General features: G+C 72.3%; 68 protein-coding genes and 1 pseudogene (1 of these 69 cut by a window edge). 45 read left to right on the top strand and 24 right to left on the bottom strand.

The genetic code is table 11. The features are described from left to right. The 4 genes from C2L59_RS08830 to C2L59_RS08815 all read left to right on the top strand — a co-directional run. Positions 1-250, top strand: partial view of an HNH endonuclease gene (locus tag C2L59_RS08830; RefSeq protein WP_103349019.1) — the 3' portion only. Its footprint begins 212 nt before the window's first position; 250 of the gene's 462 nt are visible here — the last part of the coding sequence; its start codon lies beyond the left edge, outside the window; it ends in the stop codon at positions 248-250. A gap of 97 nt (positions 251-347) precedes the next feature. Next, entirely contained in the window at positions 348-1,712 is a 1,365-nt protein-coding gene (locus C2L59_RS08825) for a protein kinase (RefSeq protein ID WP_103349018.1), read from the top strand. A gap of 234 nt (positions 1,713-1,946) precedes the next feature. Then, entirely contained in the window at positions 1,947-4,073 is a 2,127-nt protein-coding gene (locus C2L59_RS08820; RefSeq protein WP_233223353.1) for a hypothetical protein, read from the top strand. 14 nt (positions 4,074-4,087) lie between these two features. Further along, a complete protein-coding gene (locus C2L59_RS08815; protein ID WP_233223351.1) occupies positions 4,088-5,239 on the top strand; it encodes a S8 family serine peptidase in 1,152 nt (383 codons plus the stop codon). Positions 5,240-5,275: 36 nt separating this feature from the next. Here the strand turns inward: C2L59_RS08815 and C2L59_RS08810 are convergent, their stop codons facing one another. The 5 genes from C2L59_RS08810 to C2L59_RS08790 all read right to left on the bottom strand — a co-directional run bounded on the left by C2L59_RS08810 (position 5,276) and on the right by C2L59_RS08790 (position 9,934). Then, positions 5,276-5,920: a response regulator transcription factor gene (locus tag C2L59_RS08810; RefSeq protein WP_103349015.1), complete on the bottom strand. Its 645-nt coding sequence runs from the start codon at positions 5,918-5,920 to the stop codon at positions 5,276-5,278. Between the two features lie 3 nt (positions 5,921-5,923). Then, complete coding sequence (locus tag C2L59_RS08805; protein ID WP_103349014.1) at positions 5,924-6,316, bottom strand: hypothetical protein; 393 nt, start codon at positions 6,314-6,316, stop codon at positions 5,924-5,926. 31 nt (positions 6,317-6,347) lie between these two features. Then, positions 6,348-7,544 (bottom strand): cytochrome P450, encoded by a 1,197-nt coding sequence (locus C2L59_RS08800; RefSeq protein ID WP_103349013.1) that lies wholly within the window; start codon positions 7,542-7,544, stop codon positions 6,348-6,350. A 398-nt stretch (positions 7,545-7,942) separates the two neighbouring features. After that, positions 7,943-9,334, bottom strand: a complete 1,392-nt coding sequence (locus C2L59_RS08795) for an aspartate aminotransferase family protein (protein ID WP_103349012.1) — start codon at positions 9,332-9,334, stop codon at positions 7,943-7,945. A 111-nt stretch (positions 9,335-9,445) separates the two neighbouring features. Continuing rightward, positions 9,446-9,934: an Lrp/AsnC family transcriptional regulator gene (locus tag C2L59_RS08790; protein ID WP_103349186.1), complete on the bottom strand. Its 489-nt coding sequence runs from the start codon at positions 9,932-9,934 to the stop codon at positions 9,446-9,448. Between the two features lie 181 nt (positions 9,935-10,115). Here C2L59_RS08790 and C2L59_RS08785 point away from each other — a divergent pair, with 181 nt between their 5' ends. After that, complete coding sequence (locus C2L59_RS08785; RefSeq protein ID WP_103349011.1) at positions 10,116-11,486, top strand: APC family permease; 1,371 nt, start codon at positions 10,116-10,118, stop codon at positions 11,484-11,486. On the opposite strand, the gene C2L59_RS08780 is transcribed toward C2L59_RS08785, so the two are convergent. Continuing rightward, positions 11,483-12,007 (bottom strand): copper resistance CopC family protein, encoded by a 525-nt coding sequence (locus C2L59_RS08780; RefSeq protein ID WP_103349010.1) that lies wholly within the window; start codon positions 12,005-12,007, stop codon positions 11,483-11,485. The two genes, C2L59_RS08785 and C2L59_RS08780, sit on opposite strands and share 4 nt — an antisense overlap. A gap of 125 nt (positions 12,008-12,132) precedes the next feature. Between C2L59_RS08780 and C2L59_RS08775 the strand changes: the two genes are divergently transcribed. The 5 genes from C2L59_RS08775 to C2L59_RS08755 are packed head-to-tail and all read left to right on the top strand — an operon-like array spanning position 12,133 to position 15,330. Beyond that, positions 12,133-12,600 carry a hypothetical protein gene (locus C2L59_RS08775; protein ID WP_146060296.1) on the top strand — a complete coding sequence of 156 codons (468 nt, stop codon included), beginning with the start codon at positions 12,133-12,135 and terminating at the stop codon, positions 12,598-12,600. Beyond that, positions 12,593-13,771: a WXG100 family type VII secretion target gene (locus C2L59_RS08770; RefSeq protein ID WP_146060295.1), complete on the top strand. Its 1,179-nt coding sequence runs from the start codon at positions 12,593-12,595 to the stop codon at positions 13,769-13,771. The genes C2L59_RS08775 and C2L59_RS08770 overlap by 8 nt, the downstream gene beginning before the upstream one ends. After that, entirely contained in the window at positions 13,768-14,052 is a 285-nt protein-coding gene (locus C2L59_RS08765) for a type VII secretion target (protein WP_103349007.1), read from the top strand. Before C2L59_RS08770 ends, C2L59_RS08765 begins: the two co-directional genes overlap by 4 nt. Continuing rightward, a complete protein-coding gene (locus tag C2L59_RS08760; protein WP_103349006.1) occupies positions 14,045-14,737 on the top strand; it encodes a hypothetical protein in 693 nt (230 codons plus the stop codon). The genes C2L59_RS08765 and C2L59_RS08760 overlap by 8 nt, the downstream gene beginning before the upstream one ends. Continuing rightward, positions 14,734-15,330, top strand: coding sequence for a hypothetical protein (locus tag C2L59_RS08755; protein WP_103349005.1), 597 nt, complete (start codon positions 14,734-14,736; stop codon positions 15,328-15,330). Before C2L59_RS08760 ends, C2L59_RS08755 begins: the two co-directional genes overlap by 4 nt. Here C2L59_RS08755 and C2L59_RS08750 read toward each other — a convergent pair. Further along, positions 15,242-16,036 (bottom strand): helix-turn-helix transcriptional regulator, encoded by a 795-nt coding sequence (locus C2L59_RS08750; protein ID WP_103349004.1) that lies wholly within the window; start codon positions 16,034-16,036, stop codon positions 15,242-15,244. The two genes, C2L59_RS08755 and C2L59_RS08750, sit on opposite strands and share 89 nt — an antisense overlap. A gap of 48 nt (positions 16,037-16,084) precedes the next feature. Between C2L59_RS08750 and C2L59_RS08745 the strand changes: the two genes are divergently transcribed. After that, the gene (locus tag C2L59_RS08745) at positions 16,085-16,852 is read left to right on the top strand and encodes an ESX secretion-associated protein EspG (protein WP_103349003.1); all 768 of its coding nucleotides are present in this window, start codon (positions 16,085-16,087) and stop codon (positions 16,850-16,852) included. A 7-nt stretch (positions 16,853-16,859) separates the two neighbouring features. Here the strand turns inward: C2L59_RS08745 and C2L59_RS08740 are convergent, their stop codons facing one another. The 4 genes from C2L59_RS08740 to C2L59_RS08725 are packed head-to-tail and all read right to left on the bottom strand — an operon-like array spanning position 16,860 to position 19,204. Next, on the bottom strand, positions 16,860-17,237 hold the full coding sequence (locus C2L59_RS08740; RefSeq protein ID WP_103349002.1) for a hypothetical protein: 378 nt from the start codon (positions 17,235-17,237) through the stop codon (positions 16,860-16,862). After that, entirely contained in the window at positions 17,234-17,500 is a 267-nt protein-coding gene (locus tag C2L59_RS08735; protein ID WP_103349001.1) for a hypothetical protein, read from the bottom strand. The genes C2L59_RS08740 and C2L59_RS08735 overlap by 4 nt, the downstream gene beginning before the upstream one ends. Beyond that, positions 17,497-18,489 (bottom strand): CHAP domain-containing protein, encoded by a 993-nt coding sequence (locus C2L59_RS08730; protein WP_103349000.1) that lies wholly within the window; start codon positions 18,487-18,489, stop codon positions 17,497-17,499. Before C2L59_RS08730 ends, C2L59_RS08735 begins: the two co-directional genes overlap by 4 nt. 1 nt (position 18,490) lies before the next feature. Beyond that, positions 18,491-19,204, bottom strand: coding sequence for a transglycosylase SLT domain-containing protein (locus C2L59_RS08725; RefSeq protein WP_103348999.1), 714 nt, complete (start codon positions 19,202-19,204; stop codon positions 18,491-18,493). 139 nt (positions 19,205-19,343) lie between these two features. Between C2L59_RS08725 and C2L59_RS08720 the strand changes: the two genes are divergently transcribed. From C2L59_RS08720 to C2L59_RS08690, 7 genes are read left to right on the top strand one after another with little or no spacing between them, the layout of a single operon-like run. Beyond that, positions 19,344-19,844, top strand: coding sequence for a L,D-transpeptidase (locus C2L59_RS08720; protein WP_103348998.1), 501 nt, complete (start codon positions 19,344-19,346; stop codon positions 19,842-19,844). 12 nt (positions 19,845-19,856) lie between these two features. Then, on the top strand, positions 19,857-20,615 hold the full coding sequence (locus C2L59_RS08715) for a putative protein N(5)-glutamine methyltransferase (RefSeq protein WP_103348997.1): 759 nt from the start codon (positions 19,857-19,859) through the stop codon (positions 20,613-20,615). A gap of 35 nt (positions 20,616-20,650) precedes the next feature. Continuing rightward, the gene (locus tag C2L59_RS08710; RefSeq protein ID WP_103348996.1) at positions 20,651-21,127 is read left to right on the top strand and encodes an RNA polymerase sigma factor; all 477 of its coding nucleotides are present in this window, start codon (positions 20,651-20,653) and stop codon (positions 21,125-21,127) included. Then, positions 21,124-21,714 carry a methylated-DNA--[protein]-cysteine S-methyltransferase gene (locus C2L59_RS08705; RefSeq protein ID WP_103348995.1) on the top strand — a complete coding sequence of 197 codons (591 nt, stop codon included), beginning with the start codon at positions 21,124-21,126 and terminating at the stop codon, positions 21,712-21,714. Before C2L59_RS08710 ends, C2L59_RS08705 begins: the two co-directional genes overlap by 4 nt. Continuing rightward, on the top strand, positions 21,711-22,424 hold the full coding sequence (locus tag C2L59_RS08700; RefSeq protein WP_103348994.1) for a 2OG-Fe(II) oxygenase: 714 nt from the start codon (positions 21,711-21,713) through the stop codon (positions 22,422-22,424). The genes C2L59_RS08705 and C2L59_RS08700 overlap by 4 nt, the downstream gene beginning before the upstream one ends. Further along, positions 22,421-22,801, top strand: a complete 381-nt coding sequence (locus C2L59_RS08695) for a hypothetical protein (protein WP_103348993.1) — start codon at positions 22,421-22,423, stop codon at positions 22,799-22,801. The genes C2L59_RS08700 and C2L59_RS08695 overlap by 4 nt, the downstream gene beginning before the upstream one ends. Continuing rightward, positions 22,798-23,286, top strand: coding sequence for a methylated-DNA--[protein]-cysteine S-methyltransferase (locus C2L59_RS08690; RefSeq protein ID WP_199198980.1), 489 nt, complete (start codon positions 22,798-22,800; stop codon positions 23,284-23,286). Before C2L59_RS08695 ends, C2L59_RS08690 begins: the two co-directional genes overlap by 4 nt. A 1-nt stretch (position 23,287) precedes the next feature. Here the strand turns inward: C2L59_RS08690 and C2L59_RS08685 are convergent, their stop codons facing one another. After that, a complete protein-coding gene (locus C2L59_RS08685) occupies positions 23,288-23,890 on the bottom strand; it encodes a LysE/ArgO family amino acid transporter (RefSeq protein ID WP_103348992.1) in 603 nt (200 codons plus the stop codon). 70 nt (positions 23,891-23,960) lie between these two features. On the opposite strand from C2L59_RS08685, the pseudogene C2L59_RS08680 reads away from it, so the two are divergent. Further along, positions 23,961-24,562, top strand: a pseudogene (locus C2L59_RS08680) (LysR family transcriptional regulator). Positions 24,563-24,570: 8 nt separating this feature from the next. On the opposite strand, the gene C2L59_RS08675 reads toward C2L59_RS08680, so the two are convergent. From C2L59_RS08675 to C2L59_RS08665, 3 genes are all read right to left on the bottom strand, one after another. Beyond that, positions 24,571-27,873 carry an NB-ARC domain-containing protein gene (locus C2L59_RS08675; RefSeq protein ID WP_103348991.1) on the bottom strand — a complete coding sequence of 1,101 codons (3,303 nt, stop codon included), beginning with the start codon at positions 27,871-27,873 and terminating at the stop codon, positions 24,571-24,573. Between the two features lie 194 nt (positions 27,874-28,067). Continuing rightward, positions 28,068-31,511, bottom strand: a complete 3,444-nt coding sequence (locus tag C2L59_RS08670) for an NACHT domain-containing NTPase (protein WP_103348990.1) — start codon at positions 31,509-31,511, stop codon at positions 28,068-28,070. A gap of 84 nt (positions 31,512-31,595) precedes the next feature. Then, the gene (locus C2L59_RS08665) at positions 31,596-32,219 is read right to left on the bottom strand and encodes a TetR/AcrR family transcriptional regulator (protein ID WP_103348989.1); all 624 of its coding nucleotides are present in this window, start codon (positions 32,217-32,219) and stop codon (positions 31,596-31,598) included. 65 nt (positions 32,220-32,284) lie between these two features. On the opposite strand from C2L59_RS08665, the gene C2L59_RS08660 reads away from it, so the two are divergent. Then, entirely contained in the window at positions 32,285-33,802 is a 1,518-nt protein-coding gene (locus C2L59_RS08660) for an FAD-dependent monooxygenase (RefSeq protein WP_103348988.1), read from the top strand. A gap of 54 nt (positions 33,803-33,856) precedes the next feature. Here C2L59_RS08660 and dmpG read toward each other — a convergent pair whose 3' ends face one another. From dmpG to C2L59_RS08645, 3 genes are read right to left on the bottom strand one after another with little or no spacing between them, the layout of a single operon-like run. Continuing rightward, entirely contained in the window at positions 33,857-34,888 is a 1,032-nt protein-coding gene (dmpG, locus tag C2L59_RS08655; RefSeq protein WP_103348987.1) for a 4-hydroxy-2-oxovalerate aldolase, read from the bottom strand. Then, positions 34,885-35,784 carry an acetaldehyde dehydrogenase (acetylating) gene (locus C2L59_RS08650; RefSeq protein WP_103348986.1) on the bottom strand — a complete coding sequence of 300 codons (900 nt, stop codon included), beginning with the start codon at positions 35,782-35,784 and terminating at the stop codon, positions 34,885-34,887. The genes dmpG and C2L59_RS08650 overlap by 4 nt, the downstream gene beginning before the upstream one ends. Then, complete coding sequence (locus C2L59_RS08645) at positions 35,708-37,003, bottom strand: MFS transporter (protein WP_103349184.1); 1,296 nt, start codon at positions 37,001-37,003, stop codon at positions 35,708-35,710. Before C2L59_RS08645 ends, C2L59_RS08650 begins: the two co-directional genes overlap by 77 nt. 149 nt (positions 37,004-37,152) lie before the next feature. Here C2L59_RS08645 and C2L59_RS08640 point away from each other — a divergent pair, with 149 nt between their 5' ends. Continuing rightward, complete coding sequence (locus C2L59_RS08640) at positions 37,153-37,368, top strand: hypothetical protein (RefSeq protein WP_103349183.1); 216 nt, start codon at positions 37,153-37,155, stop codon at positions 37,366-37,368. 86 nt (positions 37,369-37,454) lie between these two features. Here C2L59_RS08640 and C2L59_RS08635 read toward each other — a convergent pair whose 3' ends face one another. Next, complete coding sequence (locus C2L59_RS08635; RefSeq protein ID WP_103348985.1) at positions 37,455-38,021, bottom strand: helix-turn-helix domain-containing protein; 567 nt, start codon at positions 38,019-38,021, stop codon at positions 37,455-37,457. Positions 38,022-38,039: 18 nt separating this feature from the next. On the opposite strand from C2L59_RS08635, the gene C2L59_RS08630 reads away from it, so the two are divergent. After that, a complete protein-coding gene (locus C2L59_RS08630) occupies positions 38,040-38,528 on the top strand; it encodes a GNAT family N-acetyltransferase (protein WP_103348984.1) in 489 nt (162 codons plus the stop codon). Here the strand turns inward: C2L59_RS08630 and C2L59_RS08625 are convergent. Continuing rightward, positions 38,525-39,109 carry a helix-turn-helix domain-containing protein gene (locus C2L59_RS08625; RefSeq protein ID WP_103348983.1) on the bottom strand — a complete coding sequence of 195 codons (585 nt, stop codon included), beginning with the start codon at positions 39,107-39,109 and terminating at the stop codon, positions 38,525-38,527. The genes C2L59_RS08630 and C2L59_RS08625 overlap by 4 nt on opposite strands. Before the next feature lie 77 nt (positions 39,110-39,186). Between C2L59_RS08625 and C2L59_RS08620 the strand changes: the two genes are divergently transcribed. From C2L59_RS08620 to C2L59_RS08610, 3 genes are all read left to right on the top strand, one after another. Beyond that, the gene (locus C2L59_RS08620) at positions 39,187-40,128 is read left to right on the top strand and encodes an NAD(P)/FAD-dependent oxidoreductase (protein ID WP_103348982.1); all 942 of its coding nucleotides are present in this window, start codon (positions 39,187-39,189) and stop codon (positions 40,126-40,128) included. A 40-nt stretch (positions 40,129-40,168) separates the two neighbouring features. Then, positions 40,169-40,624: a group II truncated hemoglobin gene (locus tag C2L59_RS08615; protein WP_103348981.1), complete on the top strand. Its 456-nt coding sequence runs from the start codon at positions 40,169-40,171 to the stop codon at positions 40,622-40,624. A gap of 160 nt (positions 40,625-40,784) precedes the next feature. Continuing rightward, complete coding sequence (locus C2L59_RS08610; protein ID WP_103348980.1) at positions 40,785-41,360, top strand: TIGR03086 family metal-binding protein; 576 nt, start codon at positions 40,785-40,787, stop codon at positions 41,358-41,360. Here the strand turns inward: C2L59_RS08610 and C2L59_RS08605 are convergent. Further along, positions 41,323-42,216, bottom strand: a complete 894-nt coding sequence (locus tag C2L59_RS08605; RefSeq protein ID WP_103348979.1) for an NAD-dependent protein deacetylase — start codon at positions 42,214-42,216, stop codon at positions 41,323-41,325. The genes C2L59_RS08610 and C2L59_RS08605 overlap by 38 nt on opposite strands. 129 nt (positions 42,217-42,345) lie before the next feature. On the opposite strand from C2L59_RS08605, the gene C2L59_RS08600 reads away from it, so the two are divergent. From C2L59_RS08600 to C2L59_RS08590, 4 genes are all read left to right on the top strand, one after another. Further along, positions 42,346-42,645 carry a hypothetical protein gene (locus C2L59_RS08600; RefSeq protein WP_103348978.1) on the top strand — a complete coding sequence of 100 codons (300 nt, stop codon included), beginning with the start codon at positions 42,346-42,348 and terminating at the stop codon, positions 42,643-42,645. 69 nt (positions 42,646-42,714) lie between these two features. Next, a complete protein-coding gene (locus tag C2L59_RS46965; protein ID WP_146060294.1) occupies positions 42,715-42,933 on the top strand; it encodes a hypothetical protein in 219 nt (72 codons plus the stop codon). Beyond that, complete coding sequence (locus tag C2L59_RS08595; RefSeq protein ID WP_146060293.1) at positions 42,930-44,501, top strand: recombinase family protein; 1,572 nt, start codon at positions 42,930-42,932, stop codon at positions 44,499-44,501. Before C2L59_RS46965 ends, C2L59_RS08595 begins: the two co-directional genes overlap by 4 nt. Positions 44,502-44,717: 216 nt before the next feature. Next, a complete protein-coding gene (locus C2L59_RS08590) occupies positions 44,718-44,918 on the top strand; it encodes a hypothetical protein (RefSeq protein WP_103348976.1) in 201 nt (66 codons plus the stop codon). On the opposite strand, the gene C2L59_RS08585 is transcribed toward C2L59_RS08590, so the two are convergent. After that, a complete protein-coding gene (locus tag C2L59_RS08585) occupies positions 44,915-45,433 on the bottom strand; it encodes a hypothetical protein (RefSeq protein WP_103348975.1) in 519 nt (172 codons plus the stop codon). The two genes, C2L59_RS08590 and C2L59_RS08585, sit on opposite strands and share 4 nt — an antisense overlap. Positions 45,434-45,625: 192 nt before the next feature. Here C2L59_RS08585 and C2L59_RS08580 point away from each other — a divergent pair, with 192 nt between their 5' ends. The 16 genes from C2L59_RS08580 to C2L59_RS08515 all read left to right on the top strand — a co-directional run bounded on the left by C2L59_RS08580 (position 45,626) and on the right by C2L59_RS08515 (position 53,453). After that, positions 45,626-45,913, top strand: a complete 288-nt coding sequence (locus C2L59_RS08580) for a helix-turn-helix domain-containing protein (RefSeq protein ID WP_103348974.1) — start codon at positions 45,626-45,628, stop codon at positions 45,911-45,913. 93 nt (positions 45,914-46,006) lie between these two features. Then, a complete protein-coding gene (locus tag C2L59_RS47385; RefSeq protein ID WP_158263030.1) occupies positions 46,007-46,165 on the top strand; it encodes a hypothetical protein in 159 nt (52 codons plus the stop codon). Beyond that, the gene (locus C2L59_RS08575; RefSeq protein ID WP_103348973.1) at positions 46,162-46,347 is read left to right on the top strand and encodes a hypothetical protein; all 186 of its coding nucleotides are present in this window, start codon (positions 46,162-46,164) and stop codon (positions 46,345-46,347) included. Before C2L59_RS47385 ends, C2L59_RS08575 begins: the two co-directional genes overlap by 4 nt. A gap of 79 nt (positions 46,348-46,426) precedes the next feature. After that, complete coding sequence (locus C2L59_RS08570; RefSeq protein ID WP_103348972.1) at positions 46,427-47,131, top strand: hypothetical protein; 705 nt, start codon at positions 46,427-46,429, stop codon at positions 47,129-47,131. Then, a complete protein-coding gene (locus C2L59_RS08565) occupies positions 47,128-48,231 on the top strand; it encodes a recombinase RecT (RefSeq protein ID WP_103348971.1) in 1,104 nt (367 codons plus the stop codon). Before C2L59_RS08570 ends, C2L59_RS08565 begins: the two co-directional genes overlap by 4 nt. Next, on the top strand, positions 48,228-48,635 hold the full coding sequence (locus tag C2L59_RS08560; RefSeq protein ID WP_103348970.1) for a hypothetical protein: 408 nt from the start codon (positions 48,228-48,230) through the stop codon (positions 48,633-48,635). The genes C2L59_RS08565 and C2L59_RS08560 overlap by 4 nt, the downstream gene beginning before the upstream one ends. Then, positions 48,632-49,030, top strand: a complete 399-nt coding sequence (locus C2L59_RS08555) for a hypothetical protein (RefSeq protein WP_233223349.1) — start codon at positions 48,632-48,634, stop codon at positions 49,028-49,030. Before C2L59_RS08560 ends, C2L59_RS08555 begins: the two co-directional genes overlap by 4 nt. Next, complete coding sequence (locus tag C2L59_RS08550) at positions 49,027-49,740, top strand: hypothetical protein (RefSeq protein ID WP_146060292.1); 714 nt, start codon at positions 49,027-49,029, stop codon at positions 49,738-49,740. Before C2L59_RS08555 ends, C2L59_RS08550 begins: the two co-directional genes overlap by 4 nt. Before the next feature lie 3 nt (positions 49,741-49,743). After that, positions 49,744-50,544, top strand: coding sequence for a hypothetical protein (locus tag C2L59_RS08545; RefSeq protein ID WP_103348968.1), 801 nt, complete (start codon positions 49,744-49,746; stop codon positions 50,542-50,544). Next, positions 50,537-50,767 (top strand): hypothetical protein, encoded by a 231-nt coding sequence (locus C2L59_RS46960; protein ID WP_146060291.1) that lies wholly within the window; start codon positions 50,537-50,539, stop codon positions 50,765-50,767. The genes C2L59_RS08545 and C2L59_RS46960 overlap by 8 nt, the downstream gene beginning before the upstream one ends. Then, entirely contained in the window at positions 50,760-50,963 is a 204-nt protein-coding gene (locus C2L59_RS08540; protein WP_103348967.1) for a hypothetical protein, read from the top strand. Before C2L59_RS46960 ends, C2L59_RS08540 begins: the two co-directional genes overlap by 8 nt. After that, positions 50,960-51,142 (top strand): hypothetical protein, encoded by a 183-nt coding sequence (locus C2L59_RS08535; RefSeq protein WP_103348966.1) that lies wholly within the window; start codon positions 50,960-50,962, stop codon positions 51,140-51,142. The genes C2L59_RS08540 and C2L59_RS08535 overlap by 4 nt, the downstream gene beginning before the upstream one ends. Beyond that, entirely contained in the window at positions 51,139-51,747 is a 609-nt protein-coding gene (locus C2L59_RS08530; RefSeq protein WP_103348965.1) for a hypothetical protein, read from the top strand. The genes C2L59_RS08535 and C2L59_RS08530 overlap by 4 nt, the downstream gene beginning before the upstream one ends. Further along, the gene (locus tag C2L59_RS08525) at positions 51,741-52,106 is read left to right on the top strand and encodes a hypothetical protein (RefSeq protein ID WP_146060290.1); all 366 of its coding nucleotides are present in this window, start codon (positions 51,741-51,743) and stop codon (positions 52,104-52,106) included. The genes C2L59_RS08530 and C2L59_RS08525 overlap by 7 nt, the downstream gene beginning before the upstream one ends. Positions 52,107-52,123: 17 nt before the next feature. Continuing rightward, positions 52,124-52,519 carry a hypothetical protein gene (locus C2L59_RS08520; RefSeq protein WP_103348963.1) on the top strand — a complete coding sequence of 132 codons (396 nt, stop codon included), beginning with the start codon at positions 52,124-52,126 and terminating at the stop codon, positions 52,517-52,519. Between the two features lie 118 nt (positions 52,520-52,637). Further along, positions 52,638-53,453 (top strand): hypothetical protein, encoded by an 816-nt coding sequence (locus C2L59_RS08515; RefSeq protein ID WP_103348962.1) that lies wholly within the window; start codon positions 52,638-52,640, stop codon positions 53,451-53,453. A gap of 97 nt (positions 53,454-53,550) precedes the next feature. On the opposite strand, the gene C2L59_RS08510 is transcribed toward C2L59_RS08515, so the two are convergent. Together C2L59_RS08510 and C2L59_RS08505 are read right to left on the bottom strand one after the other, a co-directional pair. Next, positions 53,551-53,754 carry a hypothetical protein gene (locus tag C2L59_RS08510; RefSeq protein ID WP_103348961.1) on the bottom strand — a complete coding sequence of 68 codons (204 nt, stop codon included), beginning with the start codon at positions 53,752-53,754 and terminating at the stop codon, positions 53,551-53,553. A gap of 30 nt (positions 53,755-53,784) precedes the next feature. Beyond that, positions 53,785-54,247: DUF5753 domain-containing protein (locus C2L59_RS08505; protein ID WP_233223347.1), on the bottom strand; the 463-nt coding region annotated here is incomplete at its 5' end.

Raw genomic sequence — 54,247 nt, 5'->3', positions numbered from 1 at the left:
CGGGGTGCTGACCCGCGACGGCCACCGCTGCGCGTACTGCGGCGCGAAGGCGACGACGATCGACCACGTGACGCCGCTGAGCCGCGGCGGTGAGCGGACGTCGTGGCTGAACACGGTCGCCGCCTGCGGGGGCACGGCCCGCAGCTGCAACGCGCGGAAGGCCGACAAGCTGCCCGCGGAGGCGGGGATGAAGCTGCGGTTCACACCGTACGTCCCGGCGTGGGACCAGCTGCACCGGCCGGGCGCGTGAGCACGGCCTGTCCGTCGGCGGACCGGCGGGCAGGTCGTTAAGCTCGAACCGAACGTCGCCCGCATCCGTGTGTTCCGGGGGAAGCCGGGAGGTCGCCGTGACCGACGCAGGACAGCTGATCGCCGGGCGCTACCGGCTGGCGGCGAGGATCGGCCAGGGGTCGATGGGCGTCGTCTGGCGCGCCCGCGACGAGCGGCTCGACCGGGTCGTCGCGATCAAGCAGCTGGACTACGACGCGACCATCGGGCCGGCCGCCGGGGAGCAGGCGGCGCAGCGCGCCCTGCGCGAGGCCCGGCTGACCGCCCGCCTGCGGCACCCGCACGCGATCACGGTGCACGACGTCGTCGAGGCGCCCGGCGGCCCGTACCTGGTCATGGAGTACCTCCCGTCGCGCAGCCTGGCGGAGATCCTGCTCGACCGGGAGGTGCTGCCCGCCGGCGAGGCCGCGCGCATCGGCGCGCGGATCGCGTCGGCGCTCGCCGCCGCGCACGCCGAGGGCGTCGTGCACCGCGACGTCACGCCCGCCAACGTCCTGCTCGGCGAGTCCGGCGCCGTCAAGATCGCCGACTTCGGCATCTCCCGCGCGACCGGCGAGGGCACGGTGACCGGCGGCGGGTTCATCGCGGGCACCCCCGCCTACCTGGCCCCCGAAGTCGCCGGCGGCCTCGAAGCCGGGTTCCCGGCCGACGTCTTTTCCCTCGGTGCGACGCTCTACCGGGCGTTGGAGGGCGCCCCGCCGTTCGGCAACGACGACAACGCGATCGCCCTGCTCCTGCGCATCGCCAAGGAGGACGTCGTCCCGCCGCGCCACGACGGCCCGCTCGCCGAGGTGCTCACCCGCATGCTGCAGCGGGATCCCGGGGCCCGCCCGGCGATGGCGGAGGTCCAGGAGCTGTTCGAAGCGGTCACCGGCGGCCGCCCGCTGCCCCCGCCCCGCCCCCGGCCGCGGGCCGGCACCCGGCTGCTGCGCGTCCGCCGGCCGCGCCGCCGGCTCGTCCTGGCGGGTGCCGCCGGCGCGGTGCTGCTGGCGCTGGGCGTGGTGATCGGCACGGTGATCGTCCCGGACGGCACGCCCGTGGCCGCGCCGGTCCCGTCCCCGGTCACGTCGTCGATATCCTCGTCCCCGTCCCCGGCGCCCTCGACCCCGGCCGACCTGGGCTGCGCGGCGCGGTACGAGGTGACGAACTCCTGGCCCGGCGGCTACCAGGTGCAGGTGACGGTCCGCAACGACCGGGCCGCGGGCCTGTCCGGCTGGCGCGTGCGCTGGACGTTGCCCGCCGGTCACCGCATCAGCGGCCTGTGGAACGGCACCTTCACGGTCGACGGATCCACGGTGACGGTGGAAAACGCCGACTGGAACGCGAAGCTCGACGCGGACGCGACGACGACGTTCGGCCTGATCGCGTTGACGCAGAACGGAAGCGCCGACGCCCGCCCGGCCGTCACGTGCCGGACGCTCTGAAGTCCAGGGCCGCCCGCCGCGAGGACGGCGCGGTCGACCACCTAGCAGCAAACCGCTGCTACGGCGCTACGGCCGGCGCAAAGCCCTGTCCCGCAGCGGTTCGGGCCCGCGGCCGATGCTGACTCTCCGTCGTTGCTCCGATCGAGGTAATTCTCGGGAGTTCGAGCACCGTTCTCAACGGTCCGGGCGGCCGGCTCGTCGGAAGTGGTGATCAACCACCACCAGGAGGTGCCAGTGCGAAGAACTCTTTCGGTGTTCGCGGTGCTGCTCGCCGGTTCGGCGGGGCTGACCGGGCTCGCCCCGCCGGCGGCGGTCGCGGCCGGGACGTCGGCGACCGCCACCCTGATCACCGGCGACCGGATCACCGTCCGGACCGCGCCGGACGGCCGCGACACGTTCGAAATCCAGCCGGCCGCGGCCAAGGGCATGGCGCGGGCGCTGGTCCACCTGCGGCTCGGCGGCCGGGACTACGAGGTGCCCGGCACCGCGCTCCCCTACCTCGGGCGCGGGCTCGACCTGAACCTGTTCGACGTCGAGGCACTGCTCGCGGGCGCCGCGAACCCGGCCGACGCCGCGACTTTCGGGGCCGCGCTGGCGAAGCAGTTCAACGAGGACAACGCCCGCGGGCACTTCGGCGGGCAGGGGCTCTTCGCGAACGGGGCGCGGTACGCGCTCGCCGGCGCGCCGCAGCGGGAGGCCGTCCAGCCGCGTTCGGTGATGCGGACGGTGTCCGTCGACGCCACCGACATCGCGGGCGAGCCGGCCGACACCGGCATCGCGTTCCTCTACAACACCGACGACGGCAACACCCTCGCCGCGGACGAGAACTTCAACTACTTCGCCGGGGGAACGGCCAAGTTCAGCGTGCCGGACGGCCACTACAGCGCGCTCGGCGTGTTCTGGACGGCCGACGCCGACGGCAACCCGACCGAACTGCGGTTCAGCGCGCAGCCGGAGTTCGCCGTCAAGGCGGACGCGACCGTCCGGGTCGACGCGAAACGCGCGTCCGCCAAGCTGACCTGGGTGACCCCGCGGCCGGCGCTGCTCGACGACACCGGGTTCCTCTTCCGCCGGGCCGCGAAGACCGGGCCGGCGCTGGTCGTCGACTTCGACGCCGGGCCGGGCGTGCCGATTTCGGTGTCGCCGTCCGCCGTGCCGGTGCGCACCGGGGCCCTGCAGACCTACCCGTACAGCCGGCTGGTGTCCCCGCCCGGACCCGGCACGCCGTACGAATACGTGCTGCAGAAGGCCAGCATCGGCACGATTCCGCAGCAGCGGTACGTGATCACGGCGAAGGACGTCGCCTCGGTGGACGCCACCTACTACAGCGAGTACCGCTCGGCGGGCCTGCGGCAGCGCAGCGGCATGTTCACCTTCGAGGACGGTGGCGGCCGGCCGTCGCACCCGATCGACCTGCCGCGCAAGCAGACCGAGTACGTCTCGGCGGCGCCCGACCTGGTGTGGTTCGGCGGTGTGTCGAAGTACGTGCTGCCCGGGCCGTTCCCCGGCTGGGCCGGCGGCCAGTACGAGGCGTTCCACGGCTACCAGGGCGGTTCGACGGTCACCGAGGGCTGGAACCGCTTCCCGCTGCACCCCGCGGGCGCGGTGGCGCTGCGGACCGACCCGACGGTCTACACCCTCCCGGCCGCGACCCGCGCCGGTGACCTGCTGCGGTTCTCGATCACGCCGTTCAGCGACAACGAGCCGGGCCACACCGGGTTCGGCTACTACGGCGAGTCGCGGGACACCGTCACCGGGCACTACCGGCTCACCCAGGACGGCACCACTCTGGCCGAGGGCACGCCGTCGGGTGGCTTCGAGGTCGCCTTCGAGCGGGAGGCCGGCGCGGCGCCGTCGACGCTCGGGCTCACCGTCGACGCCGGGCGCACCGGGCCGATGTACCACCAGAGCACCGCGAGCCACACCGAGTGGACGTGGCAGTCGCAGCACGTCGAAGGCGCGACGCTGCCGCCGGCGCTGTACTGCGCGCGCGGGGAGAACGGGCCGGACCGCGCGTGTGCGGTCGAGCCGCTGCTGACGCTGCAGTACGCCGTCGGCGGGCTCCGGCCGGACGGGTCCACCCTGAGCGGCCCGCAGAGCCTGGACCTGACGGTGGGGCACCTGCAGCAGAGCGCCGCTTCGCCCGTCACCGGCGCGACCGTGCAGTACTCGACCGACGGCACGACCTGGCTGGACGCGGCCGTCACCGCCCGCGGCAACGGCGTCTTCCACGCGGACTTCCCCGCGACCACGGAGGCGTTCCGCGGCACGGACGTCTCGCTGCGGGTCACGGCGTCCGACGCCGCCGGGGCGACGATCGCCGAGAGCGTCGCGGCCGCCTACCACGTCTACCTGTCCTAAGGGGAAGGTCCACAGTGAACGGAAGAGGGATCGCCGTGCTGGCCGCCGTCGTGGTGGCCGGCACGATCACGCCGGCCGTGGCCGCGGCCGCACCGGTGCCCCGCGCGGCGTGCCCGGAGCCGGCGCCGGGCCAGGTGCGCTGCCTGACCACGTACTCCTCCCCCATGGTTCGCGCGCGGGCGGACGGCCCGGCCGGCTGGGGCGCCGACGACCTCGCGTCGGCGTACCGGCTGCCCGGCCAGGCGGGGCCGGACACCGTCGTCGGCATCTCGATCGCCTACGACGCGCCGAACCTGGAGGCCGACCTGGCCACCTACCGGGCGCAGTACGGCCTGCCGCCGTGCACGAGCGCGAACGGCTGCTTCCGCAAGGTGAACCAGCAGGGCGCGGCGGCCCCGCTGCCGCCGGCCAGCTTCGGCTGGGGCCTTGAGTCCACTCTGGACGTCTCGATGGTGTCGGCGGCGTGCCCGTCCTGCCGGATCCTCGTCGTGGAGGGCAGTTCGCCGGGGTTCGCCGACCTCGCCGAGACGGAGGACACCGCGGTGCGGCTGGGCGCGAAGGTGGTGTCGAACAGCTACGGCGCCCGGGAAGGCGGTGCACCGCTGGCGTTCGCGAGCCACTACCAGCACCCGGGCGTGACGGTGGTGGCCTCTTCGGGCGACAGCGGCTTCACGGCGGCGAGCTACCCGGCGGTGCTGGCCTCGACGGTCGCGGTCGGCGGCACGTCGCTGGCCCGTGACCCGGATTCGCCGCGCGGCTGGGCGGAATCGGCGTGGCAGTACGGCGGCAGCGGCTGTTCGGCGTACATCGCCAAACCGAAGTGGCAGAAGGACACCCACTGCGGCAAGCGGACCGTCGCCGACGTGGCGGCGGTCGCCGACAGCCTGGCCGTCCACAACACCGACGTGGGCGGCTGGCTGCCGGTGAACGGCACGAGTGCTTCGGCGCCGTTCGTGGCGGGCCTGTACGGCCGATCGGGCCGGGCGGGCACGGCCCAGCCGGCCGGGGTGTACGCGAACGCGGCCCGGTTCGTGGACGTCACCACGGGCGACAACGATCCTTCGGGCGCCGGCAAGAAGTGCGGCGGCGACTACCTGTGCGTCGCGGGTCCGGGCTACGACGCCCCCACCGGCGTGGGGGTGCCGGACGGCTTGAGCGGCTTCTGAGGGCTCCGGGGTGACCGGCTGCCGGCGCCGGTCACCTCAGCCCGGGCCGGGGCGGCAGAGCCCGCGCTCGTACGCCAGCAGCCCGGCGCCGGTCCGGTGCGCACAGCCGAGCTTGCGCACCACGCGGGCCACGCATTCGCGCACGACCGGCTCCGGCAGCCCCAGCCGGTGCGCGATTTCGGCGTCGGTCAACGCCGCACCGAGGCCGGCGAGCACGTCGGTCTCGCGGGCCGACAGGCGGTCCACCTGCGCGAGCCGGTCGTCGCGGGGACCGGACAGGCGGGTGGCCGCCGACAGCAGGCGGCGGGCGGCGTCCGTCGACAGCACGACGTGACCGTCGGCGGCCAGGCGGACGACCTTGATCAGGTCGTTGCGGCGGGCGGACCGCAGCAGGAAACCCGAGGCGCCGTCGCGCAGCGCCCGCAGGATGGCCGCGTCCGAGTCGAACGTGGCCAGGGCCACCACCGCCGGGCGCCGGGGCAGGGCGCCGGGCCACGGCAGGCGCAGGTCCAGCAGCAGCACGTCGGGCAGCCGGCGCCGGAGGGTGACGCGGGCCGCCGTCGCGTCGGGGGCCGAGCCGATCACCTCGATGCCGTCGGCCGCGTCGAGGATCGAGCTCAGGCGGGCGCGCACCGCCGCGTCGCGCTCGGCCACCAGGACCCGGACCGGCGGTGCGAGCACGGATCAGTCCTTGGCCCGCAGGCGGATCAGCGGCAGGTCGGCCTTCGACGCGCCGACGAGGTCGCGGCCGCCCGGCCCGCGCAGCCGCAGCTCGCGGAAGCGCACCGAGGACAGCTGCGCGGCTTCGATCGGGTAGACGTCGCCGTAGCGCCGGATCTTGTCGACCAGCTCCTTGCCGAGCAGCTCGACGAGGCCCGCGTGCCGGGTCGCGCCGCCTCCGCCCAGCGGCACGTCCAGCTGCGCGCGGACCTCGGGGAACCGCTGATCCAGCTCGACGGCCAGCTGGTGGATGGTGATGTAGGCGCGGCCGAACTCCCCGGCGTCGGGGCCCGGCGGGATCTCCGTCAGCACCTTGACGAGCTTGTCGTCCATCCCGAGCTTGTCCCACAGGGTCACGTCTTTTCCTCCACATGCGGCCGCCGTTGGTCTACCAGAGGACCGGCACGCGGTCCACTCCCCCGGTGACACGGTTCGTCCGGATCCGGAGTTCATCGAGGCCGACGGCCAGGCGCAGGCCGGGGAACCGCCGGAACAGCGAGCCGAACACGACGCGCAGTTCGGTGCGGGCCAGGCTGGCGCCGATGCAGAACCAGCCGCCGTAGGCGAAGGAGACGTGCGCATTCGGCTTGCGCCCGGGGTCGAAGGCCGCGGGATCGGGGAACACGGCCCCGTCCCGGTTCGCGGCGGCGATCGACAGGACGAGCGCGTCGCCGCGCGCGATCGCCACCCCGCCGAGCTCGACGTCGTCGTGGGCGTACCGCAGCACCCCGAGCCCGCTCGGCGCGGACAGCCGCAGGATTTCCTCGACGACGCCGTGTACGCGGCCCTCGGGGTCGGCGGCCAGCGCGTCCCGCCGGGCGAGGTCGGAGAGCAGGAAGAGGGCGCCGAGGTCGATCCGGTTGGAGGTGGTTTCGTGGCCGGCGAACAACAGGCCGGCGGCGAGCCGCGCGAGGTCGTCGTCACCGAAGGCGGGATCGCCGGCCTGCGCGCGCACCATGTCGGAGACGACGTCCTGCCCGGGGTTGCGCCGCTTGGCGTCGGCGAGCCGGCTCATGTAGCCGGCGAACTCCTCGAGCGCCGCGTTCGAGGCGTCACCGATGTCCATCCGGCCCATCCGGTCCGACAGCACCCGGAACGTCTCGCGGTCTTCGTACGGGACGCCGAGCAGCTCGCAGATGACCAGCACGGGCAGCGGGAAGGAGAGGTGTTCGTGCAGGTCGACAACCTCGCCACCGCGCCCGGCGCGGTCCATGGCGTCGAAGCAGCCGTCGGCGAGCTCCTGCACGTGCCCGGCGAGCCGCCGGATCCGGTTGGCGGAGAAGGCGGGCACGAGCAGCCGCCGCATCCGGGCGTGCTCGCTGTGCTCGGTCTCGTGGTCCCCCTGCGGCCGGCTGAGGAAGGCGGCGTCCGAAAGCGCGGACGCCTCCTCGGGCGCGGGGTGCGACCGCCCGAACCGCGGATCGGTGAAGACACCCCGCACCTCGTCGAACCCGGTGACGAGCCACGCCGGATCCCCGGCGGGCGTGGTGACGGCGACCACCGGTCCCTGCCGCCGGAGCACCTCGAAGAGCGGAGCGATCTCGAGCACGTTCGGCCGATCGAACGGCAGGCGCAGGGCGGTCATCGGGTCTCCTCCCGGAAGACACGGCACGGCCGGCACGAACCCGGGCGGCCCGGTCACCGGCCATTCCCCCCGGTCCCCCGCACTCCACGGTACGCAGCGGAGCCGCCTGTGGGGAGGGAAAAGGAGGTCCTCGCCCGATCGGGTCAGCGTGCCTGCCCGGGCGGGCGGGAAGTGTCGGTGCCGCGGGGTAGCGTGGATTCCGGGGGCCGGAGGCCACCCAGCGGTCCCCTTCCTCAGGCACGGCTTCACAGACGCAGCCTCCGCGAACGGCCGGCGTTCCGCGGCCGCAGCGAGGCAACGGCTACGCACGATCCCCGCGCCGCGGCACCCCGTCACAACCGCCGCGCCCCCGCTACGCACGACCCGCCGCAGGCAACCCGCCCTCCGCGACCACCCCGCTAAAGCAGCTGCCACGCCCGCGTCAGCGTGTCCCGCAAAATCTGCTCCATCTCGTCGAACTCCCGCTGATCACAGACCAACGGCGGCGACAGCTGCACCACCGGCTCGGCCCGGTCGTCCGCGCGGCAGTACAGCCCCGCCTCGAACAGCGCCTCCGACAGGAACCCCCGCAGCACCCGCTCGGACTCCGCCGCGCTGAACGTCTCCTTCGTCGCCTTGTCCTTCACCAGCTCGATGCCGTAGAAGAACCCCGCGCCCCGGACGTCGCCCACGATCGGGAGGTCCGTCAGCTTGTCCAAAGTGGACCGGAAGGCCGGCTCGCGGCGGAGGACGTGCCCGTAGAGGTCTTCGCGCTCCATCAGGTCCAGGTTCGCCAGCGCCACCGCGCACGACACCGGGTGGCCGCCGTACGTCGAGCCGTGCATGAAGGTGGTTTCGCCGTGGGTGAACGGCTCCATCAGGCGCTCCGAAGCCAGCACCGCGCCCAGGGGTGCGTAGCCCGACGTCAGCCCCTTCGCCGTCGTGATGATGTCCGGCTGATAGCCGTAGCGCTTCGCCGCGAAGTCGTGGCCGAGCCGGCCGAACGCGCAGATCACCTCGTCGGACACCAGCAGGACGTCGTGCTTGTCGCAGATCTCGCGTACCCGCGCGAAATAGCCCGGTGGCGGCACGAAACAGCCGCCGGTGTTCTGGACCGGCTCGAGGAACACCGCCGCGACCGTGTCCGCGCCCTCGAACTCGATGGCCTGCTCGATCCGGTCCGCAGCCCAGCGGCCGTACTCCTGGTAGTCGTCGGCGTGCTCCGGGGCGCGGTAGAAGTTCGTGTTCGGGACGCGCAGCGTGCTCGGCACCAGCGGCTCGAAGTCCGCCTTCGCGCCCGGGATGCCGGTGATCGACAGCGCTCCCTGCGACGTCCCGTGGTAGGCCAGCGCGCGGCTGATCACCTTGTGCTTGCCCGGTTTCCCGGTCAGCTTGAAGTACTGCTTCGCCAGCTTCCACGCCGTCTCGACGGATTCGCCGCCGCTCACCGTGAAGAACACGCGGTTCAGGTCGCCCGGCGCCGCCGAAGCGAGCCGCGAAGCCAGCTCGATCGCCGTCGGGTGCGCGTGGCCCCAAAGCGGGAAGTACGCGAGCTGCTTCGTCTGCCGCGCGGCGGCCTCGGCGAGCTCCTCGCGGCCGTGGCCGACCTGGACCGCGAACAGCCCGGCGAGCCCGTCCAGGTAGCGCTTCCCGCGGGCGTCCCAGATGTACGGGCCTTCGCCGCGCACGATCACCGGGACGTCGGTCTCGTCGTAGGCCGAGTGGCGGGTGAAGTGCATCCAGAGGTTGCTGCGGGCCGCCCGGGCGAGGCTCGAGGCGTCGGCGGAGGCGCGGTCGGCGGTGGTGGTCATGCCTCGGTTATCGCACGCCTCAGCATCGAGGCGCAAGCGATTCAGTCGTCTAGCCGAACTTGGACGACTAATCCATGGTCAACTACCGGCCACAGCCTTCGGATTCAGTCGTCACGTTCCGCGCGTGCCCCACTGGTACGTCTGCTTCCGCAGCTTGAGGTAGACCATCACCTCCGCGTGCCGGACGCCCGGCAGCGCGCGGATCCGCGTCGAGATCAGCTGCAGCAGCGCCTCGTCGTCCGCGCAGACGGCCTCGCACAGCAGGTCGTAGCGCCCGGCGCAGAGGATCACGTAGGCGATTTCGTCCATTCCGGCCAGTGCGTCGCCGACCGGTTCGAGCGGGCCGTCGACGGTGATCGCGATCATCGCCTGCCGGAACAGCCCGACCTGCAAGGGATCCGAGACGGCGACGATCTGGATGACACCGGAGTCCGACAGCCGCTGCACCCGCTGCCGGACCGCCGCTTCCGACAGGCCGACCGCCTTGCCGATGGTCGCGTACGCCCGCCGCCCGTCCTCCTGCAGCTGCGCGATGATCTGCCGCGAAATGTCGTCGAGCACCGGCGGGGCGGGTCGGCCGGTGGTGTCCTGGCTGCTCACGCCCGGGATCATCCCCGACGCGGGCGACGCCAGGCAAACCCGGTGCGCCGTGACCGTAGGTGACTGAATCCGAATGTCCAAGGCGGACACCGCAACGGATTTAGTCGTCATCCGGCCGTTGACAAGCCCGAATCGGTGCTGTTCCATCCGTCGCACCCTGCTCCCGGCCGGAGGGAACGCCATGCCCCGCACTCCCGCCCCGCCCGACGTCGCGGCCGCCGCCGCGAAGAAGACCCGCACGCTCACCCGGTCCATCGGCGTCGGCGGCGGCACGCTCCTCACGCTCAGCTGCGTGACGCCGGCGTCGTCGCTGTTCGTCCTGGTGCCCCCGCTGTTCGCCGACCTCGGCACCGGCACCGCGCTCGCCATCGGCCTCGCCGTGCTGCTGTGCGTCGGGATCGCCTTCTGCTACTCCGAACTCGGCACGCTGGTGCCGAGCGCCGGCGGCGAGTACGCGATGGTCACGACGGTGGCGAACCGGTTCGCCGGCTGGCTGACGTTCATGCTCTCGTTCGTCGTCATCCTCGTCGTGCCGCCGATCATCGCGATCGGCGTCGCCGACTACCTCGCTGCCGTCGCCGACGTCAGCCCGTCGGTCGCGGGCGCGCTCGTGATGCTCGCTTCGACCGTGATGGGCCTGCTGAACCTGCGGTCCAACGCCTGGATCACCGGGATCTTCCTGGTCATCGAGATCGTCGCGATCTTCGTCGTGTCGCTGCTGGGCTTCACGCACACCACGCAGAGCCCGGCCGTGCTGCTGAAGCCGAACCTCGGCCCGAACGGGATCGGGCTGATCGCCGTCGTCGCCGGGCTCGCCGTCGCGTTGTTCGTGGTGCAGGGGTTCAGCACGGCCGTCTACCTCGCCGAGGAGATGCGCGAGCCGCGCCGGACGGTCGCGCGGACGGTGTTCTGGACGCTCGGGATCAGCGCCGTGGTCATCCTGGTGCCGGTCGTGGCCGTCACCCTGGCCGTGCCGGACACCGCCGCGCTCGCCGGCGTCGACCTCTCCGCGCTGGTCACCGGCTGGAGCACGAGCGCCGTCGGGGTGGCGATCAGCCTCTGCATCGCGGCCGCGATCGTCAACGCCGTGATCGTCATGGTCATCCAGAACTCGCGGGTGCTCTACGCCTCGGCCCGCGACCAGGCCTGGCCGGCGCCGGTGAACCGCGCGATGAGCGTGGTGAGCGGGCGGTTCGGCTCGCCGTGGGTCGCGACACTGGTGACGGGCTCGTCCGAGGCCGTCCTCTGCTTCGTGCCGGTGGACACGCTCAGCGGCGTCACCGGGGTCGCCGTCGTCGCGCTCTACCTCAGCGTCGCCGCCGCCACGTTGCGGGCGCGCCGGGCGGCGCACCGGAAGCCGGCCGTGTGGCGGATGCCGGCGTGGCCGTTCGTACCGGTGCTCGCCGTCGCCGCGCTGGCCTACGTCCTGGTCGAGCAGAGCGCGCTCGACCTCGGGATCACCGCCGGCGTGCTGGTGGTGTCGGCGCTGTACTGGTGGGGCTACCTGCGCCGGCGGCCCGGGCGCTGGGTGGTGACGGTCCCGCAGGACTAGCGGCGGCCCCGCAGCTGCCGGACGCCGACGACGATCACCGCGAGCAGCCCGGCGATCGCGACCAGCGCCCAGATCCAGGCCGGGATGCCGACGGAGTCGAGCGTCGGGGTGGGCGCCGCCGAACCGGACGCGGCCGGCGGCGCCGCCGAAGCCGCCCCGGTGAGGGTGAAGTGCACGGTGCCGGTGACGTTGTCGCCGTCCTTCGCGACGACCTGCCAGGTCAGCGTGTAGGCCTGGGCGGTGCCGGACGGCGTCACCGGGACCGTCACGACCCCGCCGTCGACCGTCGCGGCGCCGATCTGCCAGGCGGTGCCGTCGCGGCCGGTGACCTTGACCGGGTCCGGCGGCAGCGTCACCGGCTCGCCGAAGGTCAGCTGGACCTGCGCCGGCGCGGTCGCGAGCGAGGCGCCCTCCGCAGGTGAGCTGGACTCGAGCTCGGTGTGGGCGGAGGCCGGCCCGGCGAGCACGACCAGCCCGACGAGGGCGGCGAAAACCGCTCCGGACGCACGACGGGGGATCATCCGGACATCCTGCCCTATCCGCCCGTGCAGTCTTCGTGTCCACCCGTGCAGCCGCGGCGGGGCCGCTTCTCTTCGCGCCGCGCATTGGCCAGGATGGACGCCTGGGTGGCGAGGGAAGGACGTCCATGGCGACAGTGCGCGACGAGTCCGACGCACGGCGGCAGCTGAAGGCGGAGCACCGGCCCGACGTACCCGACGACCCGCGGGAAGGGGCGTCGGACGTCGCGAGGCCGCAGGGCGCCGGTTCGGCCGCGCTGATCGCCGACACCGACGTCCTCGCGCTGGACTACGCCGAGGTCGAAGCGGCCAAGAAGGCGCTGGACGAGCGCTACCAGGAGCTTTCCGGCCACCTCGCGAGCGCCCGCGAGCTGGGCACCCCGCTCGCCGACGGCAAGGGGCCGGTGTCGCACTGGATGCGCAGCTCGTTCGGGCTGCGCGGCGGCGCGGACGCCGGTGGCGTGCAGGCCGCCCTCACGTCGTACCTGGCCGAGCTCGCTTCGCTGCGACAGGCGCTCGAGACCGTCGCCACGACGCACGCGCGCAACGACGACGAGGCCGCCGCGGCCCTGCGGGCGGGTGAGCGCGATGCCTGAGTTCCATTCCACGCACCACCGCCCGACCGCACGGGAGCAGGCTCGCGCGCGGCGCGTCCGCCGTGAGAAGGCGGCCAACGCCCGCGAGGCCGCGTTCGGCCGGATCCACTGGGACAGCTACGACCACCGCGAGCTGTGGGACATGGTGCAGTCGGCGGAGCCACCGAAGCTCGGCGAGCAGGCGCACCGGTGGGCCGAGCTCGCGAAGGGTGTCGACACGGCGACCGGCGACGTCCACGCGCTGGTGCAGAAGCTGCTGCTGTCGTGGCGCGGCCCGTCCGCGGCGGGCGCCGCCGGCTCGGTCCGGAAGCTGACCACCTGGGCGAGCACGGCGAGCGAGAACGCGCGGCAGATCGGCGACGGCCTCGACACGTACACGGCGGCGATCGGCGAGGCCCGGCGGAAGATGCCGGAACCCGTGCACTACTGGGCGGAACGGTGGTTCCGCGAGGGGTACGCGGTCAAGCGCCTCGACGGGCCCGAGGGCACGTACCTGCTGGACGACCTGCTCGACGACCAGCTGCCGACCCGCCAGCAGGCGGCCGACGCGAAGGCCGAAGCCGTCCGGGTGATGGAGCAGTACGAGAGCGCGAGCCACGACGTCCGCCACCGGCTGCCCCCGGTGTTCGACACCGCGCCGGCGGTGAGCGCGGCGGACCCGGGGGTCGCGGTCACGCCGTCCGGGCCGGGTTCCGACCCCGGTGGCGGCCCGGGTTCCGATCCGGGTTCTGGTCCGGGTCTCGATCCGCCGTTCGTCGATCGGGCGCCCGGCGACTCGACCTCGACCGCCTCGGTGGTGCCCGGCACGGCGCTGTCCGGCGCCGGCACGGTGACCGGCGCCGGCCTGCCGGTGGGTCTTGACGGGGTGATCGGCACGGCGGGTGGCACCGGGCTTTCGGGGTCGGGGTGGGGCGGCGTACCGGCGCCGGGCGTCCCGGGCGCGCTCGGCGAGGGCGCGCGGGCCGGATCGGGCCGGTTCGGAGCGCCGGGGCCGGTTTCCGGTCCCGGCGGCACGGGAGGCGGTCGCGGCCCGGCGGGCGGGTACGGCATGTACCCGCCGGGCCAGGGCGCCCAGCGTGAGGAGGACACCGAGCACCACGACAAGTACGCGTCGGGCTACGACCTGATGGACGACCTGCCGCCCGCGTACCCGCCGGTGTTCGGCGAATGACCGGCTTCGAGGCCGACCCGGCGGCGCTGGAGGCGTTGGCGCGCACCCTGGAGGACACGGCGGAGGAGTACGGCACCGCGGCGGACGAAACCGGCGCTTCGGGCGACCTCGGGCCGGTGGTGTCGGACGTGCTGCGGGCGCTCACGGGCGAGTGGGCGGACCGGATCCGGGCGGTGCGGGCGGACCTCGACGCGACGGCGGCGAGCGTCCGGACCGCGGCGGCGGTCTACCGGACCGGAGACGCGAACGCCGTGGACCAGCTGAGGCGCACCGATGGCTGAGTTCCGCGCCCTCGGTTTCGACCCCGCCCCCGGCAGCCCCGACGCCGTCGCCGAAGCGGCGCGCCGGTGCTCCGCGGCCGCCGCCCGGCTCGGCGACATCCCGCTTCCCGCCCAACTCCCCGGCTGGGCCGGCCCGTCCGCGCAGGCGCTCGCCGAGCGGGCCCGGCGGTCCGCGGCCGGCGTCGCCACCCTGCCGGACTCCCTCCGCGAAGCCGCCGCCGTCCTCGAAGACTGGGCGGGGACCCTGCTCGCCCACCGCCGCCAGGCCGAAGACCTCGACCGCCGGGCCGTGCCGGCCCAGCGGGCCGTCGTCGAGGCCGAAGACGCCGTCGAACAAGCCGAGACGACCGCGCAGTTCTCCCCCGCCACCGCCCCCGAAGCCGCCGCGGCCCGCGCCCGGCTCGCCGACCGGCGCACGGAACTCGACCGCATCCGCCGCGAAGCCCGCGATCTCGAACGCGTCCACACCGCCGAAGCCGCCCGCGTCGCCGGACGGCTCAGGGCCCTCGGGGACGGCGCGCCTTTGCCCAGCGCACCCGCATTCCCCCAGCTCACCACCGCCTTGGCGACGTTCTCGGCCGCCGGGCGCGAGCTGGGCGTGACCGTCGCGCGCACACCCGTCGCCCCGGTGACTCCGCCGTCCGGCGCCGTGGGCGCGTTCACCGCCGCGCTGGGTGGCCGGTGAAACTGCCCGCCGTCCCGGGGATCACCCCGGTCAGCCTGGCCTCCGTCGAGCGCACCACCGCGGAGCTGCACGCGCTCATGGCCCGCCTGCGCGGCCCCGACGCCGCCCGGGACCCCGGGCTGGAAGCGGCCGCCGTGCAGTCCGCAGAAATCGCCCACGACCAGCACGCGGGGCTGCTGGCGCTGGTCGAGCACCGCGACGCCGACCCGGCGCTGCTCATCGCCGGGATCGTCCCCCTGTCCGGTCCGGCCGCCGACGCCGCCGACCTCGGGCACTTCGTCGCCGACACCACGCCGGGCCTGCGCGAGGTGAGCCACGCCCAGACCCGGCGCGGCTACCCGGTGGTGATCGTCGAACGGATCGGGCTGTCCGGCGCGCAGCTGCAGGCCGTCGTGCTCGACCCCGACCGGCCGCGCGCGGCGGTGTTCACCCTGCATTCCCCCGGCGGGCGGGGCTGGCTCGAGGTCGCCGGGCTGGCCGGGACGCTCGTCGCCGGCGTCGACCTCACCCCCGCAGCGCCCGCTCCCGGTATTCGCGCGGGGTCCGGCCGGTCGCCCGGCGGAACGTCCGCGAGAAGTGCGGGGCGCTGGTGAACCCGCAGTCACGCGCGATCTCCGCGATGCCCCGGCCCGCCTTGGCCGGGTCCGCCAGCAGCGCTTTCGCGCGCTCGATCCGCAGTCCCTTGAGCCGTTCCGAGACCCCCTGGCCGTCGTCGAACAGCTGGTACAGCCGCCGGCGCGAGATGTACAGCGCTTCGGCGATGCGGTCCGCCGTCAGCGACTGGTCGGCCAGGTGGGCCCGCATGTACTCCAGCGCTTCGCGGCGCCGGGCGGCGAGCGCGTCGACGCGGTCGAGCTCGGTGCGCAACGCACTGCGCAGCACCAGCTCGGCCAGGCCCAGCAGGTGGTGGGCCAGTCCGTGCGGGTCGAGCCGGGGCCCGGCCGCCAGGACGTGGGCCACCGCGCCGGCGAACAGGGCCCGCAGCGGCGCGTCGACCTCGACCGGCCGGAACATCAGCGGCCGCAGCTCGGCGAACGAAATCGACAGCTTCGCCGCGGCGACGGTCAGCATGACGACCCCGCGGTCCGACGGCAGCAGGTGCAGCGTCGCGTCGGCGAACGTCAGTTTCGCGCCGGATCCGGCGACCGCCCGCGGCACCGGGCAGCGCAGCACCAGCTGGATGCCCTCGGGATCGCGGGCCACGCCGCCGAGGATCGCCGCGCGCGCCGCCGCGGCGCCCGAGGCGCGGACGACGAGGTACCCGCTCGCGGGTACGTCCACCGGGTACGGCTCGGCCATCGGCACCATCGTGCCCGACGCCGGCCGCCCACGACGGGAAGGGGGACCATGGCGCGCCGCACCGTGACGACGGCGGGAGTGATCCTGTCGCACCTGGAGTTCGACCTCCTCTGGGAGGACCTGGGACCGGGCAGGCCGCCGCCGTACCCGCTCGACGTGCCGGCTCACGGCCGCACCCACGCCGAACGCGACGACCTGGGCGTGGGCGTGTTCGCCGGGCTCGCCGGGGCCGGGCTGACCGACGGCGACGACGTCGACCCGGCGCTGGCGGACCTGGTCGGGCTGCTGGGTTCGCCGGCGCTGAGCGTCGACGCGCTGGTGCTCGGGGAAGCGCCGTGGCGGCTGCTCGCCGCGGTGCGGGACACCGCGGGCGTGCTCGCCGTGCTCGACGAACGCGACCTGGTGCTCGAACCGCTGCGCCCGGCGGACCTCGTCCCGGCGGTGGCCCGCATGCTCGGCGACCAGCCGCCGGGGCCCGGCGACCCGCTGCGGCTGCCGCGCGCGGCGTACTCGGCGGCGATGGACGCCTACGCCCGCAACGGTTACGACGCGTTCGAACGGGCACTGGCCGCGGCGGGGATCACCGGCCGGGCGGTCCGCCCCCTGGCCACGCTGGTGACGGCGGAGCGGCACACGGCGGGCCAGCTGGCGGCGACCGGCCCGGCGGGCCGCACCCCGGTGCTGGCCTGGTTCGACACGGCGGCGGGCCGGTACGCGGTGACCCCGGAGGACGCTGGCGGCGAGCCCTGGGTGAGCATCACGCCGGTGGCCGGGCTGGCCGGCCGCGTCGCCCGGCTCGTCGAGGCCGCTCGCTGAGCCCGGGTCAGGTCGCCCAGGTCGCGGGGAGGAACGAGTCCTGCCCGGGTGGGCGCCGACCGGAACGATCGCCGAGCTCCCCACCCGAGAGAAACGAGTCCCGCTCGGGTGGGCGCCGGCCGGAACGATCGCCGAGCTCCCCGTCCGATCCGGGTTCGGCCGGCAGCAGCTCACCCAGCACCTCCTGCCCCTGCCGCAGCGCATCGGCCCCGGCCTCCCCGGCCAGCCGCCGGATCAGGTCCGCGAGTTCGCGCGCCGGCCGGGCCATCGCCCGCCGCTCCAGCCGCAGGTCCACCAGCGCCCCGTGCAGATCGACCACCACGCGGACCCCAGCGGCCGCCGCCGAAGCGCGGATCGCCGCCAGCCGCGTGCCGTACTCGGTCATTGCGCCCGCCAGCTTTCCGGCGTCGTCGCTTCCGCGGCCTCGTCCGGCGCCGGCAGCCCGAGGCCGGGCACCTCGCCGTCCAGGGTGTGCCACAGGGACGCCGTCGCGCGGGCCGAGGCCGTCGCCGTGAGCAGCAGGATCCGGCGGGCGAGCTCGTCCGGGTCCAGCCGCAGCGCCGCGGCTTCGAGGGTCAGTTCCTGCAGCGCGCCGCCGGGCGCGACCTCCACGGCCACCGTCCGGTCGGCGGCTTTTCCGGTGATCACGGGTGCACCCCTCCGTAGAACGTCGACGCCGAGAGCGTGTGCGTGTTCCGGCGGACAGCGTCCCCGGAGTTGCCTTCGATCATCGTGACCCGGTTTCCCTCGACCTTCTCGACGATGCCGATGTGCGTGCTCGTCGCCGTGCTCTGCGGGCCGGTGCCGAAGATCAGGACGTCCCCCGGCCGGGCCTCGTGCAGGGATTGCTTCCCGTACGCGTGCCCGTTGCGTTGCCCCCAGTGGAAGACATCACCGCTGAAGGGCAGCACGGGAATCTTCACCCCCGCCTTGCGCCACATCGCGGTGGCGAACGACGAGCACCACGCGGCGGTCGGCCCGTAGGGGTTGCGGTTGCTGCCCGGCGGGTTCTCGCGGGTGCCGAGCTCCTTGCGCGCGGCGTGCACGATTTCCGTGCCCGGGCCGGCCGCCGGGTGCGCCGGCTTGTCACCGGCGTGGTCGTGGGTCAGGTCCTTGCGCAGCGCGTCCAGCTTCTTCGCCGACGCTTCGAGTTCCGCGCGGACGTGCCGCAGCGTCGCCGTCGACTGGCGCGTGTAGTGCGGCACCAGGTCGGCGACGTGCCCGACGGCCCGCATCAGCGCCGCCGGCGTCCCCGCGGCGACGCCGGCGTCCAGCACCTGCGCGGCCTTCGTGGTGTACTCGTCGACCAGCCGCTGCACGGCCGTGTGCCCGCTGTCCACTGTGGACGCCACGTGCGCGACGACCTTCTCGGCCGCCGCCCCGGCCGCGCCCGTGACCCGCAGCTCCTTCGTCAGTTTCGCGCTCGTGTGGCGGAAACCGCCGGCCCCGCGGCCGTGCCAGTGTCCGAGGACCGCGGTGCTTTCCCGGTGGTACGCGTCGTGCTGGTCGTCGAGCGCGGTCGCCACCCGGTGCAGGGCGTATTCGGCGCGGACGGCGTCCTCGGCCTTCCCGGCGAGGGAGTTCCGGTGCGCGATCAGGTCCTCCGCGAAGGAGCGCGCGAGTGCGGCGGTGTCCACGTCAGCTCCGGCCGTTCAGCGCGGCGGCGGTGGCCGTCTCGTGGTCGCGATAGGACTTCGCCGCCTTCTGCGCGGCCGAGGCCAGCCCGTCGGCGTGCGCGCCGACGCCCTTGACCTGCCGCTGCAGCGCCAGCCCGAAGCCGGCCAGCGCGGCGGCGAACCCCGATTCCCGGCCGATCCGGCCGAAGCTGTCCTCCGCGATGTCCCGGACGTCCCGCAGCTGCCCGGACGCGCCGTCCAGGGCGTCGGCGACGTGCCGGGTGCGCCGCACGTAGCCGCGGAGCACGGCGTCGTCCACCCGCAGCGGCTCGCCACCACCGCGCGGGTGCGCTTCGCCGTGGTGCGCGGTGACGTCCCGGGCGGCCTCGCGCGCAGCGGCCAGGTGGTGCTTGTAGGCCCCGTTCGTGTACGTCGACCAGGGCGTGAAATCGTGGCCGTCCCCCGAGATGCGGTTCGCGACCCGCGCGTTGGTGGCCGGGTCGAACAGCTGGTCGTCGGACTTCAGGTGGTACTGGTGGCGGCGTTCCGGGCCGAGCGCGCCCAGCATGTTGATCTGCCAGAGGCCGTACGAGTCGTCCGGCGGGGTCGCGTTGTGCGCGGTCGTCCGGCCGCCGGACTCGGCCAGCGCGACCGCGACCGCGGTGGTCAGGCCCGGGCCGCGGAAGCCCGCGGCGTAGGCGTGCCGGGCGATCTCCCCGGCGCTCAGCTTGGTCATGTGTCCGACCTTGACCCGTGGGGTACTCCGGCCGGTAGCCGCGCTGCACGCAGGGACAACCCGCGTGCACAGCCCGGCTCAACCTTCGGGACCGCTCACCCGTACTCCCTCCGGGAGGACCGGCGGGAAGGGGACACGGATGCGCAGCACCGGGGCACTGGCCCTGCTGGGGTTGATGCTGGTCACGGCCTGTTCGGCCCCGCACGCCACGACGCCGGCCCCGATCGCGGAGCCGGCGCCGCTGTCCGTGTCGCGTACGCCGGTACCCGCCACGACGACCACCCCGCCGCCCGCGCCGCCGTGCGCGGTCACCACCGGGGCCTGCGTGAGCCTGGCGCAGCGGCTGGCCTGGCTGGTGCGGGACGGCCGGGTCGTGCGCGGCCCGGTCCCGGCCGGGTTCGGGCCGCCGGACCAGGCGACGCCCGCCGGGTCGTTCCACGTCGTGTGGAAGGACCGCGAGCACCGCAGCAGCGTGTACGGCACCGACATGCCCAACTCGGTGTTCTTCGCCGCCGGTGGCATCGCCTTCCACGCCGGTCCGCTGGACGCGCCGTCGCACGGCTGCGTCCACCTCACCGACGGCGACTCGGCGGCGTTCTTCGCCGGGCTGAACGTCGGCGACGCGGTGCAGGTCTTGTAGGCTCCGTCCCCGGTGGACACTTCAACGGTCATCTCCCGGCTGCGCGCCGCCGGCTGCGTGTTCGCCGAGGACGAAGCCGCGTTGCTCGTCGACGCGGCAACGAGCGACGGCGAACTCGAGTCGCTGGTGGCGAGCCGGGCCGCCGGGCTGCCGCTGGAGCACCTGCTGGGCTGGGCGGAGTTCCACGGGCTGCGGATCGCCGTGCGGCCCGGGGTGTTCGTGCCGCGGCGCCGCACCGGCTTCCTCGTCGACGTCGCCGTCTCGCTGTCGCCGCCGGACCCGGTGGTGCTCGACCTCTGTTGTGGGTCCGGCGCGCTGGGTGCCGCGTTCGCCGCCGCGCTCCCGCCGCGTGAGCTGCACGCCGCCGACGTCGAGCCCGCGGCCGTGGAATGCGCGCGGCTGAACGTGCCTCGGGTGTACCAGGGCGATCTTTACGACGCGTTGCCTTCGTCGTTGCGCGGGCGGGTCGACGTCCTGCTGGCCAACGTCCCTTATGTCCCTTCGGACGCGGTCGCGACGATGCCGCCGGAGGCCCGCCTGTACGAGCCGCTGGTGGCGCTGGACGGCGGGGCGGACGGGCTCGACCTCGCCCGCCGGGTCGCCGCAGGCGCGCCGGGCTGGCTGGCGCCGGGCGGGACCGTGTTGGTGGAATCGAGCGAACGCCAGGCGCCGGTGCTGGCGGGCATCTTCACCGCGGCCGGGCTGACCCCGGCCGTGCACGAGTCCGACGACCTGGGCGCGACCGTCGTCACCGGTACCGCGCAGGAGTGATCTCACGTTCCGGCGCTGCCGGACGTCTTCAAGGTGTGATCGTGAAACCGTTCGAGCAGATCGTGACCGAGCACGGGCCGATGGTCCTCCGGGTGTGCCGGGCCGTGCTCGGTCCCGCCGACGCCGAAGACGCCTGGTCGGAAACGTTCCTGTCGGCGTTGAAGGCGTACCCGGAGCTGCCGCCGGACGCCAACGTCCAGGCGTGGCTGGTCACGATCGCGCACCGCAAGGCCATCGACGTCACGCGCGACCGGGCCCGTCGCCCGCTCCCGGTGGGCGACATCCCGGACCGGCCGGGCCGCGCGGAGGCGTTCACCGGCGACGTGTGGGACGCGCTGGCGAGACTGCCCGACAAGCAGCGGCTCGCCGTCGCCTACCACTACCTGGCCGGCCTGCCGTACCGCGACATCGCGGAGATCACCGGGGGCACCGCCGACGCCGCACGCCGCGCGGCCGCCGACGGCGTCAAGGCCCTGCGGGCCACCTACCCCTTGGAGGGAGCGCACACATGACGGACATCGTCTTCCCGCCGTTCAAAGTCCAGCTCGATCCGAACGTCCGCCACGAGCGGCTGGTCGCCGACGCCGAGCGCCACGGCCTGCTGGACGTCGCCTACCGGACGCTCGACACCCCGGTCGGCTCCCTGCTGCTGGCCGCCACCGGACGCGGCCTGGTCAAGGTGGCCTTCGACCGCCAGGACCACGACGCGGTGCTGGCGGAGCTGGCCGCGGCGATCAGCCCGCGCATCCTGCGTGCCCCGAGCCGCCTCGACGAGGTGACCCGCCAGCTCGACGAGTACTTCACCGGCGGACGGCGCGACTTCGACGTCCCGCTGGACTTCCGGCTGGCCCGCGGGTTCCGCCTGTCGGTGCTGGAACACCTGGCGGAGATCGCCTACGGGCACACGGAAAGCTACGCCCAGGTGGCCACGGCGGCGGGCAGCCCGAAGGCGGTCCGCGCGGTGGGCACGGCGTGCGCGCACAACCCGCTGCCGGTGGTGGTGCCGTGCCACCGGGTGGTCCGGTCCGACGGTTCGTACGGCCAGTACGCGGGCGGCGAGGAAGCCAAGCGGACGCTGCTGACCATGGAGGCGGCGTGACCACCTACGAGCAGCGCGTCGCCTCGGCGGACTGGGCGGCGGTCGCCGCGGAGGTCGACGACTACGGCTGCGCGCTCCTGCCGCAGCTGCTCACCCCGGTGGAGTGCGCGCGGCTGGTGGCGCTGTGGGACGAGCCGTCGCACTTCCGGGCGACGGTGAACCTGCGCCGTCACCGCTTCGGGGACAACGGCGACTACCACTACTTCGCGGCGCCTTTCCCGGACCCGGTGCAGCGGCTGCGGCAGGCGCTGTACCCGCGGCTGCTGCCGATCGCCCGGGACTGGGCCGCGCGGCTGGGTCGTCCCGAAGCCTGGCCGTCCACTTTGGACGAATGGCTGGCGGTCTGCCACGCGGCGGGCCAGCAGCGGCCCACGCCGATCCTGCTGCGCTACGAGACGGGCGGCTGGAACGCGCTGCACCGGGACCTCTACGGCGACAAGGTGTTCCCGCCGCAAGTCGTGCTGAACCTCAACGATCCGGGCACCGACCACACCGGCGGCGAGTTCCTCCTGGTGGAGCAGCGGCCGCGCGCGCAGTCGCGCGCCACCGCCACGCTGATCCCGCAGGGCCACGGCCTGGTGTTCACCACCCGCGACCGCCCGGTCCGCTCGGCCCGCGGCTGGTCGGCGGCGCCGGTGCGCCACGGCGTTTCGGTGGTCCGCTCGGGCCGACGGCACACCCTCGGCCTCGTCTTCCACGACGCGGCATGACCACCGCCGAACTCGAGGCGCTCGTGGGCCTGATCGGCCGCGCCCGCCACATCGTCCTCGGCACGGCGGCGTCCCCGGCGTCCCGGGCGGACGGCGAGCGGATCGCCGCGGCCTGGGGCGGCCCGGTCCTGGCCAGGGTGACGTGGCCGGAGACGGCGGCGTCGTGGCTGCGCCAGGCGCGCCGGTTCGCGGCGCCGGAGCCGGACGCCTGGGTGGTCAGCGCCACCCCGGCGGGCTGGACCGGCATGGCGCGGTGGCTGCAGCTCTCGACGTCCTGGAGTCCCCACCGGACGATCCTCACGTCCGCGTCGGCGCACTTCCCCATCCCCGGCCTGCGCGGCACGCGGGCGGACGGCACCACCTGGGAGACCTGGTGAAACACCTCGTGACGGATTCCCCGATCGGCCCGCTGACCCTGGTCGGCACCGGAACCACGGTGACCGGCGTGTACTTCCCGAACCACTGGACCCGCCCGGACCGCACGGCGTTCGGCGAGCGTGACGACACGGCGTTCCCGGAGGCGGTCCGGCAGCTGAAGGAGTACTTCGCCGGCCGGCGCACCGCGTTCGACGTCCCGATGCAGGCGACCGGCCCCGGCACCGACCGCGCGGTGTGGGCCGAGATCGCCAAGATCCCGTACGGCGTAACGGCAACGTACGGCGAGCTGGCCCGGGCCGTCGGCGGCCTGCCGCACGAGGTCGGGGCGGCGGTGGGCCGCAACCCGCTGAGCATCCTGGTGGCGTGCCACCGCGTGGTCGGCAAGAACGGCAAGCTGACCGGCTACGCGGGCGGCCTGGAGCGGAAGGAGTTCCTGCTGGAGCTGGAACGCCCGCCGGCGTCGGAGCGGGGCCAGCTGTGGTGAATCACGCGTGGCCGAGCAGCATCGTCGCGCCCAGCCCGGTCATGGTCACGGCGATCACGACGTCCGGCACGCGCCACGCCACCGGCTTCGCGAACACCCCGGCCAGCCGTTTCGCCCCGAACCCCAGCGCACTGAACCAGACGGCGCTGGCGATCCCCGCCCCGACGCCGAAGAGCCACCGCCCATCGCCGTGGGCGACGGCGACCGAGCCGAGCAGCAGGACGGTGTCGAGGTAGACGTGCGGGTTGAGCCAGGTGAAGGCGACACAGGCGAGCACGGCCTTCCGCAGCGGCGTCCGTTCCGCCCCGACGGTCATGACGGACGGCCGCAACGCCCGCCGCGCGGCCAGGACGCCGTACCCGACGAGGAACAGCCCACCCCCGACGGCGATGGCACCGACGGCCGTCGGCCACTGTTCCACCACTGCCCCGATCCCGCTGACCCCGAGCCCGATCAGCACCAGATCCGAGACGGCGCAGATGACGACGAGCGGAGCGACGCTGCCCCCGCGCAGGCCCTGCTGCAGGAGAAAGGCGTTCTGCGACCCGATGGCGACGATGAGCGACAGCCCGGTGCCGAACCCGGCGAGGAGGAGCGTGACCACGCTCCTCACGGTATGACCGTCCCGCGGGATCACTCCAGCTGAAGATTCTTACGTAACATCAGCGATCGTGATGTCAGATCTCTCGCTCGACCAGGTCAGAACCCTGCTGGCCGTGGTGGACGAGCAGAGCTTCGACGCGGCCGCGGCGGTCCTGCACGTGACACCGTCGGCGGTCAGCCAGCGCATCAAGGCCCTGGAGCACCGCACCGGCCGCGTCCTCCGCCTGCGCACCAAGCCGATCCGCCTGACCTCGTCCGGCCAGGTCCTGGTCCGCTTCGCCCGCTCACTGGCCCAGCTGGAGCAGGACGCCCTGTCCGAACTGGGCCTGGGCTCGTCCGCCAGAACGATGACGATCGCGGTGAACGCGGACTCCCTGGCAAGGACGACCTCCAGGACCGCTTCCTGCGCGCCCTGACCCGCCGCCGCACCTTGACCATGACCCGCCACCACATACCAGCCTCGGAGTCCTTCGTGGACGCAGTAGCAGCCGGCCTCGGCTGGGGAATGGTCCCCGAACTCCAGGCGGCTTCCCGTGGAGAGGCTTTGGTGGATTTGGCGCCGGAGAGGCCGCTGGACGTACCGCTGCACTGGCAGCAGTGGAAACTGGACAGCCCAACCTTGGCTGCGGTGGCAGCCGCGATAGCACGCGGTGCGAAGGAGTCGCTCCGCTGAACCAACAGTCACCTGAGCAGGTCAAAGACGTAAGGGCCGAGTCGTCCTCCGACCACAATGCGGTCCCCGGAGGGGAACCAGGCAAGGCAATCCAACGATGATTCGGTACGCAGGGCCGAAACACAAGCAAGGGTTTCGCTGCTCCACAACCGGATCGTCCGGTCTTCACTGCAACTGGCGATCAATCCGCCGTCCGGACTGATCGCGACGTCGTTGACACCGTCACCGTGTCCTTCGATGACCCCGATCTCAGCACCGTCGGCGCCCCACACCCGGATTGTGTCGTCCCGGCTCGCGCTCGCCAGCCAGGTGCCGTCCGGGCTGATCGTGACCGCGTTGACCCACCGGCGATGTCCCCGCAGCACCCGCTGCTCAGCACCTTCGCGATCCCACAGGCGGATCACCGCATCACCACCGCCACTGGCGAACCAGGTGCCGTCCGGGCTGATCGACAGACAGGGCACGCCACCGGTGTGCTGCGTGAGGCAGGCACGTGCGGTGCCGTCCGCGTCCCAAAGGCAAATCGTGGAATCCTCACCCGCCGAGACGAGCCAAGAGCCGTCGGGACTGATCGCGAGGTCATAGATCCAGCTGCCGTCTTCGTGCCCCATCAAGGTCACTCGCTCGGTGCCGTCGGCACCGAGCAGGTACACGAGGGAATCCGCACCCGCGGCGGCCAGCCAAGAGGCGTCGGGGCTGATGGCGACAGACGTGATCCAGGCTGTGCCCGCGTTCATCGTCCCGCGGGCGCTGCTGTCCGGATTCCAGAGGTGGATCGTGTCGTCGTGACCGGTCGTCGCCAGCCACGAACCGGCCGGATCGATCGCGATGTCGGTGATTTGACCACGAACCTCGGTTCCGTCGGTGACCGCCGCGTCACGGCCTCGCCAGAATCGGATGGTGTGATCGTCGCCGACCGAGATCAGCTCGCCGCCGTCCGGGCTGATGGCCACTTCGCGCACCATGTCCGTGTGGCCGTTCAACACCTGGCGTTCGACACCGTCCCGGCTCCACAGCCGGACCGAACAGTCTTCACCGCACGACGCCAACCACTGCCCGTCCGGGCTGATCGCAATGTCCCTGACGAAACTCTCGTGACCCACCAGCGTGCGCTGCTCACGTCCGTCGATTCCCCACAGCCGAACGACGCCGGTCGTTCCGCCGGCGGCGAGCCAAGTACCGTCCGGGCCGGCAGCCACGGCGGAGATCCTCCCGGTGCGCCCCTTCAGGACCCGCCCCCTGCCTCCGTCCGGGTGCCAGAGCCGGACGGTCCCGTCGTCACTTCCACTGGCGAGCCAGGCGCCGTCGGGGCTCACCGCCACGGCCAAGACCGCGCTCGTGTGCCCGGAGAGCATGCCGAGCCGGGTCCCGTCCGGACGCCACAACCGGACCGCTCCATCCCGGCCTCCGGTCACAAGCCAGTCGCCGTCCGGGCTGATCGCCACGGCGTACACGGCGCCACGATGCGCGACGAAGTTCTTCAACTCGGTCCCCTCTGCCGACCAAAGCCGAACCGTTCCGTCGACGCTCGCGGTGGCCAGCCAGGTGCCGTCCGGGCTGATGTCCACGGCACATACGTTGTCTCCGTGTCCGCGGAGGACTCCGCGTTGCCTTCCGTCCCCATCGAACAGCAGGACGGTGCTATCGGCCGGAGCCGCCGCGAACCAGGTTCCGTCCGGGCTGATCGCAACAGCGACGAAGTTGTGGGATTCGTTGTAGATCGCCCGTCGCAACGACGGGTGCGGAAGGTCGGGCAGGTGCCAGGCCGGGAAGAGATGCGGTCGATCCGACGACGCCGACGAACGCCGCGCATATCCCACCAACTCAGCGTATCCCGCCAATCTGGACAACACGGTCGGCGCCAGATCGCTCGCCGGCCGGAACGGGACGAGCAGGTGCGAGCTTTGTCTCAGTGCCCCCCGCAGATATACCGCCAACGGATCCGATGCCGCACCCAGGAACGTGTCGACGACGTCCGGTCCCCCGTTCACCAGCGCGGCCATGATCCACCGGAAGTCGCTCGCGGTCGCGTTCAGCTCGTCGAGCAGGTCCGCCTGCTCGAGGTGGTACCAGAGGTGCTCCCACCAATACCGTTCGGCGGCGGGCAACTCCCACCACGGCCCGCTCCGGTGAGCGTCCAGAAGATTCCGGTGTCGGCCGGCCAATTCCGAACCCACCCGGTGCCGGAGGTACGAACGGATCACGTCGTGCAGCCTCAGCTCCGCCTTCGGTACGAGCTGGTACCCCTGGACCAGCGAAAGATCATCCAGCTCCGAACAAAGCTGCTCGACCTCGACAGCGGTGAGGTTTCCGGTGTGGGACCAGTAGTTCTCCAGAACGTCCTGTGGGATGGCCACGTCCTCGGGGAACACAGCCAGCTCCAGGTAGCGGCTGAGCCGGCCGGCGCCGCTGTTCTCCAGCAGCGAAAGGCTCGCTTCGACGGTCGCGGCGACAGCCAGGTTCCGCTGACCGAGGTCGTTGATATCGACAGCCACCGGTCCTTGTGCGTCCAGGAGTTTCACCAGCCGGCCGGCTGCCTCGGCAACGGTGAGACCGCGTTGGACGTACTTGCCCAGCGCACGGTTGGCCAACGCCAGCAGCACCGGCCACTTCCCCGTGCGGGCGAGGACGCCTCGCAGCTCTTCCGCCGCGGTGTCGGGCAGGTTCACCCTCAGCAAAGCCACCGCCTGGACCTCCGTCATGGCGTCGACGACTATCGGGGTGACGCCGGAGGGTAGGGCGTCCTTGACCCGGGTCGTGACGAGGCGCACGCAGCTCGCGCCGCCCACGAGGAACGGGCTGAGCTGCGACGACCGCCACACGTCGTCGACGACGAGGAGACAGCACCTGTCCTCCAGCAGCTGACCGAGGTGGCGGCCGGCCTGTTCGGGATCGGTGAACAGGGGTCTGCGGCCGGACAGGTGCAGGACCAGGTCGTTGATCTTGCCGGCCAGTTCGGCGGCGGCCGTGTGCTCGCCGATGGTCACCCAGAGGATTCCGTCCGGGAAGGCGCCGACGACCCGGTGGTCGCGGCATGCCTCGGCCGCGAGCGTGGTCTTGCCGAAGCCGCCGACCCCCGCGATGGCCGTCAACGCCACGATGCCGCCGTCGCCCTGGCTGCCGGTCAGGCGGATGATGAGCGGCTCGGTCAGATCCGGTCGAGGGACGAGGTTCCGCGTTTCCGGGACCGCGGTGATCGGCCGGCCAGCCGTGCCTTCGGAGTTGACGTGCACTACCGTGATGTCGCGAGCACCGCCGGCTTGGATCACCGACTGGGTGCTCCCGCTGACCACGTTGTGGGTTCCGGACAATCGTCGTCCCGTCGGAGAGCGAACTGGCAGAGGCCGGCCAGTCTAACGACCGACCGGTGCGGAGCGAAGGCGAGCACCCACCCCCCGCCGCTTCCCGACGCGCAGCTCGCGGTCCAGGTGGTCGCCTCGCCGATCGCCGCCCGGATCCGTCGGGCCGGCTCGCCGCGGACCAGCGGGAACTGCCCTGACCAACGCTATCCTGTTGGCGGCCGGACGGCTGTGACCCACGCGTGCAGCGACCGCAGCCGGTCACGGGTCGGGGCGGGCAGTCGTTTGTCGGCGAGCGTGTCGGTCAACAGGGCGGCGGCGTCGGCTCGGTGTCCGGACTTCACCAGGTTGGAAGCGGCCAACACACCTTGGTCGACGGCCTCACCGTGGTGGCGGAGAACATTGAGCCAAACCTTGGTCGCCGGGGCCGGCAGACCGGCTTTCGCGAACTCGTCCGCGACCTTCATGCGCTGCTCGGCGCCGACGTCCCGGCTCAGCACCTCCGTCAACATGTTCTCCGCGCCGACGGCGCCGCCGATTTCGATCCACAGGTCGACCCACAACTCCAGTCCGCTGCCTTCGATTCCGTTGCCCACAACGAGCTTCACCACATCGATCGCCTCGGTCTTTCGACCCGCTTCGTAAAGAGCATTGGCGAGTCGCCGCTGCCGGTAGTCCGCGCACTCCGAAATGTATTCGACCGCCGCGGTGAGCAGGTCCGCCGCCCGGTCGAAGTGCTTCTTCCCGACGAGCTCGACAGCGAGATCGATCCAGCTGTCCACTGTGGCGTCGGCACGCACCTTGGCAATAAGGTCGTCTCCGAGGGCCTCGTGGCCGGACGAGCACAGGGCAACGGCTGCCCTCACCCAGATTTCCGGGCCACGGTCGACGCTGGTTTCATAGACGAATCGAGCCCCCTCCTGGTCCGCTCCGTCAAGGAGAACACGGTACGCGTTGCCGAGATCCCCGTATCCGGCCGAACCATCGACAAGCGCAAGCCGTGCCGTTTCTCGGACCAGGGGATGGCTCTTTTCGCCGAGGAACGGAAAAGCGACCTTGATCAAGCGTTGTGCCCGCCGACGCGGTAGCTTCTCCGCCCTCTCCAGGAGGTCGACCGCGGCATTGCAGGTGGTGAACACCACGGCGGCCAGCATCAGTTCGAGCTCTCCTGCGTGCGGTTCGGCGAGAGCCTGGCCGGCGAGTTCCAGAGCGGCCGCCGTGTGCAGATTCGTTTGCAACACTCCGGCGGCTTCCACCAGGTGACGGGTCGGCCGTCCGACCGCGGCGGCGACGATCTCGTCGACGGCGTCGGGTTCACCCGCGAAAAGCACCGCCTCCACAGCATCCCGGAACTCCGCTGCACGGGGATCAGGTGAGGCGAAGGCTCGGCGAGCGGCCCACAGGGCTTCTTCGCGGCAAGCCGCCCGAGCGGCGAGACCGGCCAACACACCCCAGCTCGCGGCACCGTCGTCGTCCCAGGAATCCGCCAGGCGGCTGTCGTTCTCGGTGTACCCGAAGTTGCCGCCCTCGACATCAGCACTGGTACGCAGATCGCCGACCAGGTCGCGAACCATTTTGGCGGCCGAGGCCGTACAGTCGGCCTCCAACAGGAACGAGATCAGCGCCATGGTCAGCACGCGGTCGTGCTCGTTCGTCGCCGCGATCCGGGCGACGAGGTTCTCGACGCGCTGCGCCCCGTCCGGCACGACGGCCCGCAGCACCTCGACACCGCGTTTGATGCCGGACGGACTGGCGTGCCGGAGAAAGCCTTCGAACCAGTCAGCCTCGGCCTGTGCATCGATGAGGCGGCCGAGCACACCGGCAGCTTCGATCCGGGTGGCTTCAGCCAGGTCGGTATCGTCCCGCAGCGCGCGCAAACGGCCGAGCCCGACGGATCCCAGCATCCGAGGCACCAGCAGGCTCAGCACCTCGCCGATCGATTCTGTGCCATCCCACGGGTCGTCCCGTACACCATGGCAGATCAGGAGATCCAGGAGCCGGTCGACGACTGCCGCGGTGAGGTCCTCATCGACGTCGATGCCCTCGCCGACGAGCCGCCCGGCTAGCAGCACTCGTTCGCCGGTGCCTTGGAGGAGCGCACGCAGGATACGTCCGACGTCGTTGTTCTCTCGTCCCCACAACACGAAGGTGAAGAGCGCGAGCACCCTTTTCGTGCCACTCAAACCGCGTTCGATCCACACTTCCAGATCGGGGAAATCGGCCGGAATCTCTCCGGCTCGGGACCGGGCGGCCAGGAATTCGGCGAAGGAGTGGTGCCGGAACTGCAGGTCGCCTTCGAACGGTACGAAAACACCAGTCCCGGTCAAGATCGCGCGAAGGTCTTCCTGCCACCCGTCCGGCATGTCGGCGAAGCGATCGGCGACCCAGACTCCTGCCGCGTCCAGCAGCGGCGACTCGCTCTCCAAGCGGTGGACGGCCAGGTGCTCGACCACTTCGACACGGTGACTCCGCAACCAGTCCAGCAATGCCAGGCGTGCCAGGTGGTCACGGGCCCCGCGTCGCAGCTCCGCGAAGGTGTCGCGGCGGCTCGCCCCCTCGTCGAGAAGGTACGCCATGAATCGGCCGTAGAGGTCGATTCTGCTGTTGGGCAGCGGTCGGTTCGGTTCCAAGGTGTGGGTGATCGCGGCGATGGTCGCCTGGAGGGGATTCCGGACGAGCTCGCGCAGCCGGCTGTCCCGGATCTGCCGCACGAATTCGGCGGCCTGCTCCCGCTGCTTGATCGGCTCGAGCGGGTTCTGGTCCCGGAACCAGACACGGGCGAACTCTTCGAGTTCCAGCGGGCTGAACGGCTGGATCTCGACGGCGTCGATGTCGGCGTGCTCGAGGGGCAGCAGTTCGTTGCGCGGCAGTGGACGGGTCGTGATGACCAGCCGGTGATCCGTGCTTCGCCGGACACGGGTGGCGAGCGCGGCGATCACCTGGGCCCGAGTCTGGGGGTCGACGATTTCGTCCAGGCCGTCGATGAACACGAGCCAGCGAGCTCCCAGTGCCCGGCGCGCCAGCAGTTCGGACCGCGGCTTCTCGTTGAGCCGCCGGCCGAGCGCGGCCTGCAGCCCGGAAGCCAGCAGCTCACTCCAGGCCATGTTTTCGGCCAGCACCCGCGCCGGAATCCGCACCGGCAGCATCGGCTCGGCAATCGGGGGCTGACCCCGGTGGACGCCGAGCCAGTATTTCGAGAGCTGCTGGACGTACATGTAGCCGACAGTCGATTTCCCCGCCCCGGGCTCGCCGGTGACCAACAGGTGCCCACCGCGGTCGAGCGCCTCGGTCATCGTGAGGGTTCGTTCTCCCGGCTCGCCGGCTCGACGCTCGGGATCCGCCGACCGCCGGTCGGGCTCGGCCGGCCGGTCGGTGGCCTGGGCCCGCATGGTCTGCTGCACGTAGACGTCGACGAGGTCGGGTTGCCGGACCCCGAGCAGCGTGTAGGGCAGCGACTCGGTCGCATCCTGCTGCGCGGTCAGCAGGTCCCGGAGCTGCGGCGTGAGCTCCGGCCGGTCGTCCCAGGACGTCAGCGGTGGCCGCGGCGGCGCCTCTGCGCCGACATGGATGCTCAACTGCTCGATGCTTCCCGCCTGGACCACCGGTCCGGAGAAAGATCCGTCCTTGATCTCGTTGCGGTGTTCGGTCATCAGTCGTTCAGCAGGCGGACGCGGGAACGGGAGCAGGCATGCGGTCAAACCTAGTGGCGTACCGGCACGGATTCCAGGCCCGGCTCAGCCGGGGAAGCCGTTCACCCCGTGTTCCACCAGGTCGAACGCCTCATCGATCACCGCCGCCTGCTCCTGCCGGACCGTCTCGGCCTCGTCCCCCGCCACGATCCGGCCCATTGCGTGCGCGAAGATCGTCGTGATTGCCGTGGTCAGCAAACCCGCCACCATCCGGGACCGGAACGGCTCCCCCGTCTCTTCCGTCAACACCTCCGCGAACGCCGCCGCGATCTCGCGCTCCTGCTCGTACCAGCGGGCCGTCAACGCCGGGCTCGAGGTCAGCACCCACCAGAAGCCCGGGCCACCGGCAATAGCGCCCGACAACGGATGGCCCGACGACAGCAACCCGTGCTGGTGGCGGCGCAACGCCTCGCACGCCGAGATCCCCGGCGGTCGCGATCGGACCACCGATGTCAGCTCCTCCAGGCGGTCCGCGTGGCGGTCCAGGAACAGGTCCTCCTTGCGGGGGAAGTAGTTGAACACCGTCATCTTCGAAACGCCCGCCGCCTCCGCGATCTCCGCCACCGTCACCTCCTCGAAGCCTCGCTGGACGAAGAGGCCCGTGGCCACGTTCGAGATCAGCAGGCGGGTGGCCTGCTTCTTCCGCTCGCGCAGTCCGTGATCCGCCATGAGGCGAGAGTATAGACCGGGCTCAAAGTTTGACTCGGTAAAAGTTTCCGGGCATCATCGGACCCATGAACAGGGATGTGGTGATCTCCGGGGGCGGACCGGTCGGCTTGATGCTGGCCTGTGAACTGCGGCTGGCGGGCGTCGATGTGCTCGTCGTCGAACGGCTGGCCGAACCGGACCAGACGATCAAGGCCGGGTCGGTGAACCTGACCACGGCCGAAGCCTTCTACCGGCGGGGGCTGCTGCCCGCCATGGACGAGGTGGTCCAGCAGAACTTCGCGCAGATCCAGAAGTTCCTCGAGTCACGCGGGGCGGGCGGGCCCAAGGGCGCCGTCCCGGTGGGGCACTTCGCCGGGATCATGGTCGCCTCGACCGGGGTGGACTTCGACGACGCCGACTTCCGGGACGTCGGGCCCGCCGCGCGGGTGGTCGTCATCCAGCAGCAGGCCGTCGAGGCGATCCTGGCCGGACGCGCCACCGAGCTGGGGGTCGAGATCCGGCGTGGTGTCGAGCTCGCCGGGTTCGACGCCGACGACAGCGGGGTGACCGTGCACCTCGGGGACGGCCAATCCGTGCGGACCGGCTGGCTCGTCGGGGCCGATGGTGGGCGGAGCCGGGTGCGCAAGCTGGCCGGCTTCGAATTCCCCGGGACCGATCCCGCCATCACCGGGCGGCAGGCGATGGCCGAGCTCACCGGCACCGAGGTGCTGCCCGGCGGCTGGCAGCACGGCGACGGCGGCCTCTACGTCCACGGCCCGATGCCCGGCCGGTTCCTCACCGTCGAGTTCGACGGGCCGCCCGCGGACCGGGACGCGCCGATCACCGCGCAGGAGCTCGAAGACAGCTTCCGGCGGGTCTCCGGCGCGGACGTCCGGGTGACGAAGGTCCACAGCGCGACGCGCTTCACCGACAACGCGCGCCAGGCGGCCACCTACCGGCTGGGCCGCGTGCTGCTGGCCGGCGACGCCGCGCACGTCCACTCCCCCTTCGGCGGGCAGGGGCTCAACCTCGGCATCGGCGACGCCGTCAACCTGGGCTGGAAGCTCGCCGCGACCATCCGGGGGTGGGCGCCCGAGGGGCTGCTCGACAGCTACACGACCGAGCGTCACCCGATCGGCGAGTGGGTGCTCGAATGGACCCGCGCGCAGGTCGCGCTGATGCGCAGCGACGTCCGGACGAAGGCGCTGCGCCGGGTCGTCGACGACCTGCTGCACACCGGTGACGGCGCGACGTACCTGGCGAAGAAGCTGTCCGGAGTGCTGCACCGCTACCCGATCGAAGGCGAGCACGACCTCACCGGCCGCGCGGCGCCCGACTTCGCCCTCGCCGATGGCACCCGCCTCGGCGAGCACCTCCACGACGGCCACGCGCTCCTGCTGGACCTGGCCGAGAGCGCCGAGCTGCGGGAGGCGGCGGCGGGCTGGGCGGGCCGCGTGAACGTGCTGACCGCCAAGAGCGTCGGCGACCCGGCCCCGACGGGCGTGCTGGTCCGGCCGGACGGTCACATCGCCTGGGCCCGCGACGACGGTTCGGCGGACGGCCTCGACGCCGCGTTGCGCCGGTGGTTCGGCGAACCCGCGTGACGCCGGGGGCGCGCCGGGCTCCCGGCGCGCCCCCCAGCCGGGCGGCGACCCCGGCTAGCCCGATTTCTCCGCGGCCAGCTGCACCGCGACGTCGATGATCATGTCCTCCTGGCCGCCGACCAGCGCGAGTTCGCCGCAGCGGCGCAGGATCGCCTGCGCCGGGACGCCGTACCGCTCCGCCGCGCGCTCCGCGTGCAGCAGGAAGCTCGAATAGACACCGGCCCAGCCCTGCACGATCGCGTTGCGGTCCAGCTTCGGCCAGCGGTGCAGGTACGGGCGCACGACCTCCTCGGCCGCGTCGAGCAACGCGCCGACGTCGAGGCCCGTGGCGATCTCCAGGCGGTCGAACACCGCCGCCAGGACCTCGGTCGGCGAATTGCCGGCGCCGGCGCCGAGCGCGCACAGCGACCCGTCGATGTACCGGACGCCGGCCTCGTACGCCAGCACCGAGTTCGCCACGCCGAGCGAGAGGTTCTGGTGCCCGTGGTAGCCGACCCACGCCGTGTCGCCGACCTCCGCGACCAGCGCTTCGAACCGGGCGCGGGCTTCGTGCATCAGCAGCGCCCCCGCCGAGTCCGTCACGTACGCCGTCTGACAGCCCGCGTCCACCATGATCCGGGCCTGCTTGGCCAGGTCCTCCGGCGGTGTCCGGTGCGCCATCATCAGGAAGCCGGCCGTCTCCATCCCGAGCTCGCGCGCCAGGCCGAAGTGCTGCGGCGACACGTCGGCTTCGGTGCAGTGCGTAGCCACGCGGACCATCTCCGCGCCCGCGTCGAACGCGCGCCGCAGGTCTTCCGCCGTCCCGATGCCCGGCACGAGCAGCACCGCGATCTTCGCCTGCTTCGCCTCTTCGCGCGCCGCCGCGATCAACCGGAGCTCGTCGACGGCGGAAAAGCCGTAGGTGAACGACGATCCGCCGAGGCCGTCGCCGTGGGTCACCTCGATCACCTCGGCACCCGCGCGGTCGAGCGCGCGGACCGTGTCCCGCACCTGCCGCTCGGTGAAGCGGTGGGCCATCGCGTGGCTGCCGTCGCGCAACGTGGTGTCGACGATCCGGACGTCGTGGCGCAGTTCCGGCCGCGTCATGCGGAAACCTCCTGCTTCGCGCGCGCCACCAGCTCGCCGACCCGGGCGGCCGCGGCGGTCATGATGTCCAGGTTGCCGGCGTACTCCGGCAGGTAGTCGCCGTTGCCGCGGACCTCCAGGAAGATCCCGACCCGCGCGTTGCCGTCCCACTCCTCGCGCGCGTCGTCGAACTGCGGATCCGCCCGCAGCCGGTAGCCGGGCACGTACTTCCGGACCTCGGCCACCATTTCGTGGATCGACGCGGTGACGGCGTCGCGGTCGGCGTCGAGGCCGATCGCGCAGAACACCGTGTCCCGCATGATCATCGGCGGCTCGACCGGGTTGAGGATGATGATCGCCTTGCCGCGGCCGGCCCCGCCGATCCCGGCCACCGCCTGCGACGTCGTGACCGTGAATTCGTCGATGTTCGCCCGCGTCCCCGGGCCCGCGCCGCGCGAAGCCACCGACGCGACGATCTCCGCGTACGGCACCGGCGTCACCCGGGAAACCGCGTACACCATCGGAATCGTGGCCTGGCCACCACAGGTGATCATCGAAACGTTCGGGGCGTCGAGGTGCGCCCCGAGGTTCACCGGCGGGCACACCATCGGCCCGAGGTGCGCCGGGGTCAGGTCGATCGCCTGAATGCCGGCTTCCTCGTACCGCGGGGCGTTCGCGACGTGCGCCTTCGCCGACGTCGCCTCGAACACCAGCTCCGGCAGGGGATCCTGGCGCAGCAGCCAGTCGACGCCGCCGGCGGACGCCGCGATCCCCTGCGCGCGGGCGCGGTCGAGGCCGTCCGATTCGACCACGCCGGCCACGTAGCCGACTTCGAGCACGTCACTGCGTCGCAGCTTCGCCAGCAGATCGGTGCCGATGTTGCCGGGGCCGACGATCGCCGCCATCACGGGAGCCATGCCCGGAACCGTCGCACCGCGCCGTCCGCCCGGGACAGCCTGGTGTTCCGGCCAGCGGAACGCCGACCTGCTCGGTCGGGCCGGGCCGGGCCGGGCCGGCGGTGCGGCGCGCGCCCTGGATCACCGCCGCGGCCAGCAGGGCGGTCACGCCCCCGAAGGTCATGACGGCCGGGAGCGACACGGCGTCGACGACGAACCCGCCGGCCAGCGCCCCGGCCGAGAGCGTGGCCTGGAAGGACGCCGTGAACAGGACGGTGGCCGCCTCGGGGGCGTCGGGCGCTTCGCGCGCGAACCACGCCTGCGAGCTGACCGGCACCGCGCCGTAGGCCACGCCCCACACGACGAGCGTGACGAGGGCGCCGGCCGGCCCGGTGTGCGGCAGGACGAAGACCGCTGCCGCGATCAGCGTCGCCGCGACGGCGAAGGTGGCCCGGTGCCGCCCGGCCAGGAAGGTGCCCGCGATCCCGGCGGCACCGTACGCCAGCAGGTAGGCGCTGAGAAGTTCCGGCCGGACGATGTCCCGCAGCACCGGCGTGACGTAGGTGTAGGTGCCGAAGTGGGCCAGGACCACGAGGAAGGTCACGATAAGTCCACTTCGGACACCTCGGCGCCGCAGCAGTCCACTCAGGACAGTCAGGCGCGTGACCTGTGTGGCCGGCAGGGACGGTGTGCAGAGGACGAGCGCGGCGGCGGTGCCGAGGCTCAGCAGGCCGAGCAGGAGGAACGTCGTCCGCCAGCCCGCGAGCTGCCCGGCGAGGGTGCCCAGCGGCACGCCCAGCACCGAGCCGAGCGGCACGGCGGCGAAGATGACCGCGGTCGCCCGCGCGGCGGCCGCCGTCCCGACGAGGCGGGGCGCCAGACCGGCGCCGATCGACCAGAAGCCGCCGATCACGACGCCCACGAGGAGCCGGGCGAGCAGCAGGACCCAGAACGCGGGCGCGGCGGCGGCGAGCACGCCGGCCGCCGCGAGCAGGACCAGCAGGCCGGCCAGCATCGGGCGCCGGTCGAACCGGCCGGTCGCGACGGTGACCACCGGCGCGGCCACCGCGGCGGCGAAACCGGGCACGGTCATCGTCCAGCCGGCGGTGCCCGCCGGGACGCCGAACGTCGCCGCGATCGGCGTCAGCAGCCCGATCGGCAGGATTTCGGTGGTGACGATGAGGAAAATGCCGGTGGTGACCGCGAAAACCGCGGACCACCGGGGCGGGGAGGCGTTCATGGTGCCCCAGTGAACCGGGGCCGGCGCGCCCGGTCTGGCGGGTTTGCGACAGCTCCGTCGCCGGCGCGGGGTCACGGCGGATTCCCGCCGGTTTGATCGACTCCGGATCGGGGCAGTTCCGGAAAAGCAACCCGATCGAGGAGGTTTCGATGGCCGAACGGCGTTGGCACTTCATCCCGACCACGGCTTCGCTGTGCTGGTTGTACCTGGGCGTGGGAGCGATTCTTCTCGTCTCCAGCATCGTCACGCTGACCGGCACGGACGGCCGCGCGCCCGTCCTGACGGTGATCGCCGCGGCGGCGGCGGTCGGCCTGATCGCGCTGTCCGTGGTCGGCCTGGCCCGCCCGAAGCTGCGCGGCCGCTGAGCCGAGCCGGCCGGGTCCCGCGGCGGGATCCGGCCGGAAGTCCCTGCAGCTCCTGGTGATCAGCCGAGGGCAGCTGATCGGATGAGTCAAGCCGTACGCGGCCGCATGATCAGGGCCGCCACGTGGTACACGCACGGCTCGTCGCCGCGGTTGGCGTAGGAATGCGGTGCGTCGGCGGGAAAGTACGTCGAATCGCCCGCCGCCAGGGTGTACTCCGCCTCGCCGACACCGAAACACAGCTCGCCCGCCTCGACGGCGACGAACTCGTGCGAACCCGGGGCGTACGCCGGGAAAGTGCCCGCGTCGCAGTGCGGGGGCAGGGTGGTGCGGATCCACTCGAAGTTGACGCCGGGGACGACCGGCGTCAGGACCGTGCGGTGCCAGCCACCGGGTTCGGCGATGTGGTCCTGCTCCGCCGCGCGGCGGACGATCACCCGGTCGGCCTCCAGGTCGGTGAGCAGCCGGGAGACCGACAGCCCGAGGCCGTCGGCGATCCGGGACAGCACCACGACCGTCGGCGTCTTCTCGCCGCGCTCGATGGCCGACAGCATGCTGACGCTGACCCCGGCCCGCCCGGCCAGCGCCGTCAGCGCGAGGCCGCGGCCGGCACGCAGTTCGTGCAGGCGGCGGCCGAGCATCACCGGATCAATCATTCCTCTATAATACCGACCATGTCCACTATAGCGGAAGCGACGGAGGCGGACGCCGAAGGCATTGCCGCCGTCTTCGCGCCGTACGTCACCGATTCCGTCGTCACGTTCGAGACCACACCGCCGACCGCCGGGCAGTGGCGCACGAAGATCCGCGCGAGCGCGTGGCCGTTCCTGGTCCTCACCGGTGAAGGCGGAATCCTCGGCTACGCGCTGGCCACGCCGTGGCGGCCGAAGCCGGCGTACCGGTACTCGGTGGAGTCGACGATCTACCTCGCCGCGAAGGCGGCCGGGCGCGGCCACGGGCGCCGGCTGCTCGACGAACTGCTGACGCGCTGCGAGAAAGCCGGGGCGCGGCAGGCGATCGCCGTCGTCGTCGACTCCGGCAATCCGGCGTCACGGCGGCTGCACGCGGCGGCGGGGTTCACCGAGGCCGGCGTGCTGCGCCGCGTCGGCTTCAAGCACGACCGCTGGCTCGACACCCTGCTGATGCAGCGCGAACTGGGCTAACGCGACTTCGCCCGCAGGTGCAGCCGCTCCCCCTGCTTGCCGAACAGGCTGAGGATCTCGGCCGGCCGGCCGGCCGCGCCGAACCAGTGCGGGAGCCGCGTGTCGAACTCCGCCGCCTCGCCCGGGCCCAGCGTCATGTCCCGGTCGGCGAGGACCAGCCGCAGCCGGCCCGACAGGACGTACAGCCACTCGTACCCCTCGTGGACCTGCGGGTCGGGTTCGCCCGTCTCCGGCTCGAGGATCATCTTGAACGCCTGGGGCGCGCCCGGCTGGCGGGTGAGCGGCAGCACCGTCATCGCCGCGCCGTTGTGGCGCGGGATGCGGCGGGCGGTCAGCCGGACCCGCGGGTCGCCGACCTCCGGCGCGCCGACCAGCTCGTCGAGGGGCACCTGGTGGGCCTGGGCGATCGGCAGCAGCAGCTCCAGGCTGGGCTTGCGCTGGCCCGACTCCAGCCGGGACAGCGTGCTCTTCGAAATGCCCGTCGCCGCCGACAGGTCGGCGAGGGTGACCCGCCGCTGCGTGCGGACCCGCTTGAGCCGGGGGCCGACCTCGGCCAGGGCCTGGGTGATCGCGTCCGTCATGGCTCCAGGAAACCCGCTCGTCCCGGAAACGGCAACATTAGTTGTCGGATTCGCGAAGGCGCGGCCATGGTGGCGGCATGACCGACAACAACAGCTTCGACGTACTGGTGGTGGGTGGCGGCGCCGCGGGACTCAGCGCCGCCCTGATGCTCGGCCGGGCGCGGCGGCGCGTCGCGGTCGTCGACGCCCGGGCCCCGCGCAACGCGCCGGCCTCGCACATGCACGGCTTCCTCTCCCGCGACGGCCTGCCGCCGTCCGAACTCCTGCAGATCGGCCGCGAAGAACTCCGCGGCTACGGCGTGGAACTGCTCGAAGACCGGGTGACCCGGCTCGAACCCGGCTTCACGGCCGAGCTGGCGGGCGGCCGCGTGCTGACCGCCCGGCGCGTCCTGGTCGCCACCGGCGTCCACGACGACCTGCCGGACCTGCCCGGCCTACGCGAAAGCTGGGGCACCGACGCGGTGACCTGCCCCTACTGCCACGGCTACGAGGTGCGCGACCAGCCCCTCGGCGTCCTCGGCACCGAACCGGCGAGCGTCGAGCACGCCCTGCTGGTCCGCCAGTGGTCGCCGGACGTCGTCTACTTCGCGCACACCACCGAAGTGTCCGAAGAGGACCGGGACCGGCTCGACGCGCGCGGGATCCGGGTGGTCGACGGGCTCGTGACCGCGCTCAGGCGCGAAGCCGGCCACCTCGCCGGCGTCGAGCTCGGCGCCCGGTTCGTGCCGCGGACGGCGCTGTTCCTGCGCACCCGGACCGTCCCGCACGACGAACTCCTGCGCGGCCTCGGCCACCTCGAAGGCGACGTCGATCCGTCGGGCAAGACGAGCGTGCCGGGCGTGTGGGCGGCGGGCAACGTCGTCGACGCGCGGGCGACCGTGATCATCGCCGCGGCCCAGGGCGCGGCCGCCGCCGGGGCGCTCAACCACGACCTCGTCGCCGAGGACGTCCGGCGGGCGGTCGACGCGCTCGCCGGGTTCTCCCCCGCCGCGGAACGCGCGGCCGCCGGGGCACGCTGACGTCCTGGCGTCCGGCGGCCCGGCGTGCCAGGCTCGGCGGATGCGCCCGACGCTGTACGAATTCGCCGGCGGCGACCCCGCGTTCCGCGGGCTGGCCGCCGCCCACCACCGGCGCTGCCTGGCCGATCCGGAGCTGAATCACCCGTTCTCGAAACGCGACCAGCACCCGCGGCACGTCGAGCGGCTGGCCTGGTACTGGGCCGAGGTGATGGGCGGCCCGCCGCGGTTCTCCGCGGAGTGCAGCGACCACTCGGCGATGCTCCGGATGCACGCCGGCAACGGCGACATGAGCGACCTCGGGCGCCGGTTCGTCGCCTGCTTCGTCCAGGCCGCCGACGACGCCGGCCTGCCGGCCGATCCGGAGTTCCGCGCGGCCCTGCGGGCCTACATGGAGTGGGCGGTGGCCGAGGTCCTGACCTACCCGGGCCCACCCGGCGAGGTGCCCGCCGGGCTGGCCGTGCCGCACTGGTCGTGGTCCGGGTTGCAGCCGTTGTAACGACCGGGGCGATCCCCGCGTCTTGCAGGCGACGACCGGCTGTGGAGGTCCGTCGCCAGAGCCGGTCCGGACGGGTTCCCCCCACCCGCCCGGACCGGCTCGCCCACGACGTCCGATCTCCGCGAGCGCCGGCGCGCCGCCCCGGGCCAGACTGGCCGCCATGCTCCTCGACCGCTTCCTCCTCGCTTCCCGGGGCTTCGAACGCCACCTCCGCGCCGTGCCGCCGGACGGCTGGAACGCGCCGACGCCCTGCCCCGAATGGGACGTGCGGGCGCTGGTCAACCACATGACCCGCGGCAACCTCAACTACGTCGGCCTGCTCCGCGGGGCCGGCCGGGAGGAATTCCTCGCCCTGCGCGACGAAGACGCGCTCGGGGCCGACCCCGTCGCCGCCTTCACCGGCTCGGTCCGGGCCTGCGCGGCCGCCTTCGCCGAGGAAGGCGCGCTGGACCGCGTCGTCGACTACCCGCTCGGCAAGCTCACCGGACGGCGGGCCCTGGCCGTGCGCACCACCGACAGCGTCGTGCACACCTGGGACCTCGCCCGCGCGCTCGGCGCCCGCGAGACGCTCGACCCGGACCTGGTCGCGTGGATCGACGAGGACTACGACGCAATCTTCGCGGGGCTGGCCCTGAATTCGCGGGTCTTCGCCGAGCCGCCGCCCGCGGCGCCCGGCGCGTCCCGCCAGGACCGGCTGCTCACGCGGTTCGGCCGCGACCCTCGCCGAGCCGGCTGACCAGCTCGGTCAGCGCGGGCCCGAGCGGCCGGTCGACCCGCACGGACGCGTACCGGTCACCGCGGGTTTCGCCGCGGTTGACGATCACCACCGCCTTGCCCGCGTTCGCCGCGTGCCGGACGAACCGGAGCCCGGACATCACGGTCAGGGACGAGCCCAGCACCAGCAGCGCCGCCGCGTCGTCGACCAGGCGGTAGCACTGCTCGACCCGCGGCCGCGGCACGTTCTCGCCGAAGAACACGACGTCCGGTTTCAGGACGCCGGCGCACGCCTCGCACGGGACCGGCCGGAAGCCGCGCACGACGTCGGCGGGCAGCTCGACGTCGCCGTCCGGGTTGATCCGGGTGGCCGCGCCGGTGAAGCCGGGGTTGGCCGCGCGCAGCCGCCGGTCCAGCTCCGCCCGCGGGCTCGTGCGGCGGCAGCCGAGGCAGACGACGCGGTCCAGGCTGCCGTGCAGCTCGACCGCGTCCGTGGTGCCGGCCGCCTGGTGCAGGCCGTCGACGTTCTGCGTGATGACGCCACCGACGAACCCGCCTTCGCGCAGGGCGGTCACGGCGCGGTGGCCGTCGTTGGGGTCGGCGCGGGCGATCGTGCGCCAGCCGAGGTGGCTGCGCGCCCAGTACCGTTGCCGCCCTTCGGCGCTGGTGACGAACTCGTCGTAGGTCATCGGCGTGTGCCGGCGCAGGCTGCCGCTTTCGCCGCGGTAGTCGGGGATCCCGGATTCGGTGGACAGCCCGGCCCCGCTGAGCACGGCCACCCCGCCGCGCGCGACGACACCGATCAGCTCGTCGAGGCTGGACGTCCGCGGCAGCGGCGCATCCGCCGACGTCCAGGAGAGGGTGGGCCGGGTCCGCACCAGGCCAGGGTACGTGGCTGTCCCGGCTCGCGGACGGGTGACGCTGAGCTTCGACCGTGTCACATTCCGCTCACCGGCCCCCCGACATGCGATACACCGGAAGTTCGACTGGTCTGCGGGGGTAGGGCGATGGTCGACGAACCGGAGCACGAGCACGGCACGAGGTCGGTGACCAACGAGCTACCGGGCACCGTGGCGGGTTCCGTCGTGCAGGCGGGCTCGATCCGGCAGCTGGTGCTTTCCGCACCCGCCCCCCGGGAAAAGCTGCCGGTGCCCCGGCTGCTGCCGCCGGCGGTGCGGGACTTCGCCGGCCGGGACGACCAGCTCGGCCGGCTGGACGAACTCCTCGACGAGGACCGCCCGGCCGCGACCGTGATTTCGGCGGTCGACGGCACCGCCGGCGTCGGCAAGTCGAACCCCGGAATCTGACACACACTGGATCTTATGCCCGATGAGATCACTCGCACACAGCATAACCGCAGTTCACAGCCTTGCGCCGTGGACCCTGCCGACGCCCTAACCAGTGCAGACACCCCCGACGCTGACCAGTCCTGTTCACTCGTCGCCGCGTTGCTCGCCGACCACTTCGCGGCGAACGAGCGGGCGGCGTCCGCGGACACCGCCCGCCGCGGACGGCTCGCGTGGGACGCGAACCGCGAGCAGTGGAGCACGCGCGCTCGGTGCGCGCTGCTGCGCCGGAACGGGGGCCAGGCGTGAGGAACAGCCGAGCACTGAAAGCCGTCACCGAGCCCGTTCTCTGCGTTCTCTATCTGCGGTTGTCCGACCTGCGTGACGACGACCTTGACGCCGACGGCGCGGGAAAGACGTTCGCGGCGCGCGAGCAGGACTTGCGCGACGAAGCCGATGACCTGAATTGGACCGTGGTTGACGTCATCGTTGAGAACGACGTCACGAGCCGGGACGGAAAGCACCGACCGGCGAGCGCGTTTAAGCGGCGCATGGTCGACTTGCCCGACGGAACCCGCGGGCTCCGCACGATCCGACCCGGCTTTCGGAAGATCCTCCAGCACTTTCAGAACGGAACCGCTACCGGACTGCTCGCCGAAGACGGCGACCGGATCACTCGCGACGGGCGCGACGGCGAGGACTTGCTAGACCTGGTCGAAATGAAGCGGCTGAACGTCCGCACGTTGACGGGCGTTTGTAACCTGACCAACGGCGGCACCGACGCCGAGATCGGCTCGTTCCGCGACGCCGTCAACGCCGCGAATAAGGAAGCGCGCAAGATGCGGGCACGAGCCAAGCGCGGACGCCGACGCAAGGCGAAAGCCGGCGAGTTCGGCGGGGGACCGCGGCCGTTCGGGTTCGACGCCGACGGGCTCACGAAGCGGTGGGATGAGTGCCTGGTCGTGGCCATCGCGTCGAAGCGCGTCGTTGACACCGACGGTCGGAAGCGGCCGGGCGAGAAGCTCGATTCTCTGCGGCTGCTCGCCGCCGAGCTGCGCGACGCCGGCGTACCGACGGTCAAGGGTGGGAAGTGGTCCGCCGAGACGCTGCGGGACATCCTGCTCCGCCCGCGCAACGCCGGGATCATGGTTCACGACCGCGCGGAGATCGGGACGGCGCCGTGGTCACCGATCGTGCCCGTCGAGACGTTCAGGGCCGTTCAGCGCATCTTGACGGACCCGTCTCGGCGGAACGGTCCCGGCGCCGCGCCGAAGTGGTTCGGAAGCGGGATCTACCGGTGCGGCAAGTGCAACGACGGCACCACGATGCAAGTCACCCTCGCCGGCCGCGCCCCGCGGTACACGTGCAAGGCAACCAACCACCTTGCGCGGAACCTCGCGCACACCGACGCCTACGTTGAGGCGCTGATCGTGGAGCGGCTCTCCCGACCGGACGCCGCCGCGTTGTTCGCGCCGGCGGCGCCGAGCATCGACGTTGCGGCGCTGCGCGCGGAAGCTCAGGCAATCCGGGTGAACCTGAACGGGCTCGCGACCGATCTCGCGCTGAATCGCCTCACGCGTGAACAGGTCTTCACGGCGACCGAAGCCGGCCGGGCTCGGCTCGACGAGATTGACGGGCTCGTCACGGCCACCGTCGGCGACTCGCCGGCGGCGCAGGTGATCCGGGCGCCCGATGTGGGCGCGGCGTTCGCCGTGCTCCCGCTCGGCGTGCGGCGCGCGATCCTGCGCGAGCTGTGCACCGTGACGATTCTCCCGGCGACTAAGCGGGGAAGCGGATTCGACCCGCGGTCTGTGCTCGTGCTGCCCGTGCGGCCGACGCAGCTCGACGAGCCGCCGGCGCACGCCGAAGCGGCGTAGCCCCCTTCCCTGTCCGCCGACTCAACGCCGGGCTCACCCGTTCGGGTGGGACCCGGCGTTTTTTTCTTTGGACGCAAGGGAGTTCGGTAACGCTGTTCAGGTTTCGTCGCGGTTCGGGGTGTTGCGTGGCGTTGCGTGCGACCGCGTCGACGGGCGTCGTCGAGCAGCTCGGCGGCGCCTTGCCGGGCGTCGGCGCCAGCCGGTACGAACGGCGTCATGTCTCGCACCGCGGAGCAACCGCACGAACCGGCGCAGCCGGCCGGCGAGCCCGCCGCCACCGTGCCGGCCGGTCCGCTCGCCGGCGAGACGCTGCGCGAGTACGTCGCGCGCGCCGTCGACGGCTGGCCGCCGTTCACGCAGGACCAGCGCGAGCAGCTCGCCGCGCTGCTCAGCGCGCCGGCGCTCGTGCGCCGCTAAGCCGTCCCGCCGCCGGCCATCTCGCGCGAGATCTTCTCGCCCATGCGTTCCGCGGCCGGCCGCACCGCTTCCCGCCGGTCGCTCAGGATCTTGTCCAGCTCGGCGAGCCGCCCGGCGCGGTCGTCTAAGCGCGCTTTCAGCTCGGCAGTCACCGCGTCGAACAGCGCGAGCAACTGCGCATCGCTCAGCGCGACGGCGTCGACCGTCTCGGGCGCGGGGAGCTTGCCGTCCCGCGGCGCGACTTCGGCGAGCGCGGCGACGAGCCGCGCGGCGGCGTTCGACGACGTCGGCGCGTTCTTCACCAGCTCAGGCAGTAGCTCGAACGTCTTCGCGACGCCGTCGTACGTCTTCGGCTTGACCCGCTCGCCGTTCTCTACGTTGCTCCAGCTTCGGACGTCGACACGGCCGGCTTTCGCCGCTCCCGCAACGCTGAGCCCCATCCGGTTTCGAGCCGCGCACACGGCCTTGCCGATCGTCGCGAGCACGTCGGCTTGTGCCGGTTCCGTCGCCGTCATGTGTCGCAGTCTGCCGAGTCTTGCAACGTCATGCAACGGGACGCACCGCCGTGAGATTGACAGAACTCGCATCTACGCTGCGAAACTACACACATGTAACCGCATAACCGAGACATAATTGCAGGTCAGAGGGTGCACACGATGGCGTTGTTTGACGTTGCGTGAGCGCATAACGCGGCTAGAGTCCGTCGCATGACGCATGATCACGTACGCGGTGGGGGCGCCGCCGGCGACGTCGTCGAGCCGTCGCCGTGGCTCACGGCTGACCAGGCGGCCGTACGCGCCGGCCGGCACGTCGTGCGGGTCCGGGGGGCGCTCGCCGCCGGCGAGTTGCACGGACACCAGCGCACGAAAAAGGGGCGTTGGCGCGTGCACGTCGACGCCGTAGACGCGTGGGTGCGCGGCGACGAGCGCACGGCCGCGCGGGACTCCGAACGCGCGTGCGGCTGCAACCGCCGGCCGGCCCGCCGGTCCGCCTAGATCCCGTTCCCGAGCAACGAAAAGGCCGGGCGGCGTCTGCGACGGACCAACGCGCAGACGGCCGCCCGGCCGGCTCACGAGAGGACTAACCCTGTGAACGACCGCCATCGTATCCCGGACGGCGTCGAGCCGGGCACCGCCGAGCACCACGCCGCCGCGATCGTGCGACGGCTCGGCGACGACTTGAGCCGACGCCGCCGGCCGACGCGTCACGACGGCACGCAGGTTCGCCGGCCGGGGGCCGACCAGTGACCGCGCTCGCCGTCGTCGCGCTCGTCGCCATCCTCGCCGTGGTCGCCGCGCTCGTCGTCGCGACGCTCGTCGACGACCATTGGACGCCCGAACGGCCGGGCACTGACGAGCAGTGGCACGACCTTGCCGACGCGATGCGTCGATACCGCCGGCGCAAGTCGCGGGGGCACCGCCATGTCTAGGTTTGAACCGCCGGTCAAGCGCAAGAACCACGGCCGCGGACACAGCTACCAGGACGCGACCGGCGCGCGGATTCCCGGCGTGACAACGATCCTGGGCAACGGGTGCCCTAAGCCGGCGCTGATCGAGTGGTCCGCGCGGAAGACGATCGAGTACGCCGTTGACTACTGGGACGAGCTGGCCGCGCTCCCCGTGAGTGAGCGAATCCGTCGACTGTCTCGCGCCCGGTTCGAGCACCGCGACGCCGCCGCGCGCCGGGGCACCGAAGTGCACCAGCTCGGCGAGCGGCTCGCGACCGGCGAGACGGTTGACGTGCCCGACGCGCTCGCCGGCCACGTCGACGCGTACGTGTCCTTTCTGGACGCGTGGGACGTTCAGCCGATCGAGCTTGAGCGGGTCGCCGTGTCCTACCGGCACGGCTACGCCGGCACGTTCGACCTGATCGCCGAGCTTCGGCACCCGACCGTGCCGGGCCGGCGCGTCGTGTGGCTGCTCGATATCAAGACGACCGAATCCGGGGTGTACCCCGAGACGGCGCTACAGCTCGCCGCGTACCGGCACGCCGATTACTACGTCGACGCCGAGGGCATCGAACGGCCCATGCTGCCCGTCGAGCGCGTCGGCGTGGTGCACGTCCGCGGCGACGGCGCCGAGCTGGTGCCCGTCGTCGCCGGCCCGCTCGAACACCGCATTTTCCTTTACGTGCAACAGGTTGCCGCGTTCACCGGACTTGACCGGGATGAGCTGATCGGCGACCCCATCACCCCGCCTAGGGAGGCCGCGTGACCAGTCTCGCGACGTACGAAGCGCCGGCCGGCGCCGTCGAGCACCGGCCGGCCATGAACCCCGCTGACTCGTGGGTTCAGGTTCTCCGCCCGCTGCTTGAGTTGGCGGACACGGTCAAGGACACCGACTTTGTCCCGAAGGGACTGCGCGGCAACGGCCCGGCCGTCGCCGCGGCGATGCTCTACGGCCGCGAGTTGGGCATGGGGCCGCTTCGGAGTCTCCGCAGTGTCGTGATGATCGAAGGGACACCGACGCTCAAGGCCGAGCACATGCGCGCGATGGTGCTCGCGGCCGGCCATTCGATCGAGTGGCGCGAGAACACGCGCGCACGGTGCATCCTCGCCGGCCGCCGGCGCGGCGAGAAGAGCCCGACCGTCGTCGAATGGACGCTCCAGGACGCCCGTGACATGGGGCTTGCCCGGCGCCCGAACTGGGCGCGGATGCCCCGGCAGATGCTCGCGGCGCGAGCCACGGGCGAGCTGTGTCGGATGATCTTCGCCGACGTCATCGGCGGCGCGTACACCGAAGAGGAAGTGACCGACGGCGCTCCCGACGTCGAGCCGGCCGCCGACGTTGCCGTGCCGGCGCAGGCCACCCGACGCACCGCGCAGCGCCGCACGGCCGTCAAGCGCAAGCCGGCCGCCGAGCTGCCCGCCGGCGACGACGAGCGGCCGGCCGGCGAGTCGCAACCGCCGTTGCCCGGAGAGGACGAGCCGCCCGCCGACGGTGAGCGGCCGGCCGTAGACGAGCCCGCGGCCGACGAGCCGGCCGACGACGTGCATGACGCGGAAGTCGTCGACGAGCAGCCGCGCAACCCCAACGCGCCCGTCACCGAAGCGCAGCTCAAGCGGCTGCACACGTTCTTCACGACGCACAAGATCACCGACAAGCCGCGGAAGCTCCACATTGCCCGGCTGATCACCGGCCGGCACGACCTGGACTCGTCGACGCACCTGACGATCCGCGAAGCGAGCCAACTGATCGACACGCTCGCGCAGCTCGCCGACCAGGCCGGCGACGACTTCCCGGCCGCGCTCGACGCGCTCATGTCCGAATTGGACGCCCACGACACCGACGACACCGAGGACGGTGACCAGTGAGTATCAAGCTGTCTTCCGCCATGCCGGACGGCGAGCGCAACGGCCTTGCCGCCATCGCGCCGGCGCTCGTCGAAAACCCGAAGACGGTTCACGTCGCCGTGGTGCTGCTCGACTGCGTCAAGCGCGTCGAGTCGGTCGACTCGGGCGACGTGATCCCGACCGTCCGGCTTCGCGCTATCGAGCCGATCGCGGCGCACGAGACCGACGCCGCCGAGCTGCGGCGGCTGCTGCGTCGGGCGCACGAGCGCCGCACCGGCCGCGTTGAGTTGCCGCTCGGGCTCGAAGCCGAGTTGACGTCTCTCGGGCTCACCGTCGACGAGCCGGACGACGAGCCCGAGCCCGACGACGAGCCGGCCGGCGACGACCAGGCGGACGACGACCCGGCGGACGGGGGCGCGTGGTGACCGCGACACGGGCGTTTGGCTGCGAAGTGCTCGCCGACGAGCCGACGCCGTCGCCGATCTCGCAGCCGGGGGCGCCGGTCGTGTGGGCGCAGACGCGGACGTTGCTGCTCGACGACGAGAGCACCGCGTACGGCTGCGTGCACTGCGACTATGTGAGCCGGAACGTGCTCAGCATTCGGCCGCACCTGAGCAAGCACAAGCCGCGCGAGACTCGCCAGAACGGCCACGGGTCGAACGGGCACGCCGTCAACGGGAACGGGTCGGTTGCGGCGCTGCTCGCGCAGCTCGGCACGCTGAACGAAGTCACCAAGGATCGCGACCACTGGAAGACGCGCGCGTTGCGCGCTGAGCGGCTCGTTAAGGCCGTGCGGGACGCGGTCGGGGGTAAGGCGTGACCGCCGAGCCAATGAGCCCGTACGCGGCTCGCAAGGCCGCGCGGCTGCGTCTGCTGCGCGGCGAGTACGTGCACGTCGACGCCGACCCGGCTCGCACGCACGTGCGCCGGCTGCTCGCCGCGCACCTCCCGGCCCGGTCTGTGGCGCATGCCGCCGGCGTGTCCGCGGCGTTCGTCTGCGAGTTGGCGAACGGCCGATTTGCGCGCATCCGACCCGAGTTCGCTCGCGCGCTGCTCGCCGTCGGGTTCGAGCCGACGCCGACGCAGCGCACCGTCACGGGATGCGGGTTGGTGCGCCGCGTGCGCGCGCTCGCGGCCGTCGGCTGGTCGCTGGACTACCAGGCCGGCCGGCTCGGCATGGGGCACCCGTCGCACCTGAGCCGGCTCATGCGCGCGCCGACCGTGCGGTACGCGCGGTGGGCCGCCGGCGCCGAGCTGTACCGCGAGCACGTCGGCCGGCCCGGTCCCTGCGACCGGTCCCGCGGCTGGGCGCGCCGGCACGGCTGGGCGCCCCCGCAGGCGTGGCCGGCGCAGGCGCTCGACAACCCGCACGCGTGGCCCCGACTGCGTCCGTTGTGGACGCCGGCCGAGCTGATCGAGCCGGCCGCCGTCGACGCCGCGCGCGCCGGCGTCTTGCCGCTCGCGCAGCTCACCGACGCTGAGCGCGTGCACGTCGCCGCGCGGAACGCTTTGGAACGGAAGGGAGCGTGACGGGTGGCGGAGGACCCCCGGCCGTACATCCGGGTGCACATCGGAATGCCTGACCACCCGAAGGTGGAAGTCCTTTCGGATCGGGCGTACCGGGTGATCACTGCCCTGTGGTGCTGGTGCGCGGACAAGCGCACTGACGGCGTCGTGCGCCGGCCGAATTGGCGCAAGCGCGGCTTGACGCAGCGCATCCGGGATGAGCTGGTTTCGGCGGCGCTGCTCGAAGTCGTCGACGCCGACACGATCCAGGTTCACGACTACTTGGATTGGCAGCAGAGCGCCGAGCAGATCGCCGACGCGATCGCTCAGAAGCGTTCCGCGGGTGGGCTCGGCGGGCATAAGCGCTGGCACGCCGGCGCCGGCCGGTTCGACCCGACGTGCGTCCACTGTGTACGCGAGCGTTCGCGGGCGCCATCGCACCCGCCATTGCACCCGCCATCGCGGTCGGGATCGCGGATCGATAGCGGCGATATGCCAGATATAGAAGGAGAAGTAGAAGAAGAAGAGGGGGGCGCTTTAGACGGTGACCTCACCAGCGCGCGGCGCGCGCGAGCCGAGCCCCCCGCGACCGGCCCGCCGGCCGACCGATGCCCGCAACACCGCGACGTCGCCGGCGCCGTCCCACCGTGCGGCGCGTGCGCCGACGCCCGCAAGGCCGCCGAGCGACACGACGTCGAGCAAGCCGCCCGCGCCCGAGCCTGCCCGCTCTGCGACGGCGACGGGTTCCGATACGTGCCCGGCCGGCGCATCCCTATCACCCCGTACGAAAAGTGCGACCACCTTCCCCGGGAGGAACGACGTGCCTGACACGGAAACCATCGGACTTCCCTGCTTGGGCGGATGCGGAACCGAAGACAGCTTCCCCGTGCCGCTTCCGTTCTGCCGCAGGTGTTTCGAGCGGCTCCCGGAACCGCACCGCGCGATGCTGCGCACCGCCAACGAGACCCGTGACGGCGGTCTCCTGTACGCGGCTGTCCTCGAAGCCTTTACGTGGTCCTGGAACAACCCGCCGGACGGCGACGATGACTGACGAGCACCGGCCGCCGAACGCCGGCTATCCGCCGCTCGCCGTCATGCGCGCGACCGGCAAGTCCCGTCCGTGTTCGTGGTGCGGCGCCGAGACCGGCAAGTCGTGCCGAGCCGAGCGCGGCCGGGGTCCCGAGCTGGTGCATTTCGTCCACCCCGCACGGCTTCGCGCCGGCCGCACCGAACCGGAGAACCCGTGAAACTCATGCTGACCCCCACCGACGGCGGCGTGTTCGAGCCCGTCGAGCTGCGCGACCAGCTCGCGCTATGGGTGCGCGACGGCGCCCGCGGCAAGCTCACCGCGTCGTGCACGATCACCGGCAAGGTCAAAGCCGTACTGATCGAAACCGATGACGCCGTCCCGCCGGCGGCGCCGTGAGCGCCGTCGCCGTCATCGGCATAGACCCGTCCCTCACCCGGACGGGACTCGCTCGGCTCACCGTCGCGGACCCCCGACACGCGGCGGCGAGCCGAGCCGAGTCACCACGATGGACAGCCGAGACCGTCACCCGGCCGTCGGCCGGCCACACCAACGACACCGTCGAGCAGCGCAACGCGCGGCTCGGCGCGATCGCGCGCGACGTCGTCGCCTGGTCCACGCCGGCGACCCTGGTCGTCATCGAAGGGCCGTCGTACGGCTCGGCGTTCGCCGGCGCCGCATGGGACCGGGCCGGCTTGTGGTGGCACATCGTGTCGCGCGTCATCGCTCACGGCGTGCCCGTCGCCGTGGTCCCGCCGCGCACTCGCGCGAAGTGGGTCACGGGCAACGGCAACGCCGACAAACGCGCCGTGTACGACGCCGTCGCTCAACTGTGGGGCGGCTCGTGGTCGCCGAGCCGGCCCGGCGACGACAACGAAGCCGACGCGCTCGTACTCGCATCGATGGGCGTGCAGTGGCTCACCGGCGCGCTCCCGATCCAGCCCCAACCATCTCGCGCGCCGCTCGAACGGTGCCAGTGGCCCATGGAGGAAACCCGTTGCTAGAAGTCGACTTGCTGCGCGTGCGGAAGATCCTCGGGCGCAAACAGTGGAGCGCGCCCGAGCCGCTCTTGCCCTACGTGTGGGGGCTCAAGCACCTTGACGGCGACGGGTCCGTACTCGTCTCCGCCGCGCTCTGGGACGACGTCGTGTGGATACACGCGAGCATGACGCGCCGCGGGCGGGTCCCGGACTACGACGACCTGTGCCGGCTGCACCGCGCCGTGTTCGGCGACCGATGGGCCTACCACGTGTTCGCGCCGCCCGAAGCGCACGTGAACGAGCACGAATACGCGCTCCACCTGTGGGGCCGCACCGACGGCCGCAACGCCCTTCCCGACTTCGGCGCGACCGGAACCATCTAGCCCGAAAGGAAACCCCGATGAACGACGCCCCCCGACCGTCCACCGTCGACACCGTCGCGCGCACCCTGCGCCCCTCACGCCGGCCCGACGTCGCCGCCGGGCTCTTGCTCGGCGTGCTGCTCGTCGGCGAGCTGCCCGGCATCGACGCCGACCACCGTCGCGTGATCGGGCTCGCGATGCGTGACGCCGCGCTCGCCGTCCACCCCGAAGCTGACCGGGTGCTCGCCGAGCTGCTCGCCGCGCCGGCCGGCGAGTACGTCGACGAAGACGACTCGACGTGTTCCACCTGCGACGGCGACCCCGTCGACCGGATCGTTGCGCTCGGCGCCGAGCTGGACGCCGCCAACGCCCGATGCGACCGGCTCACCACCGAGCTTGCCGGCTACCGCCGGCGCGAAGCCGGCGCCGCATGAGCGAACCCGCTGAGTGCCCGGTCTGCGAAACCGAGCTGACCGACGAATCCGACTCGCCGCACTGGTGCTCGCCCGAGTGTCAAGAGGTCTGGCAAGACGACGAATGGAACGCCCCGGAATGACCGACTATCCGTGCACCGTCGAGCACTGCGACCGGCCCGCCGGCGCCGACGCGTTCGTGTGCCCCCGATGCACGAACGCCCTGTTCCGAGATCTCGTGTCCGTGCGGTGGCTCGTCGACCAGCTCGCCGTGACCCTCGCGCGGCTCGACCGGCTCGGCGGTCCCGCCGGCGCCGGCGACGGCGGCGAGCCGATGCCCGCGTACTACCCGGCCGTACAGGCGTTCTCAACGCTGCTGCACACCGTCCAACCGTGGGCTCACAGCGTCGCTGAGCGCACCCGTACGCCGCTCGCCGTCGCTAACCACCCGTGGCCGCTCGCGCGGTGGCTCGCCGGCAACGTGGACGCCGTCCGCGGGATGACCGACGGCGGACAGCTCGCCGGCGAGATCCGCTACGCCGTCACCGTCACCCGCGGCGTCATCGACCGGCCGCCGGACCTGTTCTACGCCGGCCCGTGCACGGCGTGCGGGGTTGACCTCTACTGCCACGCCGACAACCGCGGCCGGCCCGCTGTGGCCGTCATCCGGTGCCGCGGGTGCGGCGAGCAGTACGACACCGTCAAGCGGCGCGAATGGCTGCTCAACGCCGTTGAGGACCGGATCGCATCGCTGAGCGAAATCGCTCGCGCCGTGCCGGCCGTCGCCGGCCGGGAGATCCGGTTCGGCACCCTGCGCGTGTGGGTCAACCGCGGCCGGCTGGTGCCCCGCGCATGGCTGCACAACGGACAGGTCTACGCCCAACGGCAGAGCAGCAAGGACCGGCCGTTGTGCCGTATCGGAGACGTGCTCGATCTCATCGGCAAACACGACTAAACCGGGCATGGACGGCACACAGGCGTGGTCCAATATGACGCGAACGCGCCCCCCTGCACTCGTCGCAGGGGGGCGCGCTCGTCCGCGTGTTGACGTCCTAGCGCTGGTCGGGCACCGGGATGGCGCGCGACTTGACGCCGTCCACCAGGGCACGACCAATGCCCGGGGCGATGATGGCGGCGTTGTTCTTCCCGTCGCGAATCAGGTTGCCGTCGCCGCGAAGAAACACGCACTGCTGCTGATCGCTGAACGGCGACTTCACTTCCTTGTCGTCCGACCATGCGAAACCTGTTCCGGTCATTGCGTCCTCTCGATCCTCTTTCCTGTTCGACTAGAGCGAATCCCTAATCGACGCTATCAACGCGAGCGACTTGTCAGACTTCTCCGGCTCGTCGTCGACCGCGAGTTTCACCAGTTCGCCAACCGTACTCTCGTACGCCTCAACATCGAACCGCTCCGTAATGAACACCGAGCCGCGAAGGTGTTCGCAATACACGATCGGCGTGCGGTTCGCGAACCGGTAGAGATGGAACGGACCGTTAGACCCGTCGTGATAGTCAACGCCCAACTCAACAACCTTGATACGCAGGTTGGGCAACTCACGTTCGAGCTTGAGCAGCATGTCAAGCTGATCCCTCATCACCTCCGGCCCGCCGGTCATCGAACGCAAAGCACCCTCGCCGATGAGCGCGAGCATCTCAGGCGCGTTCCGACGCGTAAGCGCACGTCGACGACCAACCCGCAAGGTCACGCGCGCCTCAACCTCAGGATCGGGCAGCTTGCTAAGGGATGTC

The organism is Amycolatopsis sp. CA-128772 (assembly GCF_002904295.1).
Classification (GTDB): Bacteria; Actinomycetota; Actinomycetes; order Mycobacteriales; family Pseudonocardiaceae; genus Amycolatopsis.
Note: the sequence above shows the minus strand (reverse complement) of the source record. Positions and strands in the feature narration are given on the sequence as shown.

Coding starts and splice junctions, on each gene's coding strand:
- C2L59_RS08800 (WP_103349013.1), bottom strand. CDS start 7,544: ATGACCGCCCTGCGCCTGCCGTTCGATCGGCCGAACGTGCTCGAGATC.
- C2L59_RS08795 (WP_103349012.1), bottom strand. CDS start 9,334: ATGACCACCACCGCCGACCGCGCCTCCGCCGACGCCTCGAGCCTCGCC.
- C2L59_RS08785 (WP_103349011.1), top strand. CDS start 10,116: ATGCCCCGCACTCCCGCCCCGCCCGACGTCGCGGCCGCCGCCGCGAAG.
- C2L59_RS08780 (WP_103349010.1), bottom strand. CDS start 12,007: ATGATCCCCCGTCGTGCGTCCGGAGCGGTTTTCGCCGCCCTCGTCGGG.
- C2L59_RS08775 (WP_146060296.1), top strand. CDS start 12,133: ATGGCGACAGTGCGCGACGAGTCCGACGCACGGCGGCAGCTGAAGGCG.
- C2L59_RS08770 (WP_146060295.1), top strand. CDS start 12,593: ATGCCTGAGTTCCATTCCACGCACCACCGCCCGACCGCACGGGAGCAG.
- C2L59_RS08765 (WP_103349007.1), top strand. CDS start 13,768: ATGACCGGCTTCGAGGCCGACCCGGCGGCGCTGGAGGCGTTGGCGCGC.
- C2L59_RS08760 (WP_103349006.1), top strand. CDS start 14,045: ATGGCTGAGTTCCGCGCCCTCGGTTTCGACCCCGCCCCCGGCAGCCCC.
- C2L59_RS08750 (WP_103349004.1), bottom strand. CDS start 16,036: ATGGCCGAGCCGTACCCGGTGGACGTACCCGCGAGCGGGTACCTCGTC.
- C2L59_RS08745 (WP_103349003.1), top strand. CDS start 16,085: ATGGCGCGCCGCACCGTGACGACGGCGGGAGTGATCCTGTCGCACCTG.
- C2L59_RS08740 (WP_103349002.1), bottom strand. CDS start 17,237: ATGACCGAGTACGGCACGCGGCTGGCGGCGATCCGCGCTTCGGCGGCG.
- C2L59_RS08725 (WP_103348999.1), bottom strand. CDS start 19,204: ATGACCAAGCTGAGCGCCGGGGAGATCGCCCGGCACGCCTACGCCGCG.
- C2L59_RS08720 (WP_103348998.1), top strand. CDS start 19,344: ATGCGCAGCACCGGGGCACTGGCCCTGCTGGGGTTGATGCTGGTCACG.
- C2L59_RS08705 (WP_103348995.1), top strand. CDS start 21,124: ATGACGGACATCGTCTTCCCGCCGTTCAAAGTCCAGCTCGATCCGAAC.
- C2L59_RS08695 (WP_103348993.1), top strand. CDS start 22,421: ATGACCACCGCCGAACTCGAGGCGCTCGTGGGCCTGATCGGCCGCGCC.
- C2L59_RS08670 (WP_103348990.1), bottom strand. CDS start 31,511: ATGACCGAACACCGCAACGAGATCAAGGACGGATCTTTCTCCGGACCG.
- C2L59_RS08665 (WP_103348989.1), bottom strand. CDS start 32,219: ATGGCGGATCACGGACTGCGCGAGCGGAAGAAGCAGGCCACCCGCCTG.
- C2L59_RS08660 (WP_103348988.1), top strand. CDS start 32,285: ATGAACAGGGATGTGGTGATCTCCGGGGGCGGACCGGTCGGCTTGATG.
- dmpG (WP_103348987.1), bottom strand. CDS start 34,888: ATGACGCGGCCGGAACTGCGCCACGACGTCCGGATCGTCGACACCACG.
- C2L59_RS08650 (WP_103348986.1), bottom strand. CDS start 35,784: ATGGCTCCCGTGATGGCGGCGATCGTCGGCCCCGGCAACATCGGCACC.
- C2L59_RS08645 (WP_103349184.1), bottom strand. CDS start 37,003: ATGAACGCCTCCCCGCCCCGGTGGTCCGCGGTTTTCGCGGTCACCACC.
- C2L59_RS08640 (WP_103349183.1), top strand. CDS start 37,153: ATGGCCGAACGGCGTTGGCACTTCATCCCGACCACGGCTTCGCTGTGC.
- C2L59_RS08635 (WP_103348985.1), bottom strand. CDS start 38,021: ATGATTGATCCGGTGATGCTCGGCCGCCGCCTGCACGAACTGCGTGCC.
- C2L59_RS08630 (WP_103348984.1), top strand. CDS start 38,040: ATGTCCACTATAGCGGAAGCGACGGAGGCGGACGCCGAAGGCATTGCC.
- C2L59_RS08625 (WP_103348983.1), bottom strand. CDS start 39,109: ATGACGGACGCGATCACCCAGGCCCTGGCCGAGGTCGGCCCCCGGCTC.
- C2L59_RS08620 (WP_103348982.1), top strand. CDS start 39,187: ATGACCGACAACAACAGCTTCGACGTACTGGTGGTGGGTGGCGGCGCC.
- C2L59_RS08615 (WP_103348981.1), top strand. CDS start 40,169: ATGCGCCCGACGCTGTACGAATTCGCCGGCGGCGACCCCGCGTTCCGC.
- C2L59_RS08610 (WP_103348980.1), top strand. CDS start 40,785: ATGCTCCTCGACCGCTTCCTCCTCGCTTCCCGGGGCTTCGAACGCCAC.
- C2L59_RS08600 (WP_103348978.1), top strand. CDS start 42,346: ATGGTCGACGAACCGGAGCACGAGCACGGCACGAGGTCGGTGACCAAC.
- C2L59_RS08590 (WP_103348976.1), top strand. CDS start 44,718: ATGTCTCGCACCGCGGAGCAACCGCACGAACCGGCGCAGCCGGCCGGC.
- C2L59_RS08585 (WP_103348975.1), bottom strand. CDS start 45,433: ATGACGGCGACGGAACCGGCACAAGCCGACGTGCTCGCGACGATCGGC.
- C2L59_RS08580 (WP_103348974.1), top strand. CDS start 45,626: ATGACGCATGATCACGTACGCGGTGGGGGCGCCGCCGGCGACGTCGTC.
- C2L59_RS08540 (WP_103348967.1), top strand. CDS start 50,760: ATGACTGACGAGCACCGGCCGCCGAACGCCGGCTATCCGCCGCTCGCC.
- C2L59_RS08520 (WP_103348963.1), top strand. CDS start 52,124: ATGAACGACGCCCCCCGACCGTCCACCGTCGACACCGTCGCGCGCACC.
- C2L59_RS08515 (WP_103348962.1), top strand. CDS start 52,638: ATGACCGACTATCCGTGCACCGTCGAGCACTGCGACCGGCCCGCCGGC.
- C2L59_RS08510 (WP_103348961.1), bottom strand. CDS start 53,754: ATGACCGGAACAGGTTTCGCATGGTCGGACGACAAGGAAGTGAAGTCG.